We start from the raw sequence: 53230 nt of genomic DNA, 5'->3' as shown, positions 1-53230 counted from the left end.
TGAAGCGGCGGGGCCGGCTTCGGGAGGCCGCGGGGAGCGACCCGGTAGATGCGCCCGTTGCGCCGGTCCCACGTGTCGCGGGGGTCCACGTGGTTGAGGCGCGCGTCGTACCAGTCCACGACATAGAGCGCGCCGTCGGGTCCCACGAGGCAGTCGATCGGGCGGAACCAGGGGTCGTCGCTGACGAGAAGCTCGCCGCCGTGACGGGCGGTGAAGCTCGATCCTTTGCGTTCCAGGAGATGCCAGTGGACGGCGTTGGAGAGGGGGTTGGCGGCGATGTAGGTGTCGTGGAAAGCGGGCGGGAAGGCGCCTCCGAGGTAGAGAACGCCGCCGCAGGTGACGTGGCCTCCTTTGAAGCCCGCATAGGGGACGTGGTCGAAATAGCCGAACGCATAGGGGTTGTGGAGCGGGCCGTGCTTGGCGAAGCCTTTGATGTAATAGCCGCCCTGGACCTGATGGAGGCAGGCGAAAGAGGACCAGTTGGTCCCCGCGAGGGCGTGGCCGTGCCGGTCGAAGTCCAGTCCCCAGGTATTCCCGCCGCCCTCGGCATACAGCTCGAACTCTTTCGTGACGGGGTGGTAGCGCCAGATGCCCTGCTGGAACTCGATGCCGCGGATGCGGGCGGTCACGGTGCTGCCGTGGGCGCCGTAGAGCCATCCGTCGGGTCCCCACTGCAGGGAGTTGGCGAAGGCGTGAGCGTCCTCCATGCCGAACCCTTCGAGGAGGACCTCGGGATCGGCGTCGGGCACGTCGTCGCCGTCGCGGTCCGGGTAGAAGAGAAGGTACGGCGGCTGGGCGACGAAGACGCCGCCGCGTCCCAGGCACAGGCCGCTGGCGAGGTTGAGGCCCGTGACGAAATCCTTGGCCGTTTCGTAGAAGCCGTCGCCGTTGCGGTCTTCAAGGATCGTGATCCGGTCGGCGCCGCGGGGGCCTCGGGGAGGCGGCTCGGGGACGCGGTCATACACGGTGCGCAGATACTCGTCCACCCGGACGGGTTTGAGCCCCGCGGGGGTCGGGTACTGGAGGTACTGAAGGACCCAGATTCGCCCGCGATCGTCGAAGCTCATCGTGACCGGCTGGCGGATCTGGGGTTCCGACGCCGTGAGGGTGACCTCGAAGCCTTCGGGAACCCTCATGCGGCGGACGGATTCCTCGGGCGAGAGGTCCTGGACCGCCGCGGCGGATCCGGCCAGCGCGAGGAGGAGAAGGGGGGAACGCCGAGCGCGCATGAATCGAGGCTTCTCCGGAATCGTTCGGTCCCGCTCCGGTCCTCCTACTCTACGGTCGGGGAACGTTTCAGGGCACGATTTTCGTCACGGCGCTTCGGCGAATCTCGCGGCGGCCGGATCGGCGCCCCCGGGAGCGGAGGGATCCACGAGGAGGTCCCGCGTCAGGACGTTGTATCCGGAGGCGGGGTCCCAGAGGCCCGCGTTGGCCAGCCGGAGGGCGTACTCGGGACGGTACTGGAGGCTGAGCGCGGCGTCCGGCATCCACAGGCTCAGGCGATACCGGCCCGGCGGCACGCCGGCGGGGACGCGCAAGCGGGCCGTGAAGAACGCCTCGCGTCCGCCGCCGTCCCAATGGCGCACATCCACCCACCATAGCCGGCAGGCGTGCCACGCCGTGTCGCCGGCCAGGACCAGATAGACAGGGCGGCGGTTGAAGGGGGGAGCGTAGCCGTCGTTGCGGACGCGCGCGGAGAACTCGAGGATGCCGCCGGGCCGGACCGCGTCGGGCCAGGAGGCCTCCAGGAGCCGGATGCGGTATCCGAGTTTGCGCCGGAAGACCTCCAGCCATCCGGTGCGCTGCCAGGTTTCGATGACGGAGCGCTGGTATTGGCGGCTCAGGAAGGAGAAGCGGAAGCGGGTCATGTGTCCGTCCGCGTGAGGGCCGTCGGTCAGGGGGGCGTTCAGGCGGTTGCATTCTCCGCCCACGGGGACGAAACGGCTCTCCGCGGCGACCCACTCCTTGTGGGGCTCCGCGGGAGTGGGATAGGTCCCGCCGTCGTTTTCGTTGGAGAGGAAGGCGTCGTTGTGGTGGCCCACGCGCGCGCGGTCGGATCCGGAAAAAGCCTCCGCCGGATCGAGGGGCGCGAATCCCAGGGCCTGCTGTTTGTGAATGGGTTTACGGACCTGGATGGCCCGCTCGCGCGGGAAGACGGCCAGGAGCGCGCGCAGGATGTCGTTCTCGTCGGCCGGATTGGTGAGGCCGTAACTGGAACTGTGCCATTCTCCCCACGCGCCGATGAACCCCGCCTGGAGGACGGCGATGACGTCGGAGTGAGCCTGAAGGAGAGGAGCGAGCTGGCGGATGTGCTGGAGGATCCACTCCTTGGGCGCGTCCGGATCCCCCGGCCGCTCGCTGTATTTGAACCGGAGGATGACCTTGATTCCCGAGGCGCGAGCCGCGTCGAATCCGGCCCAGAGCTTCGCCAGGAAGGCGGAATCGATGGGGGAGGTCCGATAGGCCGCCAGGGAAACCGAGGCGAATCCCAAGGTGTCCCCGTTGGCCCGCAGGAAGCGAAAGTCGCGGCCGTGGACAAGATCGACCCAGTAATAGAAGCCCCGTTCGGGGTTGAGGATCGCCTCCTCCGAAGGGGCGAAGGCATGAGTTCGCGCCGGCGGAGCTTCGTCCGCCGCAGCGTTCAGGATTCCGCCGAAAAGAAAGGGCAAGACCGCCCGAATGCCTCTACCCATACACCGATCCCTTCCATGCGCCCGCTCCAATGCACCGCTCTCACGGCCGGGCTGCCGAGAGAGCTTACGGATCAAGGTGTTACGAATCGGCCGTAACCGCCGTTTGATTGGCAGGATGCGAATCCGGTGGCGGTCCAGGGGTGGGCGCCGTTCGGGCGGGACTACGGAGTGCACTCCCGGTAGAACCGATCCATGAGAAAGTCGAGGCTTTCGATAGAGAGTCCAAAGTAGTCTTCGAGGGGCCGCCCGGCGCGCTGGTAGGTGTCGCGGAGAAAGTCGATGAAGTCTCCGCGGTAGCGTCCTCCGTCGAAGGTCATGAGAAAATAGACGGCCGCGCCGGCGCCCCGGTAGTTCTGCGCGATATTACCCTGATCCCAGTCCCGGCCGGTCACGAACTCGAGCATTCTTCGAAAGGAGTGCTCGGGCCGACCGGCGCGGACGTGTTTCGTGTATTCGACGACTCTGCGGTGGTTTTCGAAGGCCCCCAGAGTCATGACCCCGTCCTGAAAGAAGGCGTCCTCCAGGTAGACGGCCGCTCCTTCGGCCAGCCAGGCGGGGGCGCCTCCTTCCGAGAACTCGCCCAGGATCTGGTGCGTCAGCTCGTGCTGGAGCACGGTGGCGTCGAAATCGCCGCCGTCCGCGTAGAAGTACGAAGCGCCGGTGCTTCCGGAGTAAAAGCCGGCCGCCCAGTTCGTGGGGGGAGAAGCGAACCTCTTAAACTGCGCCTCGTCGCGATAGAAGTGGACCACAAGTCGCTTGGAGACGGGCGCGACGCCGAAGATGAGGTCCGCGCCGCGCGTGGATCCCGGCTTGGCGAAGAAGACGTCGTACTCCCCGAACGCCTGCAGGAAAAAATCCTCCAGGCGCTTGAGGACCTTGACGGAAAGCTCGAGATCCGCGGTGGAGACGAGCTCGAAGTGCTCGCTCTTGAGCCTCCAGGGCGTGGAGGCTTCGGCGTGCAGCCGGTTCCAGGAGGCGATCGCATCCCAGCGCCGGAACTCGGGGTCGAAATATTCACCCCGTTCGTAGCGGGCGCGCTCCCGGGCGAGGATCCACCCCCAGCGGTCGTCCCAGACCCAGCCGGCGCGGAACTGTTCGGCGTCGTACGGGCGCAGCCACCGGTCCTGCACCTTCACCTGTCCGAGCGCCTTGCGCGCCCGCGCATTCTCCGGATCCACCCGGATCAGATACTGGAACAGATCGAAGCCCAGGCCGGGTTCCCGTGCGGCCAGGCATTTGTCCACCGCCGCCAGGAGGCGGTCCGCCAGGGGCTTGACGAGCTGCTCGAGGCGGGACTCGAACCGCCGGGCGTCCCCTTGGGTCTCGGCCGAGTGCTCCAGGGCGTCGAGGGCGGCCGCGAGGTCCGCGGTCCCCGGCCCCTCGGGGCCCAGGAGCCGGCGCGCGAGGTCCTTGAGCCGTGTCCGGGCTTCAGGGGGCGCGTACTTCTCCTGGCGCATCCAGTCGACGATCTTGCGGATCTCGGCGGAGGCGCTGCGCACGCGCTGGGCGAGGAACTCGTCCACGGTACGCCGGGCGGTCTGCCGCTGCTCGCGCAACTGCGCCCGCCGCGGAGCATCCGGGGCCGGCTTGGCCGGCGGCCGGAGGCGGTCCAGAATCGCCTGCACCTTCCGGCGTTCCTCCTCGAGCTTTTTCTGAACGCACCACCGGCGCAGGTCTTCGAGAAGCCCGGGACCCGTAGCCTGTTTGAGCTTCCAGGAGAAAAGAACCGCGTGCGCCTCCCGGAGGCGGGCCTGAAGCGACTTGTCGGCGTCGAATAGCCGCTTTTGGCTTTCGAGAAGATCCTCCAGGAGGTGCGCCGCCTTCGCCGATTCGCGCGCCCGGGCGAACGCCCGGTCGAGGGTTTCGGACAACTGCCGCACGGTCTCCGGTCGGTCGGCTTCGGACGCATAATAGCGGCGCGCCAGATCCTCGAACCGGTCCGCCCACGATTCCTCGTCCGCCCGCGCCGGCGCGGCGAGCGCCGAAAGGGCGAGCGCCAAAAGCCCGCTCCGCATGGCCGGATCCCCTCCCGGAAAGATTCCGCATTCTTTATACGGCGGAGGGGATCAGAAGTGGAGGGTGATTTCCCGGAGCGTGCCGGGATCCGCCTGAAGCTCGAGCTCGCGAACTCCGGACTCCTCGACCCACGCCGCCAGCGTGTAGCTTCCCGCGGGAAGGTCGGAGAAAAGAAAACGCCCGTCGGAGCCCGTGACCGCGAAGTAGGGATGCTCGACCACGCCGACATAGGCGCGCATGTGGGCGTGATAGTCGCACTTGAGGACGATCATGATCTCCGGCCGGCGGAACACGCGGACGACGCTTTCGTCCCGGAGGAGATTCACGTTGAACCCCTCGTTCTCCAGCGTGTCGCTGTGGACGTTGTGAATCGTATCATCCGAGGACGTGATCCGCAGGGGCTGGCCGACGCGGACTCCGAGGACCCGGGGGACGAATTCCAGGCCGCGCTGGTCGACAATCACGGGCTCCGAGGGAGGGGCGAAGCGGAGTCCCTCCAGCCCTTTCTTGACGTAGACGAAGGCGTTGGGGATCGGGCCGTGGGGGCCGACGACCCGGCCCGAGACCGTCGCGCGTCCGCCCGGAGCGGGCGGCGCGGCGCAACCCGCCCAGAGGACCGCCACGACCGCAAGGGTTCGATTCATCTCCGCTCGATCCGGTCCTCCGCTCCGGCGGCACGATAGATTTCGAGCGTGCGGTCGAAGGCGGGATCCCGCGCGCCCGCCAGAGTCAGAGGACGGGGCGCCAGGGCGCCCAGGGCGTCCGGGATGTCGAGTGCCCGCAGGACCCCGAGGAAGTGCGGTCCCTCGCGATGCGAGGCGGGAGGTTCGACGAGCGTGACGGCCGCCGCGCGCTCCGGCTCGAGAAGCGCGGCGTACGCGGCCAGGATTCCCGCCGGCCCGCGCCCGGCCAGGCGCCAGGAACGGCCGTCGGCGCGCAGGGCGGCGCGCACGTCCCAGACCCGTTCGGCGTCCACCGTCGTGCCCAGGAGCACGTAGCTTCGCTCGACGGTGTTGGGCGGATTCTTCCGCGTCCAGCCGCGTCGCGGAGCCACCACCCGCGCGGCGGCGCCTCCGACGAGGGGGCGGGCCCAGGAGGGGAGCTCGCCCGCCGGTTCATCGGGATTAAGAACCACCATCCAGGGCGGCGCGCTCGCGGCGCCCGGAAGGTCCGCGACGGAGGGGCCCACTCCGGGGGCGCCGGGGATCCGACCGGGGGCGGGATCTTCCGGAAGGCCCGCGAAGACGCGTTTCCGAATCTCGCTCACCAGGCGCGCCCTCCACGGCTCGAACCCTCCGGGCGCCGGCGCCTCGGGACGGGAAAGAACGGGGAAGATTTCGTCCGCGCGCGCGTTGAGGGAGTCCCTGGGCAGATCCGAATCCTCGGGGAAGACGCGCAGCTCCCGGCCCGCGTGGCGGTGCTTGCCGTCGGGACCGAACCCCGCATCGGGATCCTCGACGGGACGGGCGTCCTGCTTCAGGTGCCGGTTGAAGAACTCGAAGATCGCCCGCCGGAGGTCCCGCCGGTAGGCGTGGCCGCCGATGCTGACGACCGCCTCCACGCGGTCCCCGGCGCCGAAGCGCGCATAGAGCGTTTCGAGCCGGTTGATGACCCGCTCGTTGGCGCTCATCGGGAAGATGGGGTCCTGATCCGAATTGGCGAAAAGCAGCGGTCGCGGAGAAATGAGCGCCGCGATCGTGGTCCAGTTCCAGCGGGCGGTGTTGTAGAGGAACATGCAGTCGCAGTGGCCGTTGACGCCGTCTTCGCCCACGTAGTAGACGAGGTCGGCCATGCCGCTCACGGGCGCGGCCGCGCGGACGCGCTCGTCGGCGGCGGAGATCCAGAAGGTCGCCGCCCCGCCCCCGGAGATTCCGGTGACCCCGATCCGGGTGGGATCCACCTCCGGACGCGAGACGAGGTAATCGAGGCCCCGGATCCCGTTCCAGCATTCAACGCCGGCCGGGGTGTAGCCCGCGGAATGCCACCACCAGCGGCCTTCGCGGTAGGTTCCGTGGTGGATTCCGGCCACTTCGCCCAGCTGGAGCGTGTCGAGCGTCAGGCAGACGTATCCGTGGAGCGCGAACCAGATTCCGTGGTCCTGGTAGGCGGCCTTGTTTCCGTCGCGCCCCCGGTTGCTGTGGCCGCAGAGGTAGAGGATGGCCGGGTGGCGTCCCGAAGCCGGACGGGGCAGATAGAGATTGCCGGTCACGTAAAGGCCGGGCCGGCTCTGGAAGTGGAGCTTTTCGATCGTGTAGCCTTCCGCGTCCACGCGTCCGGTGATGCGGGGTTCCAGGGGTGTGCGCTCCGGGAGGGGACGCAGCCCGAGCATGTCGAAGTAGGCATCCCGCAAGGCAGGGCGGAGGCGCTCGAAGTCCTCCGCCGACTTGACGCCCGGCAGGAACTCCCGTTCGAGCGCGGCGGCGCGCGCGGCGAGTTCCCGCCGGATCTCGCGGTCCGGATCCTGCGCCGCCGGGACCAGAAGAAGAAGGATCAGACGCCAGGTCATGGATCACCTCATCGGGACGGAACCGGTTCGAACTCGACCCAGCGCGTGACCACGTTTTGTCCGGTGGGGAGGTCCCAGACGTGCGGCCCGCCCGGGGCGAAAACGTGCGACGCGCGGCGGGGACCCTCGTGGTCCGTCCAGTCGAACGTCACGCGGGTCGCGTCTCTTCCGGCCGCGTAGACCGCATGCGCCTCGGCCCGCAGGTAAGCGCGGCCGCCCGTGTTGTGGAAACGCACGAGGACCGAGCGGGCTCCTCCGGCGGGAAGATCCGCGGAGCCCCAGCAGAGGCTCTGGGACCAGAAATCCTTCGGTTCCTCTCCGCGGCGCTCGATCTTCCAGTCGCGAACGACGGGCTTCCAGTCCCGTCCCCCGTCGGTCGAGTATTCGATCGCGTAGGCCACGCGCGGGTCCGGCGGATTCCCCGAGGCCACGTGGGCCGCGGCATGGATCCGGAGGATCGGCTCGCCGCGCGGCGCGGAAACCTCCAGCGTCACGCGCGGGGAGGGGAAGGACCCCTCGACGAGCCGGGCGCGCGCCTGGGCCACCGTGGGACCGACGGACGCGAGGCCGCGGCCGGACGATTCGAACGTCACGCGGGTGCCTCCATCCTTGAGCCGGGGCATGACCGAGGAGTTCGCCTGACAGACGGTCGTGATCGTAAGGTCCGATCCGGCCAGGGTCCGGGCGGAGGCGCCCAGCCGAAGAAGATACTGCCGATAGCCCTTGACGAAGTCGGTCAGGTCCATGCTGTCCCGCAAGGTTCCCGCGGATTTCCAGGTCCGGCCCAGGTCCACGGACACGTCCACGGGGCACGAGGCGCGTCCGCGCAGGACGAGGCCGTTTCGTCCTCCGGGGGAGTAGATGTCCCACGCGCCGGGTCCGGGGGGCGTGGCTCCGATGATGTAGGGGGACACGAACTCGAAGATGACGTGTCCCTCGCCCTCGTCGACGACGCCCTCCTTGTAGTCGCCCCCGGCGAAATCGGGCCGGTAGGTATAAACGGCGTTGGCGAAACGGGCCTGGCCCACGCGGTAGGGAGAGCCGCTCTTCGAGCCGTACATGAGCTCCGGCTGGTTGACCCAGGTGAGCGGCCGCTCGGGTCCGGGAATCCCGCCGGCGTTGTAGTTGCGGCCCCAGAAGACGAAGGTCTTTCCGTCCTCCAGGCCCGGCTGGAGATACCGCCGGAAGGTTTCGCCGCGGCGGAGGCGCACCAGGGGCGGCGGCCCCGCGTACCCGGAAAGATATTCGGCCGTCGTGAAGCGCGTGTAGACGCCCTTGGCGTCCTGTGGATGCAGGCCGGCGACGAGCCACCCGCGCTGGCGTTCGGGACGGAAGCCGCGATCGCCGAAGCGATTCACGTCGCGCATGACTTCGGCGATCGAAAGAAGCGCCTCTCCCTTTTCGTCGAAGATCACCGTGGAGATGTCGTGATCGAGGAGGACCCATTTCCCTGTCTTATAGGGACCGCCGGTGAGGAAGACCTCGAAGGAGTTGTGTCCTTCGACGCCGACGGCGCGGCCGCGGACGTGGCCGAGGAGATCCTGCATCTCCGCGCTCCACTGGGAGTGGGTGGTGCCGCACAGGCCGAATCCGTGGGCGAAAAGGCCCGTCCAGTAGTCGCGCGTCCGGAGGTCCCCCTCCGTGAAGCCCTTATCCCAGAGGTTTTCAGCGCCCTCTTCGCCGTGCCAGTAATGTGTGTTGCGCCAGAGCCAGGATGCGAGGGCCTTGTCCTCGTCGGTGGAGACTCCGCGACCGGTCACCTTCCGGTAGAGCTCCGCCTGGGTGGCGAAGAGGCGTTCGAAGCGGGAGCAGGAAAGCTCTCCCGGGTACCAGGGGTGATCGGTTTTGACCTGAGGGTCGCCGGTGTCGGCCCAGACCGGGGCGGCGAGGATCGCCGCCGCCAGGGCGCACGCGATGCGGGGGAAGGACATGGGGTTCTCGCGAAAGGGTTCCGAATCGTGTCCGATCCCGCTCCCGGTTCCGCCTAATATACCCTACGGCCGCGGGGGCGCGCGAACAAGAAACGGCCCGAATTTCGAGCGGCGGGATATAGTTTAAGAAAGACGAACCAGGAAGGCTCCCTCGCGGGGGTCTCTCCGGCCATGACTTTCTCTTCCGAACGGATCCAGAGCCGGGTGGATATCCTCCTGGCCAAGGCGCTGCTGGACCGGTCGCTCGTCGGCCGGGATCTCGTGCGCGACGCCTTGAGCGAGCAGGCGCAGAGCGTGACGCGCGGACGCAAACGTCCGCGCGCGCTGGGCGCGATTCTCGTCGAGAAGGGCGCCCTGGGGGCCGATACGCTGGCCCGCCTGACGGAGGAGCTGGAGGTCCGCGCCGTGGAGGAGGAGATCCTCCTGCAGGAGGACGAGGCGCTCGGGAAGCTTCTCGTGGAACGCTGCAAGGTGTTGCCGTCGCAGATCGAGGAGTGCCGCCGGCTTCGGGACGAGGCGCTCGAGGGGAACGGCGCGGGGCCGGTTCCCCGGCTGGCGGACCTCCTGCGCGGGAAGAAGTACGTCGGCGAAGAAGCGCTTCGGCACGCGACGCGGGTCCTCGCCAGGACGGTGCTGGCCTGCGTGGCCTGCGGGAAGCGGACGAATCTCGCGGGTCTTTCCTCATGTCCCTCGTGCTCCGGTTCCCTGGAGAAGCTCTCTCCGGAAGCGGGCGACGAGCCTTGGCCGGATGAATCCGGCCCGGGCAACACCGACACGCAGGAACTGGTTCCCGGCCTGGCGGAACGGCTGGGCAAGTATCTGCTCGTCCGCCACGCCGGCAAGGGCGGCATGGGGGTGGTCTATGAGGCGCTCGATCTTCAGCTGAACCGCCGGGTGGCCTTGAAGCTGATGCTCGCCGAGCGGGCTCCCCAGGGGCAGCCGCCTTCGCCGGAGGAGGAGCGTTTCGTGCGCGAGGCCCAGCTCGCCGCCAAGCTCCGCCATCCGAACATCGTGACCGTGTACGAAGCCGGAGTTCTGGAAGGCCGCCCTTACATCGCCATGCAGTTCGTCAACGGCCGGCCGCTGTCGGATCTCCTGGGAAAGGGCGGTCTGCCCCTGCGCCAGCTCGTGAAAATCCTGAGAGACGTCGCGCTGGCCCTGCACCACGCGCACCAGGAGGGGGTCCTCCACCGGGACCTCAAGCCGGCCAACATTCTGGTGGACGCGAATCAGACTCCGTACGTGACCGATTTCGGCCTGGCCAAGGAGACCCGGCGCCCCGGCGGGGCGACGCCCGGGCCGGCGATCACGCTTTCCGACCGGGTGGTGGGGACCCCTCAGTACATGAGCCCCGAGCAGGCGCTGGGCGAAAAGCAGGTCGATCGCCGGGCGGACGTCTATTCGCTGGGGGCGATTCTTTACGAGTTTCTCGCCGGGCGGCCTCCGTTTCGCGGTGATTCCCCGATCGAGATCCTGACCAAGGTGGTGTCGGAGGAGGTCGCGCCGCCTTCGAATCTGGCGCGGGCCCGGGGCGTTGCGCTTCCGGACCGGACGCTGGAATCCATCTGTCTCAAGGCGCTGGCCAAGAAGCCCGCGGAGCGGTATCCGACGGCGAAAGCGCTGGCGGACGACCTTTCCCGCTGGCTCAAGGGGGAGGAGGTGAAGGTCGTCGCCTTCGGCCGCCGCAAGGTGCCGGTGTGGGCGCTGGCCGCGGCGGGCGGCGCGGCTCTGGCGGCGCTCGTGGGGGGGATCTTTCTTGCGACGCAGCCGTCGGCGGCGGAGCGGGAGCTGGCGCGGGCGGCGCGGCTGCTGTCCGAGGGGCGCTACGCCGAGGCGGCCGAGGTGTACCGGGCGATTCTCGAGCGCGCCCCGGGCCAGGAGCGCGCGCGGCTGGGGATGGCGCTGGCCCAGGAGCGGGCGCGCGCGGAGCGGCTGGCCAAGGCGGTCGAGGAAGTGGAGTGGGCGCGACGCCGGGCGGAGGAGGCGCGGCGCGAGGTGGAACGTCTTTCCTCGGACGTGCCGCCGGTTCCCCAGGAACGCGCGCGCCGGAGCGCCGAGCTTGAGGAAGCGCGCGCGCGGCTCCGCCGGGCCGAAGAGGAAGCGGAGCGGGCGCGCGAAGCGCTGTACCGCGCGATGGAAGCGTTCCAGGAGCCCTGATGAACCCGGCGATCGAGGAGCTCTCGGCCGCCTGGCGCCGCCGGGCGGCTTCCGAGGGCGTTCCGGTGCTCGGCGCGGCGGTTTCGGAATCCGCGGCGGCCCGGGCGCTCGAGAAGGCGGGCGTTGATTTTCTGGTCGCCTGCGGGCCGGGGTCCGACGGAGCGGCGGGACTGCTTCCGTTTGCGGACGCGAACGCCCGGGTTCTTCAGGCGGCGGCGCAGTTCTTCGCCGAGCCCCGCGGCGTCCCGGTCCTGGCGGGGATTTGCGGAACGGATCCGCTGCGCCTGATGGGCCGGTTTCTCGAGGAGATCCGCCGCGCCGGATATGCGGGTCTGATGAACTGGCCGAGCGTGGGGATGATCGACGGCTCGTTCCGCGCCGCCCTGGAGGAGGCGCGGCTGGGGTACGAACGGGAGGTGGAAGCGGTCCGGGGCGCGGGCGCGGCGGGGCTCTGGGCGGCGGCGTGCGTCTTCGGACCCGACGAGGCGCGGGCGATGGCGCGCGCGGGGGCCCGGGTGCTCGTCGTGCACGCGGGTCCGGGGAACTGCTCCGCGGAAGAATTTTCGCGGCGGGTGCGGGAGGTCGCGCGCGCGGCGCGCGAGGGGCGGGGGGATGCGCTCGTCCTGGCGCACACGGAACCTTTGAGAACGCTTCGGGACTTCACGGAGCTTTGGACGGGGACGGGGGAGCTGGACGGCTTCTTCGGAGGAAGCCTCTTCGAGGGGCGCGGACGGCCGGGCGCGGAGGAAGTCGCGCGGCTGCGGCGCCCGCCGGCGCGGGAGCTTTGAGCGAACGGGTCCGATAACGAAAGCAAGACGCTTTCGCGTCTTGCCGTGCGGAGGTAACCTATGCGGTGATTTTTCGGCGGCCGGCTACTTGTCGATCTCTTTGTCCCTCCGGTGAAGGAGCGCCGTCTCGGGGATGGGCTCCTTGGCGATCCCCTCGGCTTCCCAGGAAACCCGGCAACCCGCTTCCCCCATATTCTCGAAGAATTCCACCTTGATTTCGTACTCGCCGGCCTTGAGGGTCATCTCGCCGCTCTTCTCCTCCATGGGATGAAGGCCGCCGTTTTCGACCACGGGCCGGCCGTCGATCCAGAGGCGGGAGCCGTCGTCGGATTCCAGGTAGAAGGTATACTTGCCGTCCTTCGGGACGCGGAGGAGGCCGGTCCAGCGGACGTAGAAGTAGTCTTCGAGATCCGTGTCGGCGAACTTGCCCGACGTGCTGGAGTAGTTAATCTGGCGGTCCACGCGACGCACGGCGGGTTTGTGGTCGGGGGCGAGGGCGGGGAAGTCCTGCACTTCGCGGCCCAGACGGAAGAACTCCGCCACCAGGCCGGAGCGGACCTCCGCTCCCGTCTCCTGGCGGACGCTTCCGAACGCGGGGACTCCCGCCAGCAGGACCGCCGCCATGCAACGCCGCTTCATACCGTCCGAAGACTTCCGGACATCTGTACCCCGAGACGGCCGGGCGTTACCGTGCGGCGGCGCGGAACTCAGCGGGCGGCGCGGACGACGCGGAAGGCCCGGAAGGAAGCCCAGCGGTCGGTTCCCGCGGGCGCGCCGCAGGCCATGAGTCCCACCCGGGCGGCGCCGGGAACGCTGTCGTATTCGCCCACGGAGATCCATTCCGTCCCCGCCGCCGGTCGGTACTCGCCGCGGATCCGGGTTCCCGTCCAGAGCAGGCGCAGCCGCACGGGGCGGGACGGTTCCTCGCGGGTGGGAAGATGGGCGGGAATTCCTTTCGCCTCGCGGGCGAAGACGATGTGGGTCTTTCCCTTGAGCGATTCGCAGACGAGCTTGAGGTAATTGGCGTCGTCCACGTAGAAAAGCAGGCCGGACTGCTCGGCCTCGGCGGCGGGGGCGTGATCGATTTCCACCTCGACCGCCACCGGCGCTTCGGGGGTGCCGGCCGCCGGCGGAGTGCGCACCAGGAGATTGCGGGCGTTGTTGGTTTTGAACCAGATGGTTCCCGGCTGAGGGGAGATCCGGAGCGCCCCTCCCTCGAGCTTCCAGCCGGCGGCGTCCTCCCGCACCCAGGACCAGCCGTCCGAGAGCTTCCCGTCGAAGGATTCCTCAAACAGGGGCGCCTCGGCCTGCATCAGAGGCATCGCCGCCGTCACCAGCACCACCGCCGCGGTCTTCATCGTGCGCGCTCCTACCGCTGCTGGGTCAGATATTCCACAAGATCCACGAGTTCCTGGAGGGTCATCGACTGGGTCAGATTTTCCGGCATCATCGACAGGCGGAGCATCTTGCGGTCCGCAATCCGGTCGAGCGGGATATCGATGAATTCGCCCTGAGCGTCCTTGAGGGTGATGTGGTCGTCGGTCTCTTCCACCTTGATTCCCGTCTTGATGTCTCCGCCGGTCGTGCGCACGGCCCAGTTTTCGTAGCCCATGAGGATGGCGGCGCTGGGGGTCAGGATCGCCTCGAACATCTGCTCCCGGCTGAGCTTGTTGCCCACGGTCGTCAGAGGAGGTCCGACCATGCGTCCTTCGTCGCCGATCGGGTGGCAGGCGATGCAGTTGGGACCCTCGGCGCGCCGGTAGACGCGGGCTCCGGAGGCGGCGTCGCCCTTGAGGGCGGCGAGCGCGGCGATCGGAGGAAGGGGGGTTCCTTCCTTGGTCTTGGGGACCGGAAGGCGCCGGTCGGCGGCGGCGCGGACTTCCGCGTCCGGGCAGGCCGCCAGCGCGAAGCGCGCGGTCGCGCGAAGCTCCTCCGGGAGCCGCCCTTCCTCCTCGAGACGAAGGAGCGCCAGGCCGCCCGCGCGCGTGCGTGCCAGCGCCTTCACCGCGCCTTCGCGGTCGGGCAGCGCGGCGGAAGGGTCCTGGACGGTCCGAAGCGCGGCCGCTACGGAAGCTTCCGCGGCGCCGTCGCCCTGCGGACCCATCGCGGAAACCCAGACGGCGATGACGGCAACGATCGGTCGGATCATGACCCTTACTTTTTGGCGGGAGGCTCAGGGACCTCCCGATTGAGCCTCCAGGCGATCGTTTCGGCGACCTTGGGATCCTTGTTCTTGCCCCGCTCTTTCCAGGCCTCGAGGACCTCCTTCTCGCGTCCCGTGCAGGCGATTCCAAAGGCCTCGAGATACCACTTCCATTCGTAGCGGTTCTGGCGCCAGAGCTCCAGCGTCCGGAATCCCTCGGGACCGCGCGGGACGTTCGGGGCCGGCTCCGTGAGGAAGTTCGGGGGCATGGGGGTGACCTTGTCCCCGAGCGCCACGAGGACGTCCAGGCATTTCTCCGTAGGCTCGTAGTTCATGGCCAGGCAGATCTCGCGCCAGACGAAGGGATGCGGGTCCGAAAGCATTTCGCGCGCCAGGGTCGGCATGTCCATGCGGATGAGCCGGGCCGCCCGGAGCGCCGTGACTCGAAGGTCCACGTCCGCATCCTTCAGGGCTTCGCGGACGAACTCGGGACCCTGAGGTCCGCGCGCCAGCAGCCAGAGCGCCCGCGCCCGGAATCGGACGTTGGCCGACGTGCGGAAGAGGTTCGCCAGGGCCGATTGCGCCTCCGGACCGCCTCCGAGCAGCTTCTGATAGCCCAGGTAGCGGCGCGCCAGATTCGGGGAACAGAGCGCCTCGATCTGTCCCGCCGTCGTCGAAAGATCGAGCTTCGGGACGACGGGTTTGTGTCCCTTGGGGGCGATCCGGTAGACGCGGCCGCTCATGACGGCCAGAGGCTTGTCTCCGGTGGCGTGTCCGCCGACGCCCGGATCGGTCCAGTCGGCCACGAAGAGCGAGCCGTCCACGCCCACGGCGACATCCGCGGGGCGGAACCAGCGGTCGGACGATTTGAGAAGGTCTTCCGACGCGCAGCGGTATCCGGCGCCCGCCGGAGCCGGGGTGTAGACGCGCACGACGTTCGGTCCGGCGTCGCAGTGAATGATCTTGCCCCGGTACGGTTCGGGGAGGAGATCTCCCTCGTACACGAGGATTCCGGTGGGCGAGCCTCCGCCCGTCATGAGAAGGTTGGGAACGGTGCCGGGGTCACGCTGATGCCAGTGGGCTTCCTGGCGCGACTGACCCGGATAGGCGGGCATGTCGCGGCCCCAGTTGGTGCCCTTGAGCCCCACGTATCCGAAATCGCCTCCCTCCATGACGTAGTTGATCCGCACTCCCTCGTTGCCGTCATCGTCGTTGTCGGACTGCCAGGCGGTGCCGAACGAATCGGCCGCCACCTCGTAGTTGTTGCGGAAGTTGTGGCCGAGCGTCTCGAAGCCCGTCCCGTCCGGATTGCAGCGGAAGGCCATGCCCTGCACGTAGCGGCGGCCGGGGCCGCGGGGACCGCCCCTCCAGAGCGTCCCCTTGCCGCCCACGTGGCTTCCCGTGGTGTCCACGATGGGTTCCCCTCGGGCGTTCTTCACCACGGCCCCGTGGCAGCCGTCGTTGCCCGCGTTGAAGTAGACACGCCCGTCCGGACCGAACATGATCGCGTGAAGGCCGTGGTCGTGGTTGACGCCGCCGAAGCCGTCGAAAAGCACCTCGGGGGGGCCGGCGGGGCGGTCGCCCGAAGGATCGATCGTATAGACGAGCATCTTGGGGGACTGGGCCACGTAAACCTTGTTTCCCAGGACGCAGATGCCGAGGGGCGCGAAGAGAGAAGGATCCTGGAGGAACACCTTGTATCGGTCGCACCGCCCGTCGAGATCGGTGTCCTCGAGGATCACGATACGGTCGCCTTCCGGTCTTTGGCGGGAGCCGCGGTAATTGGCGGCCTCCGTGATCCAGACGCGCCCCCTTTCGTCGATGTCCATGTTGGTGGGGTTGACGACGCCGGGTTCGTGGGCCCACACGGTCACTTCCAGGCCCGGCGCGACCCGCAGCGCCTTGAGCGCCTCTTCCGGCGAGGGGCCGCCCTTGGGCGGTTCCTGCCGGGGCCGGGCGTCGGCCGTCCCGGCGAGCAGGGTGAGCGCGGACAGCAGCACGGCGCGGCGGACGAGAGGTGCGGATGCGCGCATGGCGATCTCCGTTTTACCGAAGGGAACACTATATATAACTGCCCGTCGCCCTCCTGTTGCTCAAATAGGGAGCCGGAATTCCGGCGGAGCGGCGCAACCGGGACCGTCCGGAGCGGTTTATACTGGTGCTTCGGGCCTGAAAGCGAGGGAAATGTTCATGCGTACGCTTCTTGTTCTCACGGCGGCCGCCGCCGCGCTGTCCGGATCGGGCTCCGCGGATCCTTCTCAGGGCCGCAAGCCGAACATCATCTTCATTCACGCCGACGATCTCGGATACGGCGACCTCTCCTGCTACGGGCAGCAGAAGTTCCGGACGCCGAACATCGACCGCCTGGCCGCGGAAGGCATCCGGTTCACTCAGTATTACGCCGGGAGCACCGTCTGCGCGCCCTCCCGGTACGCGCTGATGTGCGGATACCACATGGGGCACGCCTGGATCCGCGGCAACGGCGACTTTCCGCTGCGCGATGAGGACGTTACGGTCGCGGAGGTCCTCAAGGCGGCGGGGTATGCCACGGGCGTGATGGGGAAGTGGGGGCTGGGGCGCGAAGGGACCGAGGGCCTTCCGTCCCGGCAGGGATTCGACGAACACCTGGGCTTCCTTACGCACGGCCATCCCCACCGGCAATATACGGATCACCTCTTCCGCGACGCCGAGCGGGTGACCGTCGATCCCCAAGCATGGGCCAACGATCTCGTGGCCGACGCGGCGCTGGAATTCGTCCGCAAGCACCGCGCCCGGCCGTTTTTCCTCTACTGGGCGGTGACCGTCCCGCACGCCGAGATCCGGGTCCCGGAAGAGGAGCTTGAACCGTTCCGCGGACGGTTTCCGGAGACCCCCTTCGTGAATCGAAAGGCGGACGAGGATCCGGCGCGGGGCTACCGTTCGCAGGCGACGCCGAAGGCCGCGTTCGCGGCCATGATCGCGCGGATGGACCGTCACGTCGGCCGTCTCCTGGCGCTCCTCAAGGAACTCGGGATCGACGGCGATACGGTCGTCTTTTTCTCGAGCGACAACGGGCCGCACAAGGAGGGGGGAGCCGATCCCGAATTCTTCGGCAGCGCCGGGCCGCTGCGCGGGATCAAGCGGGACCTTTACGAGGGAGGAATCCGCGTTCCCATGATCGTGCGCTGGCCCGGGAAGATTCCGGCGGGAGCCGTGAGCGATCATGTCTGGGCGCACTGGGATTTTCTGCCGACGGCCGCGGAGCTGGCGGGGGCGAAGCCGCCGGAAGGCATCGACGGAGTCTCGATGGCGCCGGCGCTTTTCGGCAAGCCCGCCCGCGCTCATGAATTCCTCTACTGGGAGTTTCACGAGCGCGGTTTCCAGCAGGCCGTCCGGTGGGGCGACTGGAAGGCGGTGCGCCTGGGTCCGGGCCGCCCGCTGGAGCTGTACGACCTGAAGAGCGACGTTGGAGAGCGGCAGGACGTGGCGGCGCGGCATCCGGAGGTGGTGAGCCGGATCGAGGAATATCTCAAGACCGCGCGCACCGAGTCGCCACGCTGGCCCGGGACCCGCCCGGCACGCACGAAATAGCCCGTTTCGCTTTCGAACAGGGAGATCGTCATGCGCTTCATCGCGTCGGTTTTCGGGATCGCTCTTCTGGGCTCCGGGGCGCCGGCGGCCTCTGCGCCCGCCCAGGACCGGACCGCCCCTCCGAACATCCTCTTTATTTTCAGCGATGATCACGGCGTGCAGTCCGTGGGCGCCTACGGATCGCGCGTCAACCGCACGCCCGCGCTGGACCGCCTGGCGCGGGAGGGGATGCTTTTCCGCAATTGCTTCGTGACCAACGCCCTGTGCGGGCCCAGCCGCGCGGTGATTCTGACGGGAAAGTACGGGCACCTGAACGGCTTCATGAAGAACGGCGACCGTTTCGACGGCAGTCAGGTGACCTTCCCGAAGCTTCTGCGGAAGGCGGGCTACCAGACGGCGATCGTGGGAAAGTGGCACCTGGAGACGGACCCCACGGGATTCGATTACTGGGACGTTCTCATCGGGCAGGGGACCTATTACAACCCGCGTCTCAAGAGCGCCCAGGGGATCCGGCGGCTCGAGGGGTACGTCACCGACCTCATTACGGATCTGGCGCTCGACTGGCTGAAGAAGGGACGGGATCCTTCCAAGCCGTTTCTTCTCATGTATCAGCACAAGGCGCCCCACCGGGAATGGGAGCCGTCGCCCCGGCATCTCGATCTCTACGAGGACACGACGATTCCCGAGCCGCCGACGCTTTTCGACGATTATGCGGGACGCGGGACCGCCGCCCGGCAGCAGAAGATGAGGATTTCGGACGATCTCAACGAACGGGACCTCAAGCTGAAGCCGCCTCCGAATCTGACGTCCGAGCAGAAGGCCGCCTGGGATGCGGCCTACGGACCGCGGAACGAGGCGTTTCTGCGGGCCGGCCTTCAGGGAAAGGATCTGGTGCGCTGGAAGTACCAGCGGTACGCAAAGGATTATCTGCGTTGCGTCGCCTCGATGGACGAGAACATCGGACGGGTGCTGGACTACCTGGACGAAAGCGGTCTGGCGTCCCGAACGATCGTGGTCTACTCCTCGGACAACGGCTGGTACCTCGGGGAGCACGGGTGGTTCGACAAGCGCTTCATGTACGAGGAATCGCTGCGGGTGCCCCTCCTGGTGCGGTGGCCGGGGGTCGCGCGGCCCGGCTCGGAAAATCGCGACATGGTTTCGAACCTGGACTTCGCGCCCACCTTCCTCGAGGCCGCGGGGGTTCCCGTGCCGGCGGACCTGCAGGGGCGGAGTCTGGTGCCCCTTCTTCGCGGAGAGACTCCTTCCGACTGGCGCCGGAGCTTTTACTATCACTACTACGAATTTCCCGGTCCGCACCACGTGGCCCGACATTACGGCGTGCGGACGGAGCGTCATAAGCTCATCCACTTCTATCAGCTCGGCGAGTGGGAGCTTTACGACCTCGAGAAGGACCCGGACGAACTTCGCAACGTCTACGCCGACCCCGCCTATGCGGAGACGGTGGCGGACCTGAAGAAGGAACTGGACCGTTTGAGAACGCTCTACCGGGTTCCGGAGAAGGACCCGGAGCCGGAACGGAAACAGTGAGCGCTACTCCCGCCGGCGGATCTCGACATATTCGACGCCCCGCGCTCGTCCTTCGGCCGCCACGTGCGGCTCCAGGCGCGCCGGGCCGGCGGGCAGATCCAGACGGAAGGAGCATTCCGTCGCCCCGGGGGCGAGGGGAACTTCGGCGCCGGCGCCGGCGACGGAAACCCGCGCGACGGCCGGCTCCTTGAGCGCCCGGAAGAGCAGGCGGATGTCGTACGTCCCGGGGCGGTCGATCTCGATTTCCCAGTGTCCGAGGTTCTCGGCCCCCCAGCCGGCGCGCGGCCCTCTCCAATCCTGGCGGGTCAGGAGCACGGGATTCTCGCGAGGACTTCCCACCCGGATGCGCGGGGGAGCGTATCCACGGGCGGCGCCGACCTCGGCGAACCAGGTTTCGTACTGCCGCCAGAGGCGCTCCACCTCGTTCGGGTTTCGCGCCGCGAGATCATAACGCTCGCCGGGATCGGCCTGGAGGTCGAAGAGGAGCGGCGGCGCGTGGGGATCGGTCCGCACCAGTTTCCACCGCGACGTGATCGCCGCGCAGGACCGTCCCTTTTCGGGGACGTCTCCCCGGTGCCACTGAACGAAGATCGTGCGTTCCGGAGCTTCGCGTTCGCGTCCCTCGAGGGCGGCCAGGAGGCTTTCGCCGTCGAACACCGTCTCCTCCGGCCGGGGGAGGCCGCAGGCGTCAAGGATCGTGGGGGTGAGGTCGATGTGCGCGGCGGGTCGATCCACGAGCGATCCGGGTCGGATGCGCGCCGGCCAGCGCACGAAGCAGGGGACGCGGATGCCGCCTTCGAAGACCGAGCCCTTGCGGCCGCGCAAGCCGCCGTTGTAACGGTCCTGCTGCGGGCCGTTGTCCGTGAGAAAGACGACCAGCGTGTTCTTCGCCCGCCCGGAGGACTCGAGCTCCGCCAGGAGCCGTCCCACGTTTTCATCGATGTGGGTCACCATGGCGTAGACCCGGGCCGTCTCGGGCTTGAGCCCCAGGGCCAGGTAAGGGGCGACGCGGGTCTCCGGGACCTCGAGCGGCGTGTGGGGGGCGTTGTAGGCGACGCAGGCGAAGAAAGGAGACGGGGAGGGGGCCCTGATGAACTCCAGGGCGGCGTCGGTGAGGACGTCCGTCACGTATCCCCGCGTCTTGACGGGCGTGCCGTTGCGGTAAAGCGTCGGATCGAAGTAGGAATCTCCGCCGGGCGGATCGGAAGGTTGGCCGATCCCGCCTCCCTTGAGAACGAACGTTTCCTGGAATCCCTGGTCCATGGCCCGTAGAGGAAAGTTATCCCCGAGGTGCCATTTGCCGAAGAGACCCGTCCGGTAGCCGGCGGCTCCCAGGATTTCCGCGACGGTGACCTCGTCGGGGTGCATGAGCGATCGCCCCAGGTAGGTATCGACGACGCCCGTGCGGTAGTTGTACCGGCCCGTATAGAGGGCGGCGCGCGTGGGCGAGCAGACGGGGGAGACGTAGAAGCGCGTGAACCGGGCGCCCTGCGCGGCCAGTGCGTCCAAGTTCGGCGTGCGGATCCGGTCGTTGCCGTGGATTCGGACGTCCCCGTACCCCTGGTCGTCGGTGATCACCAGAAGCACGTTCGGACGGTCGGCGGGGACGGCGCGGTCGGCAGGCGCCGAGCACGCCGCCAGCAGAACGGCCAGGCCGGCGGGGCGCCGCATCGCTCGCATCGGGGTACGCCCGGCACGGGGCTCCGGGCCCTCCTATTTTTTCTTCCAGGCCTTGAACCCGTAAAGCTCGTCGGGGAGTCCGGCTTTCTCATAGAACTCCGCCAGGCGCGCCTTGGATTCGGGGGAACCGTCGGAGGGCAGGGATGCGGCGGCCTCGCAGACGATGCGGTATTCGTCCAGGACGGCCGCCAGCGCGTCCAGGCGGCGCTTTCCATCCGCGGTGGCCTTGGCGGCGGCGGCCTGCGCGAGTGCCTTCTGCGCGGCCAGTTCGCGCGCCGCGGCCCCGGCGGTTTCGGCGGAGCCGGCGGGCCAGCGGCCGTCGTAGCCTTCCCAGAAGGGCAGGGCTTTGTCGTGCAGGGCGGGTTGGGCGGCGAAGAGGCGCAGGACGTCGGGGGCCGCCTGCTCGCCGTAGAGGCGCGCCAGGTGGCGGCGCAGGAAGTCGTCCACGGTCAGATCGGGCGCGCGCCAGAATTCGGAGAAGGCCAGGAGGGCGAGCTCCGCGTCCGGATTCTTCGGGCTGGCGGCGACGGAGGCGAAGAAGCCTTCGGGCTTCAGGCGCCGCGCCGCGGCGCAGGCGCGGTGGATTTCCTCGAAGCGCGGCCGGAAAGACCGGTAGAGTCCGCCCGGCAGGCGGAGGGTGCGCCGGTGGTGCGCCGGCCCGCCGCCCGGAACCAGGGCGACCACGCGCCGGGCGGGGGAGATCGCTTCGTCGGCCGGGAGCGCGCCGGGTTCCCGCAGGAAAAGTACGTTCTCGGGAACGTGCCGGAAAATGGGGGCCGTTTCGGGATGGCGCTCCGCTCCGGGCCAGGCGGCCGGGGCGCAGAGGACAAGACCCTGGGGGCGCTTCTGGCGGAAGACGTCGGCCACGATGGGGGCGGCGCGGCAGAGATCCGCCAGGCCTCCGGCGGCCGCCGCTTCGCCGCGTTCGCCGCACTCCGCGCAGCGGCAACGGGGCGCCTCTTCGGAGGTTTCGAGGACGACGCCGTCCACCTCGAACGTCTCCAGAAGCCATTCGGTTCCCCGCCGCAGCCAGGCCAGGTTTTCGGGCCGCGAGGTGCAGAAGCCCGCCTCGCCGGGGCGCGGGGCGGCGGCCGCGGCGCGCCGGGCCGTTTCAGCGGCGAACGGATGCTCCTTGGGATGGGCGACGAATCCTTCGGCGTCGAGGCGCACGGCGGGCAGGAGAAGGATCCCGCGAGACCGCGCGTAGCGGACCAGCTCCCGGGCGGCCGGCTCGCCGCCGTGGCGGTCGTCCACGAAGCCGCGCAGAAGAAGCGCCGAGTAGTCGTTCTTTCCCATCCAGTCCAGGAGGTCCTTGAACTCCGCCAGAAAGCTCTTGCCCTCGGGGTCGAAGTCGGCGATCCAGGAGTCCCATGCGCGGAGTCCCCGCAGGCGGGGGGCGGGGTCCGGGACGGGGACGGGGGTCTGGACCCAAGCGGCGGCCAGGCAGGCCACGGCCATGGCGATGCGGCTCATACGCGGCGGTTACCTCCGCGGCTATCCTCCCCGGCGGGGGGCGGCGGTGTCAAGGCTCGCCTCGAGGGGGCTCCCCCGCCCGGGCTTCAGGAGAAACGACGCGGGCGGATTCCGGTTCCCTTCGCGGGACCGCCTCCGTATAATCGCGTGCGGCGGCGGGCCGGATTTCCTCGAGGGAGGAGCGCCATGAAGACGCTCGCCGCTTTCGGGATCCTCCTTTCGGCCGCCGCGCCCCAGGTACCGCCCGATCCGGCCAAGCCCGTCCCCGCTCATCCCAAAGTGGATCAGGAGAAGGTGGACGAGGCCATCCGCAAGGGATGCGCGTTCCTGCTGTCCGCCGGCGGGGCGTTCGGCACGTTTCCTCACGGGAAGCGCCATCAGCCGGAAGCGCTCCAGTCGTACGCGGAACTGGTGCTTCTGACGCTGGCTCACTCGGGCTACTACGCCGACGGCGATCCCGCCCTTCAGCCCCTCGTCGAATACGTGCTCCAGAAGCCGATCGGATCCACGTATACGGCTTCGCTCATGGCCATGGCGCTTCAGAAGCTCAACGCGCGCAAGTATCAGGCCCGCATCGCCCAGTGCGCCCAGTTCCTGGTGGACAATCAATGCCAGAACGGGCAGTGGGATTACGGAGAGCCGCTTCCTCCGGAGCCGGGACCGCCGGCCGACACGGCCACCGCCGGCGGGGGCCGCAAGGCGCCCGAGGATGTCGCCACGGGAGGAAGTCCGGGAACGGGCGGGTCCGGCGCGCGTCCGCCCGGGGCGACGTCGTCCCGTCCGGGAAAGACGGAGCCGCTTCGGAAGATTCCCATCCGGAAGCGCCGGCCGGGGCCGCCGGCCGGGGACAACTCCAACTCCCAGTACGCGGCGCTCGGCCTGCGCGCGTGCATCGAGGCCGGATGCGACATCGAAGCGCGCGTCCTGCAGGCGGCGCGGCGCTGGTGGGTCGGATCGCAGAACTCCGACGGCGGCTGGGGATATAACGGCGACGGCTCCCAGGGAGGCGAGGACAACGAAACCGGCGTCTCCAACACGAGCTACGGCAGCATGACCGTCGGCGCGGTGGGGGCGCTGTGCATCTACGACTATTACCTGGGGATCAACTATAGGGCGGACTCGAGCGTGCAGCGCGGGCTGGAATGGATCGTGAAGAACTACGACGTCACGGCCAATCCCCGCAAGAAGAACTTCGCGTATCTGTACTACCTTTACGGGCTGGAGCGCGTGGGGATGCTCTACGGCACGGAGCAGTTCGGGGCGCACGAGTGGTATCCCGACGGGGCCCATCACCTCCTGAAGACGCAGAATCCTTTCGGGTTCTGGGATCCGGGGGATCGGCTGCCGAGCCAGGTCAACGTGAACACGTGTTTCGCGATCCTGTTCCTGCGCCGCGGCACGGCCCCCCTCCGGCGCGAAGCCGTCGCCACGGGCGGCGCGGCCCCCCGCGGGGGCGCGCCGGTGGCCAACCCCGGCGCCCCGGGCGCGGCGGAGCCGCAGGCCGGCGCGGGAGGGCTCTCGGGCCAGGCGCGGGCGGTTCGGGAGTTCGCCCCGGGATGGAAACTGGTGAATTCGGCCCGGACGCCCATGACCGAGAAGCTCGTCGAAGTGCGGGGGCGCTCCGGCGTGCTCGTGACCGCGCCGCCGAATCTCGGGACCGCACCGACGCTGCGGCGCACCGTGGAGGTCGCCGAGGGGGTCAAGACCACGCTCCGCGCGGTCGTGGGGCACCCCGACGGAGGCGAGTGGACGCTGGCGGTGAACGTGGAGGGCCGGGAGGTCCTGAGCCGGCCCGTCAATCCCCGGACCGCTCCCGGAGGGTGGCTGGAGGTCTCCGTGGACCTCACCCCCCACGCCGGTAAGGCCGTTCTCGTGGAACTCGTCAATCGCCCGGGCGGGGTCGGCGTCGAGCTCGCGTATTGGGCGGAGGTCTCGATCCGGGAGGAGCCGGCCGGGAAATAATCCTCAGTTGCGGCGGCGGCGGAGCGTCGGGCCCTTCGGGGCGGGCGGTGAAAATTCTCAATATTTTTGCGTCCCTTCTCATGGAGCGGCGGAGTTCAAGCAGGTAGCGTGGGGGCGCGGGGCGTGGGTCCCCGTCGGAAAGGAGGGCCCCATGACGCGCGCGCTGTGGCTCCTGGCGCTCGTTCCGATGGCGGGGGGGGACGAAGGAGTGCCCCCCGCGGACGCCTCCGGCCGGACGCTCAACCTCGACTTCGAGACCGGGACGCTCCGGGACTGGCAGGCCGAAGGGGACGCGTTCCAGCGCCAGCCGGTTCGCGGGGACACCGTCTCCGCGCGGCGGGCGGACATGAGGAGCGGCCACGTAGGGGAGTACTGGATCGGAACCTACGAGGTCGCCGGAGACGGGCCTCAGGGAACGCTGACGTCCGAGCCTTTCCCGATCGCGCATCCCTTCGCCAGCTTCCGCGTGGGCGGAGGGTCGCACGAGACGACCGCCGTGGAGCTTGTCCTGGTCGAGGAGAACCGCGTTGTGGCGCGCGTCTCGGGCGAGGACCGGGAGGACATGCGTCCGGTCGTCGTGGACCTGACGCCTTACGTGGGGAAGACCTTGCGCGTGCGCCTGGTGGACCGTCACAGCGGCGGATGGGGGCACATCAATTTCGATCATTTCCGGTTTCACGCCCGCCGGCCGGACCTTCCGGGCGCCCGCGTGCCCGGGGAAGCCCCGCGCCGGGACGAGTTCCGCTTCGCCGGACTTTCGGCCGCCGAGGCGGTCCGGGCCATGACGCTGCCGCCGGGGTTCTCGGCCACGGTCTTCGCCGCGGAACCCGAGATCCGGCAGCCCATCGCGATGGCCCTCGACGAGCGGGGAAGACTGTGGGTGGCGGAGAATCCGGAATATCCGCGCTGGAGCCCTCCGGAAAAGGGCGGCTCGTGCCGCGTCCTCGTGCTGGAGGACACCGACGGGGACGGGACGCACGACCGTCGCACGGTGTTCCTGGAGAACGTCAATTTCATCAGCGGCCTGGAGGTGGGCTTCGGGGGCGTGTGGATCGGCGCGCCCCCTTATCTCCTTTTCGTTCCCGACCGCGACGGGGACGACCGGCCCGACGGTCCGCCGGAAGTGCTTCTGGACGGGTGGGAACACCAGGACACGCACGAAACCCTCAACGCCTTCATCTGGGGTCCGGACGGGTGGCTTTACGGGTGCCACGGCGTCTTCACCCACTCGAACGTGGGGCGTCCGGGGGCGCCTCCGGAGGAGCGCCGGCCCATCAACGCGGGCTTCTGGCGCTATCATCCCCAGCGGCGCGTGTTCGAGATCTTCGCGGAAGGGACGAGCAACCCGTGGGGGATCGATTTCGACGCGCACGGCGAAGCGTTCGCGACGGCGTGCGTCATCCCGCATCTCTGGCACGTCATCCCGGGAGCGCGCTACCACCGGCAGGCCGGCCGGCATTTCAATCCGCATACGTACGACGATCTTAAGACGATCGCCGATCACCTCCACTACGTGGGGGCGCGGGGGCCGCACGCGGGCAACGGCATCTCGGACGCCGCCGGCGGAGGGCACGCTCATTGCGGCGCGATGATCTACCTGGGGGACAACTGGCCGGAAGAGTACCGCGGCCGGATCTTCTTCTCGAACATCCACGGCGCGCGGGTGAACATGGACGTTCTGGAGCCGCGCGGGTCGGGATTCGTCGGCCGGCATGGCCCGGACTTCCTGCGCGCCAACGACCGCTGGTCGCAGATTCTGAATCTCCGCTACGGCCCGGACGGGACGGTCTACGTGATCGACTGGTATGACAAGCAGCAGTGCCACACGGGCAATCCCAAGGATCACGACACCACGAACGGCCGGATTTTCCGGGTGGCGTACGGCCGTCCGGCGCCGGCGCGGCCGAACCTTCGCGCGCTTTCCAACGAGGAGCTCGTGGCCCTCCAGCTTCACCGCAATGAATGGTATGTGCGGCATGCCCGCAAGGTGCTCCAGGAACGGCGGGCGGCGGACATGGAGTCCCGGCTCGACGGGCTGGCCTGGGGCGGGACGGATCCCGTGCGGACGCTCCGGGCGCTCTGGTGCCTGCACGCGGTAGGCCGGCTCACGGAGGAGCGGGTCCGGCGCGGGCTGGAGCATGAGCATCCGCGCGTGCGCGCCTGGGCGGTGCGGCTGGCCTGCGAGGACGGGCGGCCCTCGGCGGCGCTTCGGGCGCGTCTGGCGGAGCTGGCGCGCACGGATCCTTCGCCCGTCGTGCGGCTGGCGTTGGCGTCGGCGTGCCAGAGGCTTCCGGTGCCGGACCGGCGCGAGATCCTCGAGGGGCTGGTCGGGCGCGCCGAAGACGCCTCGGACGCCAACCTTCCGCTGATGATTTGGTATGCTGTGGAGCCGGTGGTCGGGGCCGACTCCGCCGCCGGAGCGGCCTTGGCCGCCCGGACGAAGATTCCGCGGGTGCGGGAGTTTATCGCTCGGAAGCTGGCGGCGGGAAAATGAAAGGATCGGGATGACGCTTCTTTTCGTCGTGGCGGCGCTGGCGGGAGGGGTCCCCCAGGACCCCGAAGGCGGGGACAACCTTTCGCTGCTGGTCGAGGTGCTCAAACAGACCGATGACGTCCAGGCTCAGGCCGACATCCTCCGGGGCATGCGCGAGGGCCTCGGCGCCCAGACGGTGAAGATGCCGAAGGGGTGGACGGAACTGGCCGCCCGCCTGTCCGAAAGCCCGAGCGCCGAAGTGCGGGCGCTCGTGCGGGACCTTTCGGCGCGCTTCGGGGACGCGTCGGCCCTGGAAGGTCTGGTTCGGACGCTGGCGGACGCGAAGGCCGACCCGGCGGCGCGCGGCAAAGCGCTCGAGACGCTGCTGGGGGTTCGGTATGCGGGACTCGCGGCGATCCTGCTTAAGCTTGTCGAGGATCCCGCGGTACGGGGGACGGCGATCCGCGCCCTGGCGGCCTTCGATGAGCCGGCCGCGCCGGAGGCCATCCTGCGGGTGTATCCCTCGCTGGACGTTTCGGAGCGGAGGGATGCCGTCAACACGCTCGCTTCCCGGAAGGCGTACGCGCTGGAGCTCGTGGGCGCCGTTCGGCGCAACGTCGTGCCGCGCTCGGACCTGACGGCCGCCACGATCCGGCAGCTTCGCGAGCATCGGGATCCGACGATCAACAACTGGATCGAGACGGAGTGGGGCCGGGTGCGGGCGACGCCCGAAGCGAAAGCCCGCGAGATCGCCGAGCTCAAGACCATGATCCAGGCCGGGCCCAAGGGGGATCCGTCGCGCGGCCGGGCGATTTTCGCCCGGACGTGCATGCAATGCCACACCCTTTTCGAAGGGGGTGGAAAGGTGGGGCCCGAGCTGACGGGGTCCAACCGCGCGGAACTCGATTACCTGCTTTCGAACATCGTGGATCCGAGCGCCGTGGTGGGGAAGGACTACCAGGCCTCGGCCGTCCGGACCAAGAGCGGCCGGGTGATTTCCGGCATTCTGCGGCCGGGCGACGGCCGGTCGATTTCGATCGTCACGGAAAACGACGTCGTCGTGCTGCCGAAGGACGAAGTGGATGCCGTCCGGACGAGCGAGGTTTCCATGATGCCGGAGGGGCTTCTGGCGAATCTCTCCGCCCAGGAGATCCGGGACCTGATCGCGTACCTCCAGAGCCCGGTGCAGGTGCCCCTTCCGGCCGCGGGCGAGGAGTCGATCTTCAACGGCAAGGATCTGACCGGCTGGGAAGGGGATGCTTCCGCCTGGAGCGTCGAGGACGGCGCGATCGTGGGCCGGGGCCCGCAGAAGAAGAATCAGTTCCTGTACTACGCGAAGGAGGTCGGCGACTTCCGCCTGACGCTCGAAGTCCGCCTGGTGCCCGACCGCGAAAACAGCGGCATCCAGTTCCGCAGCGAGCGGCTTCCGGACGGCCACGCGCGGGGCTACCAGGCCGACATCGGCAAGGGATGGTGGGGAAAACTCTACGACGAGCACGGGCGGGGCCTCCTCGTCAAAGTGGACGGAGACGCGTTCGTGAAGCCGGAGGAGTGGAACACCTACGAGATCGTGGCCGTGGGAAACCGGATCCGCACGGCGCTCAACGGGAAAGTGTGTGTCGATTTCACCGACCCGAAACCGGTTCTGCGGGGGAAGATCGCCCTGCAGATCCACAGCGGCGGGCCTCTCGAGGTCCGGTTCCGCAACATCCGCCTCGAGGCGAACCCCGCGTTCGAGCTCAAGACGGCCCGCTGAGGGGGCCGGCGCATTCCGGGGAGGGAACCATGATGTGGGCGGCGATTCTGGCGCTCGTGCCGGTGCTGCAGGAGGGCAGGGGAGAGGAGTACGTGGTTCGGACCTGGAAGAAGATCGTCCTCTCGGATCAGTTCGTCTCCGAAGGCGCCCACGCGGGGGATTTCAACCGGGACGGGCGCATGGACGTGGCGTCGGGACCCTGGTGGTACGAGGGACCGGATTTCACCCGGCGTCATGAATACTTTCCCGTCCGGACGTACAAGAAGGACAACGACTACTCGAACTGTTTCTTCGTCTTCACCTACGATTTCAACAAGGACGGTTGGACGGACATTCTCGTCTACGGCTTTCCGGGCAAGGACGCCTCGTGGTTCGAGAATCCGCAGGGCCGGCCCGGGCATTGGCCGCGGCACGTGCTGTGGGAGTCGGTGGACATGGAATCGCCCGGGTTCGAGGACGTGGACGGCGACGGGGTGCCCGAGATCATCTGCGCCAGCGGGGGCCAGCTGGGCTATGTGACGATCCGGGACGGCAAGTTCCATGCGATTTCGCCGAAGGGGCATTATCAGAGATTCACCCACGGCCTGGGGCTGGGGGACGTGAACGGAGACGGCCGGAAGGATTTTCTGGAGACGGGGGGCTGGTGGGAGCAACCCTCCCATCTGGAGGGGGATCCGATGTGGACCCGGCGGCCGGCGTCGTTCGGGGAAGCCGGGGCGCAGATTTATGCCTATGACGTGGACGGGGACGGCGACAGCGATATTCTGGGCGCGGTGCACGCGCATCAGTACGGGGTGGCCTGGTGGGAGCAGGTGCGCGAAGGGGGCGAAATCCGCTTCCGGCGCCATCTCATCGTCGGGTCCAAGCCCGAAGAGAACCGTTACGGAGTGAAGTTTTCCCAGCCGCACGCGATCGACCTGGTGGACGTGGACGGGGACGGCCTGAAGGACCTGGTGACGGGGAAGCGGCACTTTGCGCACGGCTCGAAGGGCGACGCGGAGCCCCTGGCGCCGCCGGTCCTTTACTGGTTCCGGCTTGTGCGCGGCCCGCAGGGGCCCGACTTCGTGCCGTACCTGATTGACGACGCCTCGGGCGTGGGGACCCAGGTCGTGGCCACGGACGTCAACGGCGACGGGCGGCCGGACGTCGTGGTGGGAAACAAGATGGGGACGTTCGTGCACCTCCAGGAGGCGCGCCGGGTCTCCCGGGAGGAGTGGGAGAAGGCGCAGCCCAAGCCCCTGCGATAGAGCGCCGGGAGCGGGCGTTCCGCGTCCGTCTCGTCTTCGAGATCCGCCGTCGGCGGTAGAAGTTTCATGCCTCGCCGGAAGGGCGCAAAAAAAAGAATTATCCTGCGAATCGAGGGGGGTGTATATTAAGGGCGAGCGGCCGGGGTGCGGGTTCTAAGGAGGGACAGAGCATGGTCACGCAGCTCGAGATCGCCCGGCGCGTCGGCTTGGACGTCTCCTCGGTCAATAAGATCCTCAATCGCCGGCCCGGCTCCGTCTTCCGCAAGGAGACCGTTCGAAGGGTCTTCAAGGTCGCCCGAGAGCTGGGCTACGACTTCAACAAACTGAAGTTCTCCCACCGGCGCAGCCACCCCCGAAAGGAAGTTTCCGTCCCCCTGGAGATCAGCGTCTACCGGAAGGACGGGACGCTTTTCGATCGCGGGCAGGCCGTGATGAAGAACGTTTCCCTCAGCGGGAGCCTGCTGACCGGGATCGTGCTTCCGGAGCGCAAGCTGCCGGCCGAGCCCTATACGGTCGGGATCCGTCTCCTCGAGGGGCCCCTGAAGGGCCTGGAGATCCTGGGCGAGCCTGTTCGGTTCGTGACGAGCGACGGGGCCCTGAGCCTGGGGATCCGGTTCCTGCACACCGAAATCGCCAAGGCTCAGCGGCTCCGGAAGATCGTCTGATCGGCGCGCTCTTGTAATCGGCGGCCGCAAAGATAGACTGCCCGTCGGATGAAAGGAACGGTGGTCTATCTTTACGCCTTCGACGTGGCCGGCGAAATCCATTCCGGTCGCGTGACCGAGGTGCTCTCGCGGCGTCCGGAGCCCTTCCAGATCCGCGTGGGGGGAACGGCCCCCCGGGACGTTCCGTTCTACCGGCCGCTCATGGTCCGGCTTCCGGAAGAACAGGCCGACTCGAGCGTCGGCCGCGTCCGCATCGCGCCCGTGGTGAAGATCTTCGACGTGGGAGTCGTCTCGATCTCCTACGAGGTTCCCTTCGAGGTGGGGACGCTGGCCGACCTCGTGCCCTACCATCAGATCCGGGCGGGGTCCCGGACGCTGACGGAGCGGGCCGAGGAGCTGTGCGCGCGGGTGGCCGAGGAGCTGCGTCCCTTCATGGACCGTCCCAGCGTCGAGCGTCCGCCGGCGGAAGCGTACACCGTCTTCTGCATCAGCGACGCGGAGGGCGACGCGATGGACTGGGTGCGCTCCCGCGGCGGAGAGGTCGCGGGACTCCTCAACGAGGAGCCGGATCCCGGGCGGCTTGCCGCCGGCCAGGTGGAGGAAACCCTCAGCCAGGCGCTCTCGTATACCCGCGACGACGTGGTGGTGGTGGACTGGGACGCCGCGCTCGTGATCGACCGGAGCGGCTATTACGACGACGTCCTCTACGTCATCGAGCTGGCCAACCTTCAGCTCGAGGAATTCAAGCTGCTGGACGACCGTCTGGATCGGCTGTTTCTGGAGGCGTACGAGGACCTCGACGAGTACTATCGCCGGCGGAGCCTCTTCCATCGCACGGAGAAGCGGATGCGCGCCCTCCGGTCGATCCGCATGGACATCACCAAGATGTCCGAGGAGCTTTCCAACATCACGAAGTTCGTGGGGGACTGGTATCTGGCGCGGGTCTATCTGGCGTGCAAGGACCGTTTCCACCTCGGGCACTGGGAGGCGAGCGTGGACACGAAGCTCCTGGAGCTCGACCGGCTCTATTCGCTCGTGCACCAGGAGATCAACGAGCGCCGGATGATCGTTCTCGAGGCCACGATCGTGGCGCTCTTTCTTCTGGACCTCGCGGCGCTGTTTCTTTTCAAGAGCTGAGCCGCGCGGCGCGGATTTCCTCCAGGAGGTCGCGGACCGCCCCGAGGGCGTCTTCGACGGAGATCGCGTCCATGGGAGCCTGGCCGGGCTCGCCCTTGAGGACCACTCTCCGGAGCGGATTGTAGGGGCCGTAGATCCGGGGATCCTTGGGGCCGAACAGCGCGACGCTCGGCACGCCCACCGCGCTGGCCAGATGAAGCGGCCCCGAGTCGCACCCCACAAAGAGCCGCGCCTGCCGCAGGATTTCCGCGAGGTCGAGGATGGAGGCGGTTTCCATGGCCAGCACGCCGCCGCCGCGGCTGGCGGCGACGATTCCTTCCGCCAGCGGCCGCTCGCCGGGGCCCCACGTGACGACCGCCGGGAGGCCGAGCTCCTTCCGGATCCGCGCCGCCAGCTCCGCGAAGCGTTCCGGAGGCCAGCGCTTGAGCCGGCCGAAGTCGCTCGTCCCGGGGTGGATCGCCACATACTCGCCCAGCCCCGCGCGCGCCCGCCATTCCGCCACGCGGCGGCCGCTTTCGCGCGTCTCCGGAAGCCGGTAGGCCGCGCCGCGGATGGGGATCCCGAGCGCGGCGGCCATCGAGAGGAATTTGTCCACCCGGTTGATCCGCCCGCCCTCGGGGGGCACGACGCGCTCGTTGGCCAGAAGGTGGCTCCACTCCCGGCAGTGGCCGCGCGCGAACCCGATCCGGCGGGGCGCCCCGCTCAGAAGGGTGTGCAGGGCCCCCTTGAGATTCGACTGAAAGTTGAGGGCCACCTCATAGCGCTCCCGCCGCAGCTCCCACACGAAACGGCCGAATTCCTCGTAGAGCGCGCCCCAGCGCGTGGGCTGAAGCGCCATGCGCGCCCAGCGCTTTCGGCGATAGAGATGCACCCGGTCCACCGACGGATGGCGCGAAATGAGATCGTGCGCCCGGTCTTCGACCACGAACCCGAGGAACGCTTCGGGCAGGGCGGAACGGATCGCTTCGAGCGCCGGAAGCGTGTTGACCACGTCCCCGACGGCGCTCAGCCGGACGAGGAGGATCCGTCGCGGCGCCCGCGCCACCGGTCCCTCAACGCCCCCGGAGGATGTTGATGGGCGCCAGCTCGGGCAGACGGCAGTTGGCCAGGGGCACGATGAAGGTGTCGATGAACGCATACTGCCCGGAGATGCAGGCGTGGCTCACCATGTCCGTGAACACCATCCACGCGGAGAAGGGCTTGAAGGCGAATTCCCGATGGCCCTCCGGGGCCGCCTGGAACTCCGGCGTGTCCTTCATGAAGTTGTGGAAACGCCGCATCGCCCGATCGTAGGGCGACGAATCCAGAAGGCGCGCCGGGGGGATCACCGCCGCCAGGGCCTTCACCGTCGCGGTCCGCAGGCGATCGAGAAATCCCTCCTCGAGGCGCGGCCCCTTTCCGTTGGAGGGAGCCACTCCCGCCTGGCGGCCGTACCGCTCGTAAAGCTCCGGAAAGGCGCCCTTCGAGGTCCAGACCCGATCCTCGGAAGGATTGACGTTGACGAAGAAGCGGAGGATACGGTCCCCGTGGGTGGCCCCGTAGGCCCCCGCGTCCACGTGGATCAGCTCATTGGACGCATGCGGCGACAGGTTCCGCCCCCGCTCCTGAAGCGGCCGGAAACTCGAGGTTCCCGGCTGCCAGCCCCGGGCCAGCGTGGGAATCGCCCGCGTCAGGAACTCCTGCACGCGGGCGCTGTGCTCCTTAAGGATGCGGCGCGCGCGCTCGACGATGTCCCGCTGGCCCTTGATCCCGAAGATGCGGTCCGCCTCCGGGTGGTAGCTGATGTTCTTGAGCTTGAGGTGCCGGGGCATCTCCTCCCGGAGAAACGCCAGGTCCTCCGGCGCCGGAAGCTTCACGGGACACTCGGGGAAGCATACGATCCGCCCGCGCTCCAGTTCGTCGGACAGATCCGTCGGGCCGAGGCGGGAGAGTTGTTCCTGGGTGAAAGTCGAAAGCATGCCCGTCCAATTGTAGGCCGCCCGGGGACAAAATCAAGGTCCTCGGGAACGGGCCGTCGCCATTGACGCCGCGCGGCGCATCCCCTACCATCCCGGGGACTCCCATGAGACCCCGCATCTCGGCCTCGATCATCTGCAAGAACGAGGAACACAACATCGAGGACTGCCTCCGCAGCGTCTCGTGGTGCGATGAGATCGTCGTCGTCGATTCCGGAAGCACGGACCGCACCGTCGAGCTCGCGCGGCGCTACACCGACAAGGTGATCTTCCACGAGTGGCCCGGCTACGTCGCCCAGAAGAACTTCGCGCTCGACCGGACGACCGGAGACTGGGTGATCTGTCTGGACGCCGACGAGCGCTGCACCCCGGAGCTCCGTGAGGCCATCCTCCGGGAGATCCCTTCCGCCGACGGGCTGGCCGGGTTCGAGGTGCGCCGGCATGTGCATTACCTGGGCCGCTGGATCAACCACGGCGGATGGTACCCGGACTGGAAGCTGCGCGTGATCCGCAGGGGGCGCGCCCGCTGGGGCGGCGTGGATCCGCACGACAAACTCATCCCCGACGGACCCGTCCGTCGCCTCGACGCGGACCTCCACCACTTCACCTACCGCGATTTCGCCCACCAGATCCGGATCATCAACCACTTCTCCGACGTCGTCGTCGCCGAGTACCTGAAGCAGGGAAAGAAGCCTTCGATCCTTCAGGCGATCTTCCACCCGCCCTGGAAATTCTTCGAGTGCTACGTCTGGAAACTCGGATTCCTCGACGGATTCCCCGGATTCGTCATCGCCGTGGGCTCCGCTTTCTACATCTTCGCGCGGTACGTCAAGCTCTGGGAGAAGGGAAGGGCGGCGCCGTGAGCCGCGGGCCGGACGTCACCGTCGTCGTCGTCAACTACAACGGCGGGGACCTGACCCCCGCGTGCCTCGAGACGATTCCGCCGGCGGCCGAGACGATCGTCGTGGACAACGGCTCGCGGGACGGCTCGCCCGAGACGATCGCGGCGCGGTTTCCTTCCGTGCGCCTGCTTCGCCATTCCGTCAACCGCGGCTTCGCCGCCGCCGTGAACCGCGCGCTCGAGGAGGCCCGGGGCCGGTACGTGTGCCTGCTCAATAACGACGCGCGCCTGGCGCCCGGCGCCCTCGAGGAACTCGTCCGGTTCATGGATACCCATCCGGACGTCGGGATCTGCGCCCCTCAGCTCCTCCACGAGGACGGCCGCCGTCAGCATTCCTTCGACAACTTCCCATCCCTGGCCACGGTGTTCCTCAATAAAAGCCTCCTGCGGCGGCTCTTTCCCGGACGGTTCCCGAGCAAGCACCGGGAGATCGCCGCGCCGCTCGACGTGGAGTCCGTTATCGGCGCCTGCATGCTGGTGCGGCGGGATCTCATCGAACGGATCGGGCCCCTGGACGAAGCGTATTTTCTCTTCCTGGAGGAAACGGACTGGTGCCTGCGGGCGCGGCGGGCGGGCGCGCGCGTGGTCTTCGTGCCGTCCGCGCGGGTCGTCCACCTCCAGGGACGCACCCGCGACCGCGTCCGGATCCGCGCGCGGATCGAGTACACGCGCTCCCTCTTCACGTTCTTCCGGAAGAACCGTCCGGCCGCCTATCCCGTTCTGCGGGCGCTCTTTCCGGTCCGGACGTTGTTCGAGCTGCTGGGCCAGACCCTGACGCTCTGGGCGCCGGGCGTGCCCCAGCGGTGGATCGAAACCGCCGCGGTGCTGGGGTGGCAGCTCTGCGGGGGCCCGCGCGGATGGGGACTCTCGGGCGAGGCGGAGCCGCGCACCGCGACCCTGAGGGACGGAACGCGGGCGGACGAGGAGCATCTGGAGGCCTTCCACGACTTCGAGCGCAAATCGGCCGGCGCCCGTGTCGTCAAGGACCTGCGGCGCAAGCGCACGGTGGAATACTCCTGGGGCGGCCGGACGTATCTCGTGAAGTTCTACAAGCCGGGCTCCGCGCTGCGGCGCCTGAAGGGGGCCGTCCTGGGCTCCAAGGCGGCACGGGAACTCGCGCGCTCGCGCGAAGTCGTCCGGCGGGGGATTCCCTGCGTTCCCGTGGCGGCGGCGCGGGATCGCGGCCCGGCGCCGTGGGTGGCCTTCCAGAAGCTCGAAGGATGGGCGCAGCTTCAGGAGGTCCTTCTGTCGGACGCGACGGTTCCCGCCGAGCGGCGGCGCCTCTGCCGCGCGTACGGGCGTTTCGCCCGGCGGCTTCACGACGCGGGGATCACCCAGTACGACTTCAACCCCACCAATGTTCTCGTGCGGGAAGGCCGTTTCCGGCTGATCGACTTCGAGCATCTGAAAATCTACGGGGGTCGGGTTCCGGAACGAGCGCGCTGGAAAGCGCTGGCCAAGATGAACCGCATCCCGCGTCTCTCGCGGACGGATCGCCTGCGGTTTCTCCGGGGGTACCTGGACGCGGAGGAAGTGGACCGGGCGCGCCTGCGGCGCATCGTGGAAGCGATCCGGGCCGGCGCCGCCCGGCAGCGGGAGCGCGATCTCGCCCGGGCGGAACGGCGTTGCGTGCAGGAGAACCGGGACTTCGGCGCGTTTCGGCTGGGCGCGGTTCGAGGCTATTACCGCAAAGACCGGGGATCGGGCCCCGGTCTCGGGCCGGACGACCTGCGCGCCCTGGCCGAAGGGCGCGTCGCGGAGGGACGCTACCGGCTGGAGGAAGCGGCCGATCCGCTGGGGGAATGGCGCCGGGCCAACCGGCGCGCGCGGGAGGGCCGGGGTCCGGTCCCGGCGGCGGTTCTCCTGCGCGACGGGGAATCCCGCGGAACTCTTGTTTTCTTTCCGGACGGCACCGGGTAGGATGACGGGGGTTTTAAGGAGACGCTTGTGAGACATCTTTTCCGCGGAGCGCTGGCGCTTCTGGCGCTCGGGTCCGCCGCGGCGGCCCAGCAGTCGCTCGAGGAGAAACGGGATCAGAAGCTCAAGTCCCCCTTCCTTTCCAAGGCGGCCTGGATCACGGACTACGACAAGGCGCTCGAGGAGAGCCGCAAGACGGGACGGGTCATCTTCGCCTACTTCACGCGCTCTTACGCGCCTTGACCCCCCTGCAACGCTTTGGAGGGCGGCGCCCTCCTGACGGACGCGTTCGTGGAGTTCTCCAAGGATTACGTTCTCTACTGCAACATCATGTCCCGCGTTCCCGGGGACAAGCACCAGAACCTTCTCATGGAGAAGGGGGGAATGGGCTTCCCGTACCTCGTCTTCCTGGACGCCGAGGGGAACGTCCTGGCCAAGCACGAGGGCGCGCGGGATGCCGACGGATTCCGCGAGACGGGCAAGAAGGTCCGGGCGTTCCTCGAGCTTCGCAAGAAGGCGGAGACGGGCGACCCCGGGGCGAAGCTCGACTACCTGATCGCCCGGCTCGACCTGGGCCACGCGAAGGTGGGCGACGCCGAACGGGAGGTCGGGGGGCTCGGCACGCTCTCCGCGGAGCAGAAAACCCGGTTCGAGGTCGCCTTGACCAACGCCACGATCCTTGAAACGGTGCGTGCGATTCAAAACGACGAGGGCGCCGAGCAGGCGGGGAAGAAGTTCTACGAGATGTACAAGGCCGGAAAAGCCGCTCCGACGTCCGACGACGCCGTGCAGGCCTACTGGATCCTCCTCATGGATTGCGCGGAGGAGAAAAAGGACGCCGTCGCGTTCGAGGCGGGTTTCAAGGCTCTCAAGGCGAAGTTCGGCGAGCTGCCCCAGGCGCAAAAGTGGTTCAAGGAGAAGGAAGAAACCCTCAAGAAGCTCAAAGAGAGCAAGTGACCGCAACGTCGGCCCGGCTCCGGGGTTAAAAGGGCATGAAGGCCGCCTTCGCGCTGGCGCTGCTGGCGCTCCAGGGGGAGCCCCGCACGACCAAGGAAGCCATGCGCCCCGTGCAGTTTCTCGTGGGCGAATGGAAGGTCCTGGTCACGGACGAAATCCGGCGGGATCAGTCCTGGGAAGAGGAGCAGGCCTGGGAGTATCGCATCGAAGGGGATCTTTATGCCCTCCGGTTTTCGGCCAAGGGAAGCCGCGTCTTCAAGGAAGGCGTCCTCGGTTACGACCTGACGCGAAAGGTGTACCGCCTGGAGACGGTGCGCGTCTCGGGGGCGCCCGCCGTCTTCGAAGGGTCCTGGGCGGGGCGGGAGCTGAAGCTCGAGGAGTCCCAGGACTCCTCCGGCGGCCGCGAGCGGCTGACCTTGCAGTTCCTGCGGGACAACCGGTTCCTCGGCACCCTGGAGCGCCGCGAGGCGGGCGCCAAGGCGTGGCGTCCCGTTTTCTCCTATCAGTTCACGAAGAAGGGCGTCCCCTTCGTGCGCGCGGAGCGCCCCAAGTGCGTCGTCACCGGCGGCACGGGGGATATCGAGGTGAGCTACCAGGGCAAGACCTACTACGTCTGCTGAAATTCCTGCCGGAAAGAGTTTCTGGCGTCGCCGGAAGCCACGCTCGAGGCCGCCCGCAAGGAAGGCTGGATCAAGTAACGCGCGCCGCCCGCTGGCGGCGCGCTTCCGCCAGCAGAACCGCCGCGCAGGCCGCCACGTTCAGACAGTCCCATCCCGGCGCCATCGGAATCCCGATCGCTCCGCGGCAGGCCGCCCGGACCGGCGGCGTCACTCCCTTGTCCTCGCCGCCGAGGACCAGACACACCGGAGCGGTGTAATCGACGTCCGTATAGGACCGGCGCTCGCCGCGCAGGTCGGCCGCCCAGGCGTTCAGAGGACGCAGCGCCTCCGGAAGATCCGGCACGAAGTGAACCGGCACTTGCAGCGGCGCGGCCATCGACACCCGCACGGCGCGGCGAAGCCACGGGGAGGCCGTGGTGGGACCCACGAGAACGCCGTCCGCCCCGAAGGCCGCGCAGGTTCGCAGAATCGCCCCCACGTTTTCCGCGTTCGAAAGTCCGTCGAGGGCCACCAGAAGCGTTCCCTCCACGCGCGGCGGAGCTGGCGGAATCCGCCCGAGAGCCATGATTCCCTGATGCAGCCGGAAACCGACGAGCCGATCGAGCGTTTCCTTCGGAGCCGTCCGGATTTCGACGCCGGGGAGCGGCGCCAGGCGTTCGAGCCACTCCGGCGTACAAAGGATGCGTTCCGCGGCCCCGCGCTCGATCATCTTGGAGACCACCCGCCAGCCGTCGCCGATGAAGCGGCCGGGGGGACAGCGGCGCTCGCGGAGCGAGTCGAAGAGGTCCAGATCGTCCGGTCCGGCCGGAAGGGCCCTCAGCGTCCCGGCTCCGGGCGCGTGTAACGGGCCGGATCCTTGAGGAAGGCTTCGCGGCATGACTCGGCGCAGAAATAATACGTCCGGCCCGCGTATTCCGCCCGCGGCGTGCGCTCGTCCACGCGGACGCGGATGCAGCCCAGGTCTCCGTTGCACAGGCACACCGGGTCGATCGCCACGGGGCGCGGATCGGGATCGGAAGCCGCGCAGGCGGAAAGAGCCGCCGCCAGGAGCGTCGCGGCCAGGAGTTTCATGGCGCTCAGATTATCCGGTTCGTCTGCCGGAGGCAAGCGGCCCGCGCGAGGACGTTCCGGCGGGGGCGGGAAGGCGTCGGAGACCCCATCGGGTCATGGTATACTTCGGGCCATGCCTTCCCTGTGCATCCTGAACGTCGTGGGTCTGACGCCCCGTCTTCTGGCCTCCGCGCCGCGGATCGCCGCGCTGGGACGGGCGCGTCCGTGGAAGAGCCCGCTTCCGGCCGTGACGCTGACGTCCCAGGCCACGATGCTGACGGGACTCGCCCCTTCGGGGCACGGCATCGTGGGCAACGGATGGCTGTACCGCGACACCCTGGAGGTGCGGTTCTGGCAGCAGTCCTTTTCGCTCCTCCAGGGGGAACCGTTTTATGCCGGTTTCCGCACGGCGAAGATCTTCTGGTGGTTCAACCAGGGGGCCCCCGTGGCGTGGAGCGTCACCCCCAAGCCGCACTACGGCTGCGACGGATCCAAGGTCTTCGGGATCATCGACCGCACGGAGTGCAATCTCGAGGCGCGGCTCGGACCGTTCCCCTTTCCGGCTTTCTGGGGGCCGGCGGCGGGACTGGCCTCCAGCCGGTGGATCGCGCGCGCGGCGGCGCTTGTGCTCGAGGAGCGCCGGCCGGAAATCACCCTCGTCTATCTTCCGCATCTCGATTACGATTACCAGCGCCACGGCCCCGGAGATCCCGCCCGGGTCGCGGAGGCGGATGCCTGCGCCGGGATCGTGATCGACGCGGCGCGCCGGATCGGGGCGCAGGTGGTCGTGGTCTCCGAATACGGCCTCGTGCCCGTTTCGAAGCCGGTCTACATCAACCGGGCGCTGCGGCGCGAGGGGTGGCTGGCGGTGCGCGACGGCCCCTTCGGGGAAATGCTCGACACGTTCGGATCGGAGGCGTTCGCGGTCGCCGACCATCAGCTGGCGCACGTCTATCTCCGCGGCGCGCCGGTGGAGGAGGTTCGCCGCGTTCTCGAGGGGCTCGAAGGCGTGGACCGCGTGGCGGAACCCCGGGAGCTGGAGCTGGATCATCCGCGGTCGGGGGAGCTGGTGGCGCTGGCCGAACCCGACGCCTGGTTCGCCTACCCCTACTGGCTGGACGACGCGCGCGCTCCGGATTTCGCCCCCACGGTGGACATCCATCGGAAGCCCGGCTACGATCCGTGCGAGCTTTTCATGACCTCGAAGGCGCGCGCGCTCTTCCGCCTGGCCCAGAAGAAGCTGGGATTCCGTTACCGGATGGATATTGTTCCCCTGGACGCGTCGCGCGTGCGCGGAAGCCACGGGCTGCGGCCGGCGCCGGAAGACGGGCCGCTGGTTCTGGGTCCGGGCGAGCCGCCGGACGACATGCGCGGGTTCAAGGAATACGTGCGGAGGCTCCTGCGGTGAGGCTTCTGCGGGCGCTTCGCCGCGAGCCCGTGGACTGCACTCCGGTGTGGTTCATGCGCCAGGCGGGCCGGTACATGGCCGCCTACCGGGAGGTCCGCCGGCGGCACACGATTCTGGAGATCTGCCGGACTCCGGAGCTGGCCGCCGAGGTCACCCTTCAGCCGCTCCGGCGGTTCCCCGATCTCGACGCGGCGATCATCTTCAGCGACATCCTGCTTCTTCTGGAACCCATGGGGATCGGCGTGGAGTTCGTTCGCTCCGAAGGGCCCGCGATCCGGAATCCGGTCGCCACCGAGCGGGACGTCGAAGCGCTGCGCCCCGTGGAGCCGGACCGGGATCTTCGCCCCGTGCTCGAGGCGATCCGGATGGTCAAGCGCGAGATCCGGGTTCCGCTTCTCGGATTCGCGGGGGCGCCGTTCACGCTGGCGAGTTATCTCGTCGAAGGCGGACCGTCCGAGGACTACGCCCGCACGCGGGCGCTCATGGCGACCCCGGCCTGGCCGCGCCTGATGGACAAGCTGGCGGACGCGGTTTCGGCGCATCTGAAGGCCCAGGCGGCCGCGGGCGCCGACGCCGTGCAGCTTTTCGACAGCTGGGTCGGGGTCCTTTCCCCAGAGGAGTACCGGCGCCACGTCCTTCCGTATTCGCGGCGGATCCTTGCCTCCTTGCCGGTGCCGTCGATTCATTTCGGGACGCGGACGTGGGAGTTTCTCGAGCTCATGCGCGAGGCGGGCGGCGACGCGATCGGGGTGGACTGGAGGCGGCCGATCGACGAGGCGTGGGCGCGTCTGGGAAACGGCGTGGCGGTGCAGGGGAATCTGGATCCTCAGGCGATGCTGGGATCCCGCGAGGAGCTCCTTCAGCGCACCGACGATGTCCTCCGGCGGGCCGCGGGCCGCCCGGGACACGTCTTCAACCTGGGACACGGGATTCTTCCCGAAACGCCCGAGGAAAACGTCGCCGCCGTGATCGAGCACGTGCACGCGAGGACACGTCGATGAGGACGGGCGTTCTCCTCATGGCGCACGGGTCGCCGGACCGCCTCGAAGACATGGAGGAATTCCTGCGGGGGATTCTGACGCGCCGGCCGCCGACACCCGCTCTGGTGGCGGAATTCCAGGACCGTTACCGGCAGATCGGCGGGCGGTCGCCCCTCCTGGAGGTCACCCGGCGGCAGGCCCAGGCGCTTCAGGAGAAACTCGGGATTCCCGTGTATGTGGGGATGCGCCACTGGCGGCCGACCATCCGCGAGGCGGTGGAGCAGGCGCGGCGCGAGGGAGTGGAACGGCTTGTCGGGCTGGCTCTGGCGCCGCAGTACGCGCGGGTGAGCGTGGGGGCGTATCACGAAGAGCTCCGCCGCACGGGGATGCCCTGCGCGCTGGTGTCCCACTGGCATCTGGAGCCGCCGCTTCTCGAATACTGGAGGGAGGCGACACGCGGGCGGGAGTTCGTGCTGTTCACGGCGCACTCGATTCCCGCGGAGGGGGCGGAGCCGTATCCCACCCAGCTGGCGGAAATGGTCCGGGCGATCGCCTCGGGGCCTCACGCTCTGGCCTACCAGTCGCGCAGTCCGTCGCCGGTTCCCTGGCTCGGCCCCGAGATTCCGGAAGTCCTGGGGTCGTTGCGCGGCCGGGTGAGCGTGGCGCCCATCGGTTTCGTCTCCGACCATGTGGAGATTCTGTACGATCTCGACATTCTTCATCGGAAGCAGGCGGAGGCGCGGGGGCTCGTCTGGGAGCGGCTGCCGATGCCGAACGCCCATCCGCTCCTCGTCGAGGCGATGGCGGGGGCGGTGAGGAAGCATCTCGCGTGAAGCGCGTGGTCGTCGTCGGCGGGGGGATCGCGGGCCTCGCGTGCGCGTACGAGCTGTCCCGCGGAGGGGCCCGCGTGACGCTCGTGGAGCGCGACCGCCGGCTCGGCGGCGTCGTCCGCACCGAGCGCGTGGGGGAATTCCTGGTCGAAGGGGGGCCCGACTCCTTTCTGGCGACCAAACCGTGGGCGCGGGAGCTCTGCGAGGAGCTGGGGCTGGCGGATCGCCTGATCCCTTCGCGCGCGCGGCGGGTCTATGTCCTTTCGGGCGGGTCGCTCCATCCGTTGCCCGAGGGCCTCTTCCTCACGGTGCCCTCCAAGATGGGGCCTTTCCTCAGAAGCGGCCTGATCTCCTGGCGCGGCAAGCTTCGGATGGCGATGGATCTCGTGCTCCCGAGGGGTCCGGACGTGGAGGACGAATCGCTCGCCTCGTTCGTCCGCCGCCGGTTGGGGCGGGAAGCGCTCGAAAAGCTGGCGGAGCCGCTGATGGCGGGGATCTACGTCGCCTCCGCGGAGGAACTCTCGCTTCGGGCGACCTTCCCGCGGTTCGCCGACATGGAGCGGGAACATCGAAGCCTCATCCGGGCGCTCCGGCGGGCGCCTCCCTCGGGAAACGTGAGCCCTTTTCTTTCCCTGCGCGGCGGGATCGGGGAACTTGTGGACCGCCTCGTGGCGCGCCTGGAGGGGGTGACGATTCTGACGGGAAAGGAGGTGCTCGGCCTGGAGCCTTCCTGGCGCGTGCGGCTGGCCGACGGGGCGATCGAGGCGGACGCGGTGGTCCTGGCCGTCCCGGCCTACGAGGCGGCGCGGCTCTGGCCGGGCGTTCCGGAGGTGAAGTACGTCTCGACGACGGTGGTTTCGCTTGGATACGCGGCGGGGGACGTGCCCGAGGGATCGGGATTCGTCGTGCCGCGGAGCGAAGGGCGGCGGATTCTCGCCTGCACGTGGTCGTCGCGCAAGTTCGAGGGCCGGGCGCCCGAGGGGCGCCTTCTCGTGCGGTGTTTCGTGAAGGGGGAAGGGGAGGGGGCGGAGGAGGTCGCCCGCGAGGAGATGCGGGAGATTCTGGGGCTCCGGGAGGAGCCGCTCTTCGCGCGATCGTGGGTCTGGCCGCGCCGGAATCCGGTCTACGCGGTAGGCCACGAGCGGCGGATGCGGGAATTCGAAGAGCGGCTTCCGTGCGGGCTTCACGTGGCCGGCAGCGGCTTCCACGGAATCGGGATCCCGGATTGCGTCCGCGACGGCCGGGCGACGGCCCGGAGGGTGCTGGCCGAAGACCCGGTCAGGACGTCGCCGGCGGGATCTTCTTCGTTTCCGCCTCGTCCTCCGGAGGCTCGTTGATTTCCGTGTGGCTGAGGAGCGGCTGAGGGGCGACCAGCACGCGGCGGCATTTCGGACAGCGCACGTGCTTGCCGAGCAGCTCGTCGCTCACGGAAAGCTTCTGGCCGCAGGGGCAGTAGATTTTGGCCGGCATGGGATCGAGTTTCCGCAAATCCTTCCGGGAACCGTTCAGGGAATCAAGTCACGAAGGAAGCCCTTCCGTCCTGGAGCGGCGGCGAGGGGGATTCCCCGTCCTTCGCTCTTCGCCTTTCTCTTCATGTATATAGGACGGGGATTCGCTCGCCGGTCGTGGCGTCGATCCGGGTCTGGAAGCGCCCGGGGATGACGGTTCCGCAGGATGCACAGGCGCCGTCCCGGAGGTCCGCTTGAGCGACCGCGAAGCCCCGCCGCCGGATGACCGCTTTCCCGCACCCGTGGCAGTACGTATCCTCCCAGGGATGGCCGGGGACGTTGCCGATGTAGACGTACTTGAGCCCTTCCTGGCGGCCGATTTCGCAGAACCGTTCGAGGGTCCGGATCGGCGTCGGGGGCAGGTGCGAGAGGTCGAGGTAGGGAAAAAATCGCGTGACATGCCAGGGCACGAACGGGCCGAGATTCTCTCGGATCCAGGCGGCGATCCCGTGCGCGATCTCTTCGGAGTCGTTAATCGTCGGGGTGACGTTCGTCACGCATTCCACGTGCATTCGGTAGCGATGGAAAGCCAGTCGCGTCATCTCGAGGACGGGTTCCCAGCGGGCCAGGCCGGTGACCTGCTTGTACGATTCCCGGGAAAAGCCCTTGAGGTCCACGCGCCAGGCGGTCAGATACGGTCCGATGAGCTCCAGGTGCTCCTCGGTGGCGTATCCGTTGGTCATGTAGGCGGTGTAGAGTCCCAGGGCCTGCGCCTCCTGCATGGCCTCCAGCGTGTGCTCGAGCCAGATCGTCGGGTCGTTGTACGTCCATCCGATGCCCTGGCATCCCAGGCGCCGGGCGAGGCGGGCGCTCTCGCGGGGATCCATCCGTTCCAGGTTTTCGCCGAAGCGGTCGGGAGCGTCGTGGGAGATTTCCCAGTTCTGGCATCCCGGGCAGCGGAAGTTGCAGCCGCGGGTGCCCATGGAGAGGATCCGGGTGCCCGGATAGAAGTGATAAAGAGGTTTCTTCTCGATGGGGTCGACGCACACGGAGCTCGTCAGTCCGTAGAGCAGGGTATAGAGCGTCCCGTTCTCGTTCAGACGCGTCCGGCAGGCGCCGCGGTCGCCTTCCGGGATGACGCATCGGACGGCGCAGACGTTGCAGCGGACCTTCCGGCCGGGGAGCTTGTCGTAGAGGAGGCTTTCCTTCACCGGCTCCATTCTATCGCTTCCGCGCCGCGGGAGCCAGCCGAGGGGCGAGGCGCCCGCCGCCCCAACCTTTGACTCGAGGATGCCTTTTTGCTTGAATAGCGCAACACCGAGGAAACCCCATGGACCAGTGGACGATTGTGGCAGTCTATGCGGCCCTGGTCGTCGGACTTGGGGTCGTCCTGGTGAACCTTTCCCGCCTGCTGGGTCCGCGCCGCGAGCAGCCTGAGAAACTCGATCCGTACGAGTGCGGCGTCCCGATTCTGTCGGACGCCCGCCGGCGTTTCAGCGTGCACTTTTACCTCGTGGCGATCCTCTTCATTCTCTTCGACATCGAGACGGTCTTCATGATTCCCTACGCGGTGCTGTACAAGCAGCTGGGTCCCGCCGGACTGGTGGAGATGGGCGTCTTCGTGGCGGTCCTGGCGTACGGCCTGGCGTACCTGTGGAAGCGGGGGGCGCTCGAATGGGAGTAGAGACCCTGCTTCCTCCGGAGGGCGTCCTGACGACGACCGTCGAGAAGGTGGTCGCCTGGGGCCGGAAGAACAGCCTCTGGCCCATGCCGTTCGGGACGGCCTGTTGCGCGATCGAGCTGATGGGGACGCTCTCGTCGCGCTACGACCTGGCGCGGTTCGGGGCGGAGGTGATCCGCTTCTCGCCGCGTCAGGCGGATCTCATGATCGTGTCCGGGCGCATCTCGCTCAAGATGATGCCCGTGCTCCTGAAGATCTGGCAACAGATGCCGGAGCCGAAGTGGTGCATCGCGATGGGCGCGTGCGCCTCCTGCGGAGGCATCTTCGACAACTACGCCATGATCCAGGGGATCGATCGCTTCATCCCGGTGGACGTCTACATTCCCGGATGTCCGCCGCGGCCGGAAAGCGTCATCGACGCGGTCCTGGAGATCCAGAAGAAGATCGAGCGCCGGACGCAGCGCCCGAAACCCGCGTCCCCGAAGCCCTGAGGCGCGCCGGGCCCGCCCGGCGTTTCCGAAACCGATGGACGATCCGATCGAGAAGGTCAAGGAGCGGTTCGCCGACCAGGTGCTGGCGGTGCGCGAGCACGCAGGCCAGCGCTGGGTCGAGGTCCGCCGCGACCGCATTCTGGACATTCTGCGTCTGCTGCGCGACGAGTGCGGCTTCGACATGCTGACCGACCTGACGGCCGTCGATTACTTTAATCAGGGGATGCCCGAACGGTTCGCGGTGGTCTACAACCTTTACAGCCTGCAGGCCAACGTCCGCACGCGGCTGAAGGCCTTCGTTCCGGAAGCCGATCCCGAGATCGACAGCGCCGCGTCCCTCTGGAAGGCGGCCCCCTGGGCGGAGCGCGAGGTCTACGACCTTTTCGGGATCCGCTTCCGGGGACATCCGGACCTCAAGCGCATCCTCTTGCCGGAAAACTACGAAGGCCATCCCCTCCGGAAGGATTATCCTCTCACCGGCCGCGGCGAGCGCATGAACTTTCCGAGGTACGTCCCGTGAGCGACGAAACGCCCCGCCGGCCGGCGCTCCTCATCGAGGAGGAGGAAGAAGGCGATCTCGGCACGCGCCGGATGATCGTCAACTTCGGACCCCAGCATCCGGCCACCCACGGCACGCTGCGGTCCATCATCGAGCTGGACGGCGAGCGCGTCCTGCGCCTGGAGGCCGAGATCGGCTATCTCCACTCCGGCTTCGAGAAGATCTCCGAGTATCGGACCTACAATCAGACCGTCACGGTCACGGACCGGATGAATTACCTGTCGCCCCTCTGCAACAACGTCGGCTTCGCCGTGGCGGTCGAGGAGCTCATGGGGATCCAGGTCACCCCGCGGTGCGCGGCGATCCGGGTGGCCCTCTGCGAGCTGTCGCGCATCGCCGACCACATCCTCTCGGTGGGCCTGCAGGCGATGGACCTGGGGGCCTTCTCGGTGATGCTCTGGACCTTCATCGAGCGGGAGAACCTCTACAACATCTTCGAGAACGTCACGGGCGCGCGCCTGACGACCTCGTACACGCGCGTGGGCGGACTGCTCCGCGACGTTCCCCCGGATTTCGAGGAGATGTGCCGCACGTTCATGGGCAAGTGCTCGAAGGTCCTCGACGAGATCGAGGACATGCTCAACACGAACCGGATTTTCCTTGATCGGACGCGCGGCGTCGGCATTCTTTCCCGGGACGATTGCGTGAGCTACGGGCTGACGGGTCCGCTCCTTCGCGCGGCCGGGGTTCCCTATGACGTGCGCCGCGCGCGGCCCTATCTCGGCTACGAAAAATACGCGTTCGACGTCGTGACGGAGCAGGAAGGGGACGTCTTCGCCCGCTACCGCGTCCGGATGCGGGAGATGCGCGAGTCGCTCAGGATTCTCGATCAGGTGCTGCGCGCCATGCCCGAAGGTCCCGTCTGGGTGGACGACCCCCGGATCGTGATCCCTCCGAAGAGCGCCCTGAATACGCCCTCGGGGGGGATGGAGGGGCTGATTTACCACTTTAAGAACTACATGTTCGGTCACGGCGTCTGCCCTCCGAAGGGGGAGGTCTATTCCTGCACGGAGGCGCCCAACGGGGAACTCGGATTTTATCTCGTCAGCGACGGAAGCCAGCGGCCGTACCGCTGGCGCGTGCGGCCGCCTTCGTTCTACAACTACCAGGCGTTTCCGGCCATGTGCGAGGGCGGGCTTTTGAGCGACGTGGTGGCCGTCCTGTCCAGTCTGAACATCATCGCGGGGGAACTCGACCGGTGACCCGAGAGTTCACGGACGCCGTCAAAGAGGAGCTGGAACGGATCTGCGCCCGCTATCCCCGGCGCGAAGCGGCGCTTCTTCCGGCGCTGCGGCTTCTGGAACGCGAGTTCGGGTGCGTGGACGAGGAAGGAATGATCCACGTGGCCCGGCTTCTGGGCCTTCCGCCGGCGAAGGTCTTCGGCGTCTTCACGTTCTACACGCACTACCGCCGGCCTACGGATCGGAAGTACGTCGTCGAATTCTGCTCCACCGTGCCGTGCGCCCTGCGCGGAAGCGAAAAAATCCACGACCACCTGAGGTCGCTCCTGCGCCCCGACGATCCCGTGACCCTCAAGAAGGTCGAGTGCCTGGCGAGCTGCGACACCGCGCCGTGCCTGCAGGTGAACGGCGACTACGTGGACCGGGTGACGCCGGAATCCGTCGAGGCGATGCTGGCGCGGATGCGGGAGGGGACCTGGAAGGCGCCCGAGCCCGTCTACGCCGTGCCGCGGCACAAATATCCCCCGGTTCTTCTCAAGCATGTTCTGGAGCCGGGGAGCGAGACCCTGGCCCACTACCGGGCGCGGGGGGGCTACGACACGTGGCTCGCCCTTCGGGGAAGCGGCCGGCCGCCGGAGGAAATCGTCGAACTCGTCTTCCAGTCGGGGCTCCGGGGCCGCGGCGGCGCGGGCTTTCCCACGGGCCAGAAATGGAAGTTCCTGGCCAAGAACGACAAGCCCCGCTATCTCGTCTGCAACGCGGACGAATCGGAACCCGGGACGTTCAAGGACAAGATTCTCATCGAACGGGATCCGCACGCCCTCCTCGAGGGAATTCTCATTTCGGCGTACGCCATCCGGTCCAAGGACTGCTATATCTACATCCGCGGCGAGTTCGTCCGGGGCGCCCGGATTCTCCAGAAAGCGATCGACGAGGCGGAGGCGGCGGGCCTCTTCGGGGACATCCGGGTGACGCTGCACCGCGGGGCGGGGGCGTACATCTGCGGCGAAGAGACGGGACTCCTCTCCTCGCTCGAGGGAAACCGCGGGTACCCGAAGATCAAGCCGCCGTTCCCGGCCGTCGAAGGCCTCTTCCGGTGTCCCACGATCGTCAACAACGTCGAAACGCTGGCCACGGTGACCCACATCGTGAAAAACGGGGTCGTATGGTTCCGTTCCATGGGGACGGAGAAGAGTCCGGGGCCCAAGATCTTCTCGGTGTGCGGTCACGTGGAGCGGCCGGGGAACTACGAGGTGCCGCTCGGAATCCCGTTGCGGGAGCTGATCTACGATCTGGCGGGCGGGATTCGGGGAGGAAAGAAGCTCAAGGCGGTGGTGCCGGGGGGGCTTTCGGCGCCGGTGCTCACGGCCGCCGAGGTGCACGCCGATCCGCCCGTCCGGCTCGATTTCGAGTCGCTCCAGGCGGCCAAGACGATGCTCGGCTCCGGCGGGGTCATCGTCATCGACGAGGACACCTGCATGGCGGACCTTCTCTGGAACACCCTTCGGTTTTACCACCACGAGTCCTGCGGGCAGTGCACGCCGTGCCGCGAGGGAACCGGATGGATCGAGAAGCTGGCCGCCAAGTTCGAGGAGGGGAAGGCGCGCGTCGAGGAGATCGATAAGCTCGACGAGGTCGCCTGGGGCATGTGCGGGCGGACGATCTGCGTCCTGGCGGACGCGGCCGCGATGCCCACGCGCAGCTACGTCCAGAAATTCCGGGCCGAGTTCGAGGCCCACGCGCGCGGACGGGCCTGCCCGCACCGCCACGGCGTCGCGCGGGAGCTCGCCCATGCCTAAGATCAAGGTCAACGGGAAGGACATCGAGGCGGACGGGAAGGACAAGCTCCTGAAGGTCCTTCTCGACCACGGGGTCTTCGTCCCTCATTACTGCTGGCATCCGGGCCTCACTCCGGCCGGCAACTGCCGGATGTGCCTCGTGAAGGTGTCCAACTCCCGAAAGCTCGAAGTGTCGTGCATGTACCCGGTGACCGAAGGGCTGGAGGTGACGACCGAGGGGCCCGAGGTCCAGGCGGGCCGAAAGGCCGTGCTTGAATACATGCTCATCAACCACCCGCTCGACTGCCCGATCTGCGACAAGGCGGGGGAATGCGACCTTCAGGATTTCACGTACGCCTACCGCGGGGGCGTTTCGCGCTTCGAGGAAGACAAGGTCATCCGGCACACCAAGGATCTGGGGCCGGACGTGCGGATCTGGGGCAACCGGTGCATCGTGTGCACCCGGTGCGTCCGGTTCTGCGAGGAGGTCGCCGGCACGGGCGAGTTGTGCGTCGTCAACCGCGGAGACCGCTCGGTGGTGGATGTTTTCCCGGGAGTGCCGCTCGACAACCCCCTGTCGCTGAATGTCGTGGACATCTGCCCGGTCGGGGCGCTCATCGACAAGAATTTCATGTACTCGGCGCGCGTGTGGTTCGCCAAGAAGGAGGAGGGCGTCTGCGCGTCGTGCAGCCGCGGGTGCAACGTCGAGTTCACGGTCCTCGACAACGAGATCAAGCGGCTCGTGCCTCGGCCGAATCCCGAGGTCAACCAGTACTGGATGTGCGACGAGGGGCGCCTGAATTTCCGGTACGTGGCGTCGGAGCGGAGGCTGGCGCGCGGCGTCGGAACCGCGCGGGAGATCGCCGCCGCGGGACGGAAGGTGCGCTTCGTGGGAGTGGTTTCGACGGCCCAGACGGTGGAGGAGCTCTGGCTTTTCCGCAGGCTCATGGAGGCGCTGGGGGCGGAGGCGGTGGGATTCCTGACCCTGGAGCGCGGCGAGCGGCGGACGTTCCCGGGGGGCTTCGCGATCGAACCCGACAAGACGCCGAACCGGACGTACGCGGAGCGCCTCTTCGGCCCCGAGGCGGTCGCGGCCGGCTGGACGAAGGCGGCGGAGCTTCTGGAATCCGGGCGCGCGCGCGGCATCGTCGTGCTCAACGGCATTCCGGACGTTCCGCTGCCGGCGCGCCTGGTGGAGGCGGCCCGCCGGGCGGAATTCGTGGCCGTCTCGGACATTCTGGAGAACGCGCTGACGCCGTCCGCCCATGTGGTCCTGCCCGGCTGCGCGTGGGCGGAGAAGGAGGGGACGTTCGTGAACCGCGACGGGCGCGTTCAGCGGACGCGCAAGGCCGTGGAGCCTCCGCCGGGGGCGCGCCCGGAGATCGAATGGCTGCAGGAGGCGCTCGTGGAGCTGGGGGAGCGCCGCGCGGTCCTTCCGGCGGAAGCCGTGTTCCGCGAGGCGATGCCGGGGCTTGATTACGGGAAGGTGGGTTCCCGGGGCGCGAGGATCGATGGCCGCCCTGCTTAAGATTCTCTTCGTCCTGGGCTTTTTCGTGCTGGGCCTGGTGCCGCTCCTGGTGCTGCTGGAGCGGAGGATCAGCGCCTGGATTCAGAGCCGGATCGGCCCCAACCGCGTGGGGCCCGGGGGCCTGCTTCAGCCGCTGGCCGACCTCATCAAGTTCCTTTTCAAGGAGGACGTCCGGCCGGCGGGGGCGGACCGGTTTCTCTACGTGTGCGGGCCGCTTCTGGTGCTCGTGCCGCCGGCGCTCGGGCTGGTCGTGATTCCTTTCGGGAACCGGATAGGAAACGAACCGCTCCAGGTGGCCGACCTCAGCGTCGGAATTCTCTTTACGATGTCGGTCCTTTCGGTGGCCGTGTACGGGCTGGCCTTCGGCGGCTGGGCGTCGAACAACAAATATTCGCTCCTCGGGGGACTGCGCGCCTCCGCGCAGCTCATCTCGTACGAGCTGGCTCTGGCGCTTTCCATCGTGACGGCCGTCATGTTCTCGGAGAGCATCGATCCGCAGGTGATCGTCCGCCGCCAGATCGAGAACGGATGGAACGTCTTCGGCGGGGGGAATCCCTGGCTCCTGCCGAGCGGGGTGACGGCCTTCGTCCTCTTCTTCGTTTCGGCGCTGGCGGAGAACAACCGGCTGCCGTTCGATCTGCCGGAATGCGAGGCGGAGCTCGTGGGCGGGTATCACACGGAGTACTCGGCCATCAAGTTCGCGCTGTTCATGATGGGCGAGTACGTGGGGATGGTGCTCATGAGCGCGCTTCTGGTGACCTTCTTCCTGGGCGGCTGGCATCTGCCGGGGGTGACGGATCCGGGGGCGTCCTCCTGGGCCGCGGGAGCGCTCTCGGTCGGGGTCTTCGTGGCCAAGGTTCTGGCGGTCCTGATGGTCTACATCCTGATCCGCTGGACGCTCCCGCGCTTCAAGTACAACCAGCTCATGAATCTCGGATGGAAAGTCCTGGTGCCCGTGTCGCTGGCCAACGTGATGCTGGTGGCCGCGATCGGGGTAGGGACGGGAGGTCGGCCGTGACGCTGGGTCTGCGGCTCAAGCAGCTCTGGCTTCGCTGGATGGTGAAACTGTACATCCCGGCGGTGCTCAAGGGCCTCCGGCGCACGGTGCGGCGGATGTTTCTGCCCAAGGAGACCGTCCGCTATCCCGAGGAAGTGCATGTTCCCCGGAAAGGCTACCGCGGGGAACACCGCCTCAAGAAGGACGAGCAGGGGCGCATGAAGTGCGTGGCGTGCTTCATGTGCCAGACCGCCTGTCCGGCGGAGTGCATCCAGATCGTGGCGGGGCCCTCGCCCTGGCCGGACCGGGAGAAGATCCCCGTCGTCTTCAACATCGACCTCCTCAAGTGCATCTACTGCGGAATGTGCGAGGAGGCCTGTCCCTGCGACGCGATCGAGCTGACCCCCACCTTCAACCGGATCGCGACGTCGCGGGAGGAGAAGATTTACGACATCCACAAGCTTCTCAATCGCTGAGTCCGCCGGCGCGGTCCTGCGGGATGCGGCGCGCGACCCCGTCTTCCTCGCGACGGCGGGGATCGCGGTGGCCGCCGCGGTGCTGACCGTGACGCGGAGAAACCCCGTGTACAGCGCGGTCTGGATGCTCGTCTGCTTCCTGGCGCTGGCGGTCGTGTACCTCAAGCTCGAGGCTCCCTTCCTGGCGGCTCTCCACGTCATCGTCTACACGGGAGCGATCCTCGTGCTTTTCCTCTTCGTGATCATGCTGCTGAATCTCGGCCCGGAGGAGCTGGGACGGGAGATGCCGCCGACGGCGCGGTGGGGCGCGGCGGCCCTGTGCGCCGCGCTCTTCGCGGCGCTGGCGGTCCCGGCGCTGGCGGACCCGCGGCTGGGGGAACGGGAAGCCGCCGCGGCGGCGGTTCCTCCGGGATACGGCGGCGTGGAGGCGGTGGGGAAGGCTCTTTTCGTGGGGCACCCGCTCCCCTTCGAACTCATCTCGGTGCTTATTCTCGTGGCGATGTTCGCGGGCGTCGTTCTGGCCAAGAAGAAACTGTGATTTCCAAATACCTCATCCTGAGCGCGGCGCTTTTCGCCGTGGGGGCGTACGGAGCCCTGGCGCGGCGGAACCTGCTCATCGTGCTGATGTCCGTGGAGCTCATGCTCGACGGCGTGAACGTGGCGCTTCTGGCGTTCGCGCGGCGGGCGGGGGATGCGGCGGGGCACGTCTTCGTCCTCATGTTGAT

The 53230-nt window shown here is 68.2% G+C and carries 47 protein-coding genes; 29 read left to right on the top strand and 18 right to left on the bottom strand.

Going from position 1 to position 53230, the window contains the following annotated elements; translation table 11 throughout:
* The 6 genes from VNO22_07190 to VNO22_07165 form a co-directional block, all read right to left on the bottom strand.
* The coding region (locus VNO22_07190; protein HXG61138.1) for a PVC-type heme-binding CxxCH protein at nucleotides 1-1229 on the bottom strand (1229 nt) is incomplete at its 3' end.
* 84 nt (nucleotides 1230-1313) lie between these two features.
* Complete coding sequence (locus tag VNO22_07185) at nucleotides 1314-2696, bottom strand: DUF4832 domain-containing protein (protein ID HXG61137.1); 1383 nt, start codon at nucleotides 2694-2696, stop codon at nucleotides 1314-1316.
* Between the two features lie 161 nt (nucleotides 2697-2857).
* Nucleotides 2858-4711 carry a hypothetical protein gene (locus VNO22_07180; protein HXG61136.1) on the bottom strand — a complete coding sequence of 618 codons (1854 nt, stop codon included), beginning with the start codon at nucleotides 4709-4711 and terminating at the stop codon, nucleotides 2858-2860.
* A 51-nt stretch (nucleotides 4712-4762) separates the two neighbouring features.
* Nucleotides 4763-5356, bottom strand: a complete 594-nt coding sequence (locus VNO22_07175) for a carboxypeptidase regulatory-like domain-containing protein (protein ID HXG61135.1) — start codon at nucleotides 5354-5356, stop codon at nucleotides 4763-4765.
* Entirely contained in the window at nucleotides 5353-7218 is a 1866-nt protein-coding gene (locus VNO22_07170; protein HXG61134.1) for a prolyl oligopeptidase family serine peptidase, read from the bottom strand. The genes VNO22_07175 and VNO22_07170 overlap by 4 nt, the downstream gene beginning before the upstream one ends.
* 8 nt (nucleotides 7219-7226) lie before the next feature.
* Entirely contained in the window at nucleotides 7227-9149 is a 1923-nt protein-coding gene (locus tag VNO22_07165) for a hypothetical protein (GenBank protein ID HXG61133.1), read from the bottom strand.
* A gap of 171 nt (nucleotides 9150-9320) precedes the next feature.
* Between VNO22_07165 and VNO22_07160 the strand changes: the two genes are divergently transcribed.
* On the top strand, nucleotides 9321-11306 hold the full coding sequence (locus VNO22_07160; protein HXG61132.1) for a serine/threonine-protein kinase: 1986 nt from the start codon (nucleotides 9321-9323) through the stop codon (nucleotides 11304-11306).
* Complete coding sequence (locus VNO22_07155; GenBank protein HXG61131.1) at nucleotides 11306-12094, top strand: phosphoenolpyruvate hydrolase family protein; 789 nt, start codon at nucleotides 11306-11308, stop codon at nucleotides 12092-12094. The genes VNO22_07160 and VNO22_07155 overlap by 1 nt, the downstream gene beginning before the upstream one ends.
* Nucleotides 12095-12178: 84 nt before the next feature.
* On the opposite strand, the gene VNO22_07150 is transcribed toward VNO22_07155, so the two are convergent.
* The 4 genes from VNO22_07150 to VNO22_07135 form a co-directional block, all read right to left on the bottom strand.
* Nucleotides 12179-12718, bottom strand: coding sequence for a PA14 domain-containing protein (locus VNO22_07150; GenBank protein HXG61130.1), 540 nt, complete (start codon nucleotides 12716-12718; stop codon nucleotides 12179-12181).
* Nucleotides 12719-12801: 83 nt separating this feature from the next.
* Nucleotides 12802-13452 (bottom strand): DUF1349 domain-containing protein, encoded by a 651-nt coding sequence (locus tag VNO22_07145; protein ID HXG61129.1) that lies wholly within the window; start codon nucleotides 13450-13452, stop codon nucleotides 12802-12804.
* A gap of 11 nt (nucleotides 13453-13463) precedes the next feature.
* Entirely contained in the window at nucleotides 13464-14243 is a 780-nt protein-coding gene (locus VNO22_07140; GenBank protein HXG61128.1) for a hypothetical protein, read from the bottom strand.
* A 5-nt stretch (nucleotides 14244-14248) separates the two neighbouring features.
* Nucleotides 14249-16270, bottom strand: a complete 2022-nt coding sequence (locus VNO22_07135) for a PVC-type heme-binding CxxCH protein (protein HXG61127.1) — start codon at nucleotides 16268-16270, stop codon at nucleotides 14249-14251.
* A 157-nt stretch (nucleotides 16271-16427) separates the two neighbouring features.
* On the opposite strand from VNO22_07135, the gene VNO22_07130 reads away from it, so the two are divergent.
* Both VNO22_07130 and VNO22_07125 read left to right on the top strand, forming a co-directional pair.
* Nucleotides 16428-17807, top strand: coding sequence for an arylsulfatase (locus VNO22_07130; protein HXG61126.1), 1380 nt, complete (start codon nucleotides 16428-16430; stop codon nucleotides 17805-17807).
* A gap of 30 nt (nucleotides 17808-17837) precedes the next feature.
* Nucleotides 17838-19355 (top strand): sulfatase, encoded by a 1518-nt coding sequence (locus tag VNO22_07125; GenBank protein HXG61125.1) that lies wholly within the window; start codon nucleotides 17838-17840, stop codon nucleotides 19353-19355.
* A gap of 3 nt (nucleotides 19356-19358) precedes the next feature.
* Here VNO22_07125 and VNO22_07120 read toward each other — a convergent pair whose 3' ends face one another.
* Entirely contained in the window at nucleotides 19359-21026 is a 1668-nt protein-coding gene (locus VNO22_07120) for an arylsulfatase (GenBank protein ID HXG61124.1), read from the bottom strand.
* 42 nt (nucleotides 21027-21068) lie between these two features.
* Nucleotides 21069-22508, bottom strand: a complete 1440-nt coding sequence (locus VNO22_07115) for a hypothetical protein (protein ID HXG61123.1) — start codon at nucleotides 22506-22508, stop codon at nucleotides 21069-21071.
* 186 nt (nucleotides 22509-22694) lie between these two features.
* Here VNO22_07115 and VNO22_07110 point away from each other — a divergent pair, with 186 nt between their 5' ends.
* The 6 genes from VNO22_07110 to VNO22_07085 all read left to right on the top strand — a co-directional run bounded on the left by VNO22_07110 (nucleotide 22695) and on the right by VNO22_07085 (nucleotide 31748).
* The gene (locus VNO22_07110) at nucleotides 22695-24470 is read left to right on the top strand and encodes a prenyltransferase/squalene oxidase repeat-containing protein (protein HXG61122.1); all 1776 of its coding nucleotides are present in this window, start codon (nucleotides 22695-22697) and stop codon (nucleotides 24468-24470) included.
* Between the two features lie 151 nt (nucleotides 24471-24621).
* A complete protein-coding gene (locus tag VNO22_07105; protein ID HXG61121.1) occupies nucleotides 24622-26964 on the top strand; it encodes a PVC-type heme-binding CxxCH protein in 2343 nt (780 codons plus the stop codon).
* 10 nt (nucleotides 26965-26974) lie between these two features.
* A complete protein-coding gene (locus VNO22_07100) occupies nucleotides 26975-28699 on the top strand; it encodes a family 16 glycoside hydrolase (GenBank protein ID HXG61120.1) in 1725 nt (574 codons plus the stop codon).
* 29 nt (nucleotides 28700-28728) lie between these two features.
* Nucleotides 28729-29946: a VCBS repeat-containing protein gene (locus VNO22_07095; protein ID HXG61119.1), complete on the top strand. Its 1218-nt coding sequence runs from the start codon at nucleotides 28729-28731 to the stop codon at nucleotides 29944-29946.
* Between the two features lie 170 nt (nucleotides 29947-30116).
* A complete protein-coding gene (locus tag VNO22_07090; GenBank protein HXG61118.1) occupies nucleotides 30117-30611 on the top strand; it encodes a PilZ domain-containing protein in 495 nt (164 codons plus the stop codon).
* Between the two features lie 48 nt (nucleotides 30612-30659).
* Nucleotides 30660-31748: a hypothetical protein gene (locus tag VNO22_07085; protein HXG61117.1), complete on the top strand. Its 1089-nt coding sequence runs from the start codon at nucleotides 30660-30662 to the stop codon at nucleotides 31746-31748.
* On the opposite strand, the gene VNO22_07080 is transcribed toward VNO22_07085, so the two are convergent.
* Entirely contained in the window at nucleotides 31738-32793 is a 1056-nt protein-coding gene (locus VNO22_07080) for a glycosyltransferase family 9 protein (GenBank protein ID HXG61116.1), read from the bottom strand. The two genes, VNO22_07085 and VNO22_07080, sit on opposite strands and share 11 nt — an antisense overlap.
* 7 nt (nucleotides 32794-32800) lie before the next feature.
* Nucleotides 32801-33706, bottom strand: coding sequence for a Kdo hydroxylase family protein (locus tag VNO22_07075; GenBank protein ID HXG61115.1), 906 nt, complete (start codon nucleotides 33704-33706; stop codon nucleotides 32801-32803).
* Between the two features lie 104 nt (nucleotides 33707-33810).
* Between VNO22_07075 and VNO22_07070 the strand changes: the two genes are divergently transcribed.
* The 5 genes from VNO22_07070 to VNO22_07050 are packed head-to-tail and all read left to right on the top strand — an operon-like array spanning nucleotide 33811 to nucleotide 38098.
* A complete protein-coding gene (locus VNO22_07070) occupies nucleotides 33811-34566 on the top strand; it encodes a glycosyltransferase family 2 protein (GenBank protein HXG61114.1) in 756 nt (251 codons plus the stop codon).
* The gene (locus VNO22_07065) at nucleotides 34563-36524 is read left to right on the top strand and encodes a glycosyltransferase (GenBank protein ID HXG61113.1); all 1962 of its coding nucleotides are present in this window, start codon (nucleotides 34563-34565) and stop codon (nucleotides 36522-36524) included. The genes VNO22_07070 and VNO22_07065 overlap by 4 nt, the downstream gene beginning before the upstream one ends.
* A 27-nt stretch (nucleotides 36525-36551) precedes the next feature.
* A complete protein-coding gene (locus tag VNO22_07060; GenBank protein ID HXG61112.1) occupies nucleotides 36552-36764 on the top strand; it encodes a hypothetical protein in 213 nt (70 codons plus the stop codon).
* A gap of 48 nt (nucleotides 36765-36812) precedes the next feature.
* A complete protein-coding gene (locus VNO22_07055) occupies nucleotides 36813-37478 on the top strand; it encodes a hypothetical protein (GenBank protein HXG61111.1) in 666 nt (221 codons plus the stop codon).
* A 35-nt stretch (nucleotides 37479-37513) separates the two neighbouring features.
* Nucleotides 37514-38098, top strand: a complete 585-nt coding sequence (locus VNO22_07050) for a hypothetical protein (protein ID HXG61110.1) — start codon at nucleotides 37514-37516, stop codon at nucleotides 38096-38098.
* 70 nt (nucleotides 38099-38168) lie between these two features.
* Here the strand turns inward: VNO22_07050 and VNO22_07045 are convergent, their stop codons facing one another.
* Both VNO22_07045 and VNO22_07040 read right to left on the bottom strand, forming a co-directional pair.
* Entirely contained in the window at nucleotides 38169-38975 is an 807-nt protein-coding gene (locus tag VNO22_07045; GenBank protein ID HXG61109.1) for an RNA methyltransferase, read from the bottom strand.
* Complete coding sequence (locus VNO22_07040) at nucleotides 38915-39169, bottom strand: YHS domain-containing protein (protein ID HXG61108.1); 255 nt, start codon at nucleotides 39167-39169, stop codon at nucleotides 38915-38917. The genes VNO22_07045 and VNO22_07040 overlap by 61 nt, the downstream gene beginning before the upstream one ends.
* A gap of 112 nt (nucleotides 39170-39281) precedes the next feature.
* On the opposite strand from VNO22_07040, the gene VNO22_07035 reads away from it, so the two are divergent.
* The 4 genes from VNO22_07035 to hemG are packed head-to-tail and all read left to right on the top strand — an operon-like array spanning nucleotide 39282 to nucleotide 43703.
* On the top strand, nucleotides 39282-40556 hold the full coding sequence (locus VNO22_07035; protein HXG61107.1) for an alkaline phosphatase family protein: 1275 nt from the start codon (nucleotides 39282-39284) through the stop codon (nucleotides 40554-40556).
* The gene (gene hemE / locus VNO22_07030) at nucleotides 40553-41557 is read left to right on the top strand and encodes a uroporphyrinogen decarboxylase (protein ID HXG61106.1); all 1005 of its coding nucleotides are present in this window, start codon (nucleotides 40553-40555) and stop codon (nucleotides 41555-41557) included. Before VNO22_07035 ends, hemE begins: the two co-directional genes overlap by 4 nt.
* Nucleotides 41554-42369 (top strand): ferrochelatase, encoded by an 816-nt coding sequence (gene hemH, locus VNO22_07025; protein HXG61105.1) that lies wholly within the window; start codon nucleotides 41554-41556, stop codon nucleotides 42367-42369. The genes hemE and hemH overlap by 4 nt, the downstream gene beginning before the upstream one ends.
* The gene (gene hemG / locus VNO22_07020; protein HXG61104.1) at nucleotides 42366-43703 is read left to right on the top strand and encodes a protoporphyrinogen oxidase; all 1338 of its coding nucleotides are present in this window, start codon (nucleotides 42366-42368) and stop codon (nucleotides 43701-43703) included. The genes hemH and hemG overlap by 4 nt, the downstream gene beginning before the upstream one ends.
* On the opposite strand, the gene VNO22_07015 is transcribed toward hemG, so the two are convergent.
* On the bottom strand, nucleotides 43645-43836 hold the full coding sequence (locus VNO22_07015) for a hypothetical protein (GenBank protein HXG61103.1): 192 nt from the start codon (nucleotides 43834-43836) through the stop codon (nucleotides 43645-43647). The genes hemG and VNO22_07015 overlap by 59 nt on opposite strands.
* Before the next feature lie 121 nt (nucleotides 43837-43957).
* A complete protein-coding gene (gene amrS, locus VNO22_07010) occupies nucleotides 43958-45025 on the bottom strand; it encodes an AmmeMemoRadiSam system radical SAM enzyme (protein ID HXG61102.1) in 1068 nt (355 codons plus the stop codon).
* 119 nt (nucleotides 45026-45144) lie between these two features.
* Between amrS and VNO22_07005 the strand changes: the two genes are divergently transcribed.
* From VNO22_07005 to nuoK, 10 genes are all read left to right on the top strand, one after another.
* Nucleotides 45145-45498 (top strand): NADH-quinone oxidoreductase subunit A, encoded by a 354-nt coding sequence (locus VNO22_07005; GenBank protein HXG61101.1) that lies wholly within the window; start codon nucleotides 45145-45147, stop codon nucleotides 45496-45498.
* A complete protein-coding gene (locus VNO22_07000; protein HXG61100.1) occupies nucleotides 45489-45986 on the top strand; it encodes an NADH-quinone oxidoreductase subunit B family protein in 498 nt (165 codons plus the stop codon). Before VNO22_07005 ends, VNO22_07000 begins: the two co-directional genes overlap by 10 nt.
* Before the next feature lie 34 nt (nucleotides 45987-46020).
* Entirely contained in the window at nucleotides 46021-46506 is a 486-nt protein-coding gene (locus VNO22_06995; GenBank protein HXG61099.1) for an NADH-quinone oxidoreductase subunit C, read from the top strand.
* Nucleotides 46503-47747, top strand: a complete 1245-nt coding sequence (gene nuoD / locus VNO22_06990; protein ID HXG61098.1) for an NADH dehydrogenase (quinone) subunit D — start codon at nucleotides 46503-46505, stop codon at nucleotides 47745-47747. Before VNO22_06995 ends, nuoD begins: the two co-directional genes overlap by 4 nt.
* Complete coding sequence (gene nuoF / locus VNO22_06985; GenBank protein ID HXG61097.1) at nucleotides 47744-49525, top strand: NADH-quinone oxidoreductase subunit NuoF; 1782 nt, start codon at nucleotides 47744-47746, stop codon at nucleotides 49523-49525. Before nuoD ends, nuoF begins: the two co-directional genes overlap by 4 nt.
* The gene (locus tag VNO22_06980; protein HXG61096.1) at nucleotides 49518-51032 is read left to right on the top strand and encodes a 2Fe-2S iron-sulfur cluster-binding protein; all 1515 of its coding nucleotides are present in this window, start codon (nucleotides 49518-49520) and stop codon (nucleotides 51030-51032) included. The genes nuoF and VNO22_06980 overlap by 8 nt, the downstream gene beginning before the upstream one ends.
* Nucleotides 51016-52050 (top strand): complex I subunit 1 family protein, encoded by a 1035-nt coding sequence (locus VNO22_06975; GenBank protein HXG61095.1) that lies wholly within the window; start codon nucleotides 51016-51018, stop codon nucleotides 52048-52050. The genes VNO22_06980 and VNO22_06975 overlap by 17 nt, the downstream gene beginning before the upstream one ends.
* Nucleotides 52047-52505, top strand: a complete 459-nt coding sequence (locus tag VNO22_06970; protein HXG61094.1) for an NADH-quinone oxidoreductase subunit I — start codon at nucleotides 52047-52049, stop codon at nucleotides 52503-52505. The genes VNO22_06975 and VNO22_06970 overlap by 4 nt, the downstream gene beginning before the upstream one ends.
* A 67-nt stretch (nucleotides 52506-52572) precedes the next feature.
* Entirely contained in the window at nucleotides 52573-53043 is a 471-nt protein-coding gene (locus VNO22_06965) for an NADH-quinone oxidoreductase subunit J (protein ID HXG61093.1), read from the top strand.
* Nucleotides 53040-53230: NADH-quinone oxidoreductase subunit NuoK (gene nuoK / locus VNO22_06960; GenBank protein HXG61092.1), on the top strand; the 191-nt coding region annotated here is incomplete at its 3' end. The genes VNO22_06965 and nuoK, both read left to right, overlap by 4 nt.

Source organism: Planctomycetota bacterium (genome assembly GCA_035574235.1).
Classification (GTDB): Bacteria; Planctomycetota; MHYJ01; order MHYJ01; family JACPRB01; genus DATLZA01.
This window is presented reverse-complemented; position numbering and strand designations above follow the sequence as displayed.

Bases quoted from the DNA above. Each gene is read 5' to 3' on its own strand.
- VNO22_07110 (HXG61122.1), top strand. From the start codon at position 22,695: ATGAAGACGCTCGCCGCTTTCGGGATCCTCCTTTCGGCCGCCGCGCCC.
- VNO22_07175 (HXG61135.1), bottom strand. From the start codon at position 5,356: ATGAATCGAACCCTTGCGGTCGTGGCGGTCCTCTGGGCGGGTTGCGCC.
- VNO22_07050 (HXG61110.1), top strand. From the start codon at position 37,514: ATGAAGGCCGCCTTCGCGCTGGCGCTGCTGGCGCTCCAGGGGGAGCCC.
- VNO22_07105 (HXG61121.1), top strand. From the start codon at position 24,622: ATGACGCGCGCGCTGTGGCTCCTGGCGCTCGTTCCGATGGCGGGGGGG.
- hemH (HXG61105.1), top strand. From the start codon at position 41,554: ATGAGGACGGGCGTTCTCCTCATGGCGCACGGGTCGCCGGACCGCCTC.
- VNO22_07005 (HXG61101.1), top strand. From the start codon at position 45,145: ATGGACCAGTGGACGATTGTGGCAGTCTATGCGGCCCTGGTCGTCGGA.
- VNO22_07170 (HXG61134.1), bottom strand. From the start codon at position 7,218: ATGACCTGGCGTCTGATCCTTCTTCTTCTGGTCCCGGCGGCGCAGGAT.
- VNO22_07100 (HXG61120.1), top strand. From the start codon at position 26,975: ATGACGCTTCTTTTCGTCGTGGCGGCGCTGGCGGGAGGGGTCCCCCAG.
- VNO22_07125 (HXG61125.1), top strand. From the start codon at position 17,838: ATGCGCTTCATCGCGTCGGTTTTCGGGATCGCTCTTCTGGGCTCCGGG.
- VNO22_06995 (HXG61099.1), top strand. From the start codon at position 46,021: ATGGACGATCCGATCGAGAAGGTCAAGGAGCGGTTCGCCGACCAGGTG.
- VNO22_07000 (HXG61100.1), top strand. From the start codon at position 45,489: ATGGGAGTAGAGACCCTGCTTCCTCCGGAGGGCGTCCTGACGACGACC.
- VNO22_07140 (HXG61128.1), bottom strand. From the start codon at position 14,243: ATGATCCGACCGATCGTTGCCGTCATCGCCGTCTGGGTTTCCGCGATG.
- VNO22_07085 (HXG61117.1), top strand. From the start codon at position 30,660: ATGAAAGGAACGGTGGTCTATCTTTACGCCTTCGACGTGGCCGGCGAA.
- VNO22_07115 (HXG61123.1), bottom strand. From the start codon at position 22,508: ATGAGCCGCATCGCCATGGCCGTGGCCTGCCTGGCCGCCGCTTGGGTC.
- VNO22_07150 (HXG61130.1), bottom strand. From the start codon at position 12,718: ATGGCGGCGGTCCTGCTGGCGGGAGTCCCCGCGTTCGGAAGCGTCCGC.
- VNO22_07165 (HXG61133.1), bottom strand. From the start codon at position 9,149: ATGTCCTTCCCCCGCATCGCGTGCGCCCTGGCGGCGGCGATCCTCGCC.
- VNO22_07130 (HXG61126.1), top strand. From the start codon at position 16,428: ATGCGTACGCTTCTTGTTCTCACGGCGGCCGCCGCCGCGCTGTCCGGA.
- VNO22_06975 (HXG61095.1), top strand. From the start codon at position 51,016: ATGGCCGCCCTGCTTAAGATTCTCTTCGTCCTGGGCTTTTTCGTGCTG.
- VNO22_06980 (HXG61096.1), top strand. From the start codon at position 49,518: ATGCCTAAGATCAAGGTCAACGGGAAGGACATCGAGGCGGACGGGAAG.
- VNO22_07035 (HXG61107.1), top strand. From the start codon at position 39,282: ATGCCTTCCCTGTGCATCCTGAACGTCGTGGGTCTGACGCCCCGTCTT.
- VNO22_07155 (HXG61131.1), top strand. From the start codon at position 11,306: ATGAACCCGGCGATCGAGGAGCTCTCGGCCGCCTGGCGCCGCCGGGCG.
- VNO22_07180 (HXG61136.1), bottom strand. From the start codon at position 4,711: ATGCGGAGCGGGCTTTTGGCGCTCGCCCTTTCGGCGCTCGCCGCGCCG.
- VNO22_07185 (HXG61137.1), bottom strand. From the start codon at position 2,696: ATGGGTAGAGGCATTCGGGCGGTCTTGCCCTTTCTTTTCGGCGGAATC.
- VNO22_07145 (HXG61129.1), bottom strand. From the start codon at position 13,452: ATGAAGACCGCGGCGGTGGTGCTGGTGACGGCGGCGATGCCTCTGATG.
- VNO22_07160 (HXG61132.1), top strand. From the start codon at position 9,321: ATGACTTTCTCTTCCGAACGGATCCAGAGCCGGGTGGATATCCTCCTG.
- VNO22_07075 (HXG61115.1), bottom strand. From the start codon at position 33,706: ATGCTTTCGACTTTCACCCAGGAACAACTCTCCCGCCTCGGCCCGACG.
- VNO22_07070 (HXG61114.1), top strand. From the start codon at position 33,811: ATGAGACCCCGCATCTCGGCCTCGATCATCTGCAAGAACGAGGAACAC.
- VNO22_07095 (HXG61119.1), top strand. From the start codon at position 28,729: ATGATGTGGGCGGCGATTCTGGCGCTCGTGCCGGTGCTGCAGGAGGGC.
- VNO22_07135 (HXG61127.1), bottom strand. From the start codon at position 16,270: ATGCGCGCATCCGCACCTCTCGTCCGCCGCGCCGTGCTGCTGTCCGCG.
- VNO22_07120 (HXG61124.1), bottom strand. From the start codon at position 21,026: ATGCGGCGCCCCGCCGGCCTGGCCGTTCTGCTGGCGGCGTGCTCGGCG.
- VNO22_07045 (HXG61109.1), bottom strand. From the start codon at position 38,975: ATGCCGCGAAGCCTTCCTCAAGGATCCGGCCCGTTACACGCGCCCGGA.
- VNO22_07090 (HXG61118.1), top strand. From the start codon at position 30,117: ATGGTCACGCAGCTCGAGATCGCCCGGCGCGTCGGCTTGGACGTCTCC.
- VNO22_07015 (HXG61103.1), bottom strand. From the start codon at position 43,836: ATGCCGGCCAAAATCTACTGCCCCTGCGGCCAGAAGCTTTCCGTGAGC.
- VNO22_07040 (HXG61108.1), bottom strand. From the start codon at position 39,169: ATGAAACTCCTGGCCGCGACGCTCCTGGCGGCGGCTCTTTCCGCCTGC.